We start from the raw sequence: 55,527 nt of genomic DNA on the forward strand, positions 1-55,527 counted from the left end.
TCTGATGCTGGCCTCCACTCCAGCCAGCATCTTGAATCACAAAACAGGCCTCGACGGAATCCCCTTCGATTCTGTCAAAGGCTGAACCGCTCTAGAAAAGGTTAGAGCGGGATGATGATTCAACGTAAAGTCATCACCCCGCTCTAATATCAGCTTCAACGCAAAAGGCCCGGAAACCGGGCCTTTTGTTTCACGCTGAAGGAAGAATTACTTGTAGACCGGACCGTCCACGATGGTCGAGACCTGCTGCGGCGCATAGACAGGCTCGGAACCGCCGAACATATAGCGCAGGCCGATGCGGACATCGTGCACGTTCATGCCCTTGTCGTAGCCGTCGCCGATCCACTGATCGCCCTCGAACATCTTGCCACCGTTGATGTGGCGATAGCGATAGCCCGCATCGAGCTTGAGATTGTGCGTGAGATCGACCGAGGCGCCAGCCATGAGCGCATAGGTGAAGCGCCAGTTTGCGGCGCCTTCATGCGAGCCGCCGTAACGGACGTCCTCGATATCGCTCCACTTCACCCGCGTGCCGCCGATACCCGCGCCGACATAGGGCGTGATGCCTGCGAAATTGCCGAGGTCGACATAGGCGTTCGCCAAGATGGAAAGGGCCGAGAAGTGGCTGCGCTCATCGGAAGCGCAGGTGATATCACCGCAGCCAACCCCATAAGTATTGCCGTTGAACTTGGCGCGCGTCATGTAATCGACGGTCAGATCGGTGCGGAAATAATCCGTCACCTGATAGCCGATGCCACCGCCGATCAGGAACGAACCTTTCAGGTCGCCATCGAGCGTGTTGCTGCCGAAGACCGGGCCGCAGGGATCGCAATTGTCGATCGTCGTATAATCGGCTCCCCTGAACTTCGCCTTGGAATAGCCGATGTCGCCGCGCAGATACCAGCCGCCGACGGCTGGCGGAGCGACGATGACTTCGGGAACGACCGGCGGTTCGATCATGTCGGCTGCGAAAGCGCCCGGCACTGCGGCCAGCAGGGCAAACGACGCCGCTGCGCCCGCGAGAAAAGTTTTCAGAGAACCAGTCATATGTCTGCCCCATCGAAAGATCACGACGCAGATCGCGCCGGCTACTGATAATTGATGCCTGATTCAAAAAGCGACACGCGCGTGCGAAAATGGTGATTTTCGAGCACCGGAACGCAGCAAACTGCCATTTGCAGCCACGCATGGCGACTTTCGGAACAGGTTATGGGCACAAAATAGGTAGCAAAGGTTAAGTACAACTTAACCTTGTTTTTTAACCATGATTATTAATATTTACTAATATACAAAGAAGGCGAAACGAAAAAAGCGCGGGCCGGTGCCCACGCTTTCGAGTGTCGGCCAGTGCCGCACTGTCGTGAAGGGAAACTATGCGGCAGCGCTGCTTTCCGTCGAGATCACGTCGATGATGTCGTTGACGACCTTTTCAACCAGGCCGCGATCGTCGCCTTCCGCCATGACGCGGATCAGCGGCTCGGTGCCGGACGGGCGAATGACCAGACGGCCCTGAACGCCAAGACGCTCCCTGGCCTCGTCGATGGCGCTCTTCACGCGCTTGTTCTCGAGCGGCTTGCCGCCGGCGGTGCGGACATTCTTCAAAAGCTGCGGCACCGGGTCGAACTTGCGGCAGATTTCACTGATCGGCTTGCCCACTTCCTGCGCGACGGCGAGGATTTGCAGGGCCGAGATCAGGCCGTCGCCGGTCGTTGCGAAATCCGACAGGACGATATGGCCGGACTGTTCGCCGCCGACGTTGAAGCCATGCTCGCGCATGTGCTCGACCACATAGCGGTCGCCCACCTTGGTGCGGGCCAGCGTCAGATGACGGTCGGCGAGGAACCGTTCCAGTCCAAGATTGGACATGACGGTGGCCACGATGCCGCCACCTTCGAGGCGGTCGGTGGCGGCCCAGCTTTCGGCGATCACCGCCATGAGTTGGTCACCGTCGACGACGGTGCCGTTTTCATCGACCAGCAGCACGCGGTCCGCGTCGCCGTCGAGCGCGATGCCGACATCGGCGCGCACTTCGTGCACCTTCTTCATCAGGCCGATCGGATGGGTCGAGCCGCAATCCTCATTGATGTTGATGCCGTTCGGCTCGTTGTTGATGGTGATGACCTCCGCGCCGAGTTCCCACAGCGCGGCGGGCGCAACCTTGTAGCCCGCGCCATTGGCGCAATCGACCACGATGCGCAAACCGTTGAGCGAAATATTGCGCGGCAGCGTGCGCTTGGCGAATTCGATATAGCGATAGATATCGCCGTCCACGCGCTTGGCGCGACCGACGTCGCCATGGCTGGCAAGATAGGAGGAAAGATCGCCGTCGATCATCGATTCGATCTGCAACTCGATCTCGTCGGACAGCTTGAACCCGTCGGGGCCGAAAAGCTTGATGCCATTGTCATAGAACGGATTGTGCGAGGCCGAGATCATCACACCGATATCGGCGCGCAGCGAGCGGCACAGCATGGCGACGGCGGGCGTCGGAATCGGGCCGAGCAGGAACACGTCCATGCCCGCGGCGGTGAAACCGGCCACCAGTGCGTTTTCGAGCATATAGCCGGAGCGGCGCGTATCCTTGCCGATCACCACACGCGAGGCGTGTCCCCGGCGGCGGAAGATGTAACCGACGGCCATACCGACCTTCATGGCGATTTCCGGCGTCATGGGGAAGCTGTTTGCCTGTCCGCGAATGCCGTCGGTTCCGAAATATTTTCGTGTCATCTGTTTCGCCTTGCGTTGAGCCATGTAACGCTCTCTATACCTTCTGATGTATGTCGCCGCGATCAGTGGCGGGCCATGACCGCCCGTCTCTCCGGGCGGCGGATTTTCGCTGTTCTTAACGCGAAAACCTTGCCAATTGCAATTTCGTCTTTGGCGGGAGATCGGGATGCCCCTTCCAAAGCGCAGGACCGGGGCCTGACTTTCACATCATGATGCGCCGAAATCCTTAACCGAGCCTTTGCAGCATCCGGGCAGGTTTCGACACGAAAAAGCCGGGCGCTGGCCCGGCTTTTATTTTCTTCATTGAAATGGCCTTATTGAGGCTGCGGTTCCATTCCCGGCTCGCTGCCCGGCTCGCTGCCCTTGCGCTTGCGTGGGCTTCCGGCCTTCGGCACACCCGACCCGCGCGACGGCGTATCGCTGCCCTGATCGCGCGACGGCTTGTTGCCTGCGATCAGTTCCTTGATCTCTTCGCCCGACAGCGTTTCATATTCGAGCAGACCTTCGGCAAGCGCGATCCAGTCCTTCTTCTTCTTGGTCAGGATGCGGGTCGCTTCGGCATAGGCCTCGTCGATCAGGCGGCGCACTTCGGCGTCGATGATCTGCGCGGTCTCTTCCGAAATATTCTGCGTGCGCGACACCGAATGGCCAAGGAAGACCTCTTCCTGATTGTCGCCATAGGCCACACGGCCGAGCTTGTCGGAATAGCCCCACTGGGTGACCATGGACCGGGCAAGCTTGGTGGCCTGCTGAATGTCCGAGGACGCGCCGGAGGTGATGTTTTCCTTGCCGAATTTCAGCTCTTCCGCCACACGGCCGCCCATCATGATGGCAAGACGCGACACCATCCACGTATAGGTCGCCGAATAACGGTCGCCTTCGGGAAGCTGCATCACCATGCCCAGCGCGCGACCGCGCGGAATGATGGTCGCCTTGTGAACAGGATCGGCCTTCGGCACATTGAGCGCAACGATGGCGTGACCGGCTTCGTGATAGGCCGTGTTGGCCTTTTCTTCCTGCGTCATGGCGGAGCGGCGTTCCGCGCCCATCATGATCTTGTCCTTGGCGTCCTCGAATTCCTGCATGGTCACGAGACGCTTGTTGCGGCGCGCCGCCATGAGGGCTGCTTCGTTGACGAGGTTCATCAAATCCGCGCCGGAGAAGCCCGGCGTACCGCGCGCGACGACCTTGAGATCGACATTGGGCGCCAGCGGCACATTGCGCACATGAACTTTCAAAATCTGTTCGCGGCCGACGATATCCGGGTTCGGCACCACGACCTGACGGTCGAAGCGGCCTGGACGCAGGAGCGCGGGATCGAGAACGTCGGGACGGTTGGTCGCAGCGATCAGGATGATCGATTCATTGGCCTCGAAGCCGTCCATCTCGACCAGCAACTGGTTGAGCGTCTGTTCGCGCTCGTCATTGCCGCCGCCGAGACCGGCGCCGCGATGACGTCCCACCGCATCGATTTCATCGATGAAGATGATGCAGGGCGCGTTCTTCTTGGCCTGTTCGAACATGTCGCGGACACGGCTTGCGCCGACGCCGACGAACATTTCCACGAAATCCGAACCGGAAATGGTGAAGAAGGGCACATTGGCTTCGCCCGCGACCGAGCGCGCCAGAAGCGTCTTGCCGGTGCCGGGAGGGCCGACGAGCAGAACGCCGCGCGGAATCTTGCCGCCCAGGCGCTGGAACTTCTGCGGGTCGCGCAGGAATTCGACGATTTCTTCCAGATCCTGCTTGGCTTCATCGACGCCCGCCACATCCTGGAAGGTCACGCGGCCATGCGCTTCCGTCAGAAGCTTGGCCTTCGACTTGCCGAAGCCCATCGCACCGCGCGAGCCGCCCTGCATCTGGCGCATGAAGAAAATCCACACGCCGAGGATGAGGATCATCGGCAGCCAGGACAGGAGAATGCCGATCAGCGAGCTGGAGCCGTCGCTTTCCGGTCGGGCGGTAATCGCAACGTCCTTGCTTTCAAGCCGCGAGACAAGACCCGTATCGCCGGGCGAATAGGTCTGGAACGTCGAGCCGTTGTCGGCATAGGTGCCGGTAATGCGCTCGCCGGTAATCGTAACCGATTTCACCCGACCGTTGGATACGTCGTCAATGAATTGCGAATAGGAAACTTCACGGGAATTCGTGCGCTGACCTGGGCTTTGAAACAGGTTGAACAGCGCGATCAAAAGAAGAGCAATGATCGCCCAGAGGGCGAAGTTGCGATAGTTCGGATTCATATCGGGTCCAATCGATACCACGTCCATTCCGCGAGCGCGGAACGATGTCAGTGTCTAACATAGGATCGAAGCAAGGCGTTGCCAAGGCAGGTTCGCCCCCTCGATCTCGATTCTTGTCGCTCTGGTTTACAAAAGTTAGGACATTTGCGCGCAGCCGCGCCCGATGCGCGCTACCACCGCCCGCGCCAGTTCGTAATCGTGTCCCGGCAGAACATGGTCGAAGATCGCGAAATGCCGTTCCATATGAATGCCTTGCGGCAGATCGCCGCCCGGACGGGACAGCGCGGCGAGACTGCCGCCGGCATAAAGCGCGGGCAAGACCAGAAGCCCCTCTCGCTTGCGGGCCTGAGCCTCGCCCTCCTGCCCGCTCAGGAAGTCGGAAAGCTCCTGACGGCCCGGCGCGCCCACTTCGAAAACCGTCGCGCCGTCGTTGCGCAAACGGAACCGGCCATCCCATACGATCCTGTCGCCGGGCTTCAGGACCAGCCGGGGAAGGTTGCGCCTTTCGCGGCGGAAGCGATGCGGCGCACCGCCCTCGCCACGTTCGATCAGCGCGCCGAATACGGTCAGCCGGCGATGGACATCCTCCCCGGACAAGACGCGCTCGATACGGGTGCGTTCGCTGTCGCCCGGCAGGAAACGGCGTCCGCCCGCAATCGAGGCGAAAAGGCCCGACAGAAGCCGCCGCGCATCCATTGGCAATCCCGCATAGGTCGCGGCATCGGCCAGTATCGTGCCGTCCGCGTCGAGCGTCAGGCTCGCGGGGTCGGCGAGCGCCGCGGCCAATGCCGCATTGTCGCGTTCGCGCACGGCGGCGGCCTGCGCGATCTGCTCCAGCACGGCCTGCCTGTCCGCCCCGGCTGCCGCGCCAAGGCGCACGCGCGGGCGTTCATAGGCCGTATTGGCATTGCTCGGATCGTCAACCCAGCCGATTCCCCTTCGCATCAGCTCGTCGCGTAGCGCCTGCCGCGAGACGCCGAGAAGCGGGCGAACCAGCTCGACCGAACCTTCCAGCCAGGAGCGCGACGACATGCCCGCAAGCCCCCGCGCCTCCGCGTGGCCGCTGCGCTCCTTGCGCATCAGGAAGGTTTCGATCTGGTCGTCCTCGGTGTGGCCGGTCGCGATGAAATCCGCGCCCGCCTCGCGCGCGGCCTGCACCAGAAGCCGGTAGCGCGCCGTCCGCGCGGCGGCTGCAAGCCCTGTCGAGGGCTTGGCCTCGTCCCAGGCGAGAATGCGATGCTCTATCGCGTGCTGCCTGCAAAGCGCGCCGACATTGCGCGCCTCAAGGGCCGATTCGGCGCGCAGCCGGTGATCGACCGTCACGGCGACCAGCCGGGGCGGATTTGCCAGCGTCGCCAGATAATCCTTCAGGAGAAACAGCAGGCCAAGGGAATCGCTGCCGCCCGAAACGGCGGCGACGATGGCGCTGGCGCGCTCAAACCCGAATGGCTCGAACAGTTTGGAAATATAGCTTGGGCTAAGCCCCACGAAATAACTCCGTAATCAGCACTTGGCCCGGCTGCGCTCATCGGCAACGCGCTTCAAAATGGCGGGCGCCGCCTTGGGATAGCGCTCCGGTATCTGCCCGAAGGTGGCGCAGGCGACGTCGCGATTGTCCATCTTTTCCAGCGTCATGCCGAGCTTGAACATATTTTCCGGCGCACGCTTCGAATCGGGATAGTCGCGCTGCGTGTCGATGAACACCGTCGCGGCCTCGGGATAACGGCCCTGACCGTAAAGCGATTCGCCGAGCCAAAAGCGCGCCTCGGCCGTGTCGGGATCGGCCGGATAGCGCTTCACATGCTCGCGAAATCCGGTTTCGGCGGCCTTGTAGTCGCCCGACATCAGATATTGATATGACGCCTGATAGAGTGAATTCGGATTGTCGTCGGTCGGCAGCGAAGCGATCGCATCGCCTGCCGCACTCGCCGACTGCTCCCCGCCCGAAAGGGTTATGCCCGCCTGCGGCGCGCGCGGGGCGGCCTGAAGCGTTTCGCCGATTACATTGCCATTGGCGTCGAAACGAATGGAGCCGAGCGTTTGCGGCGGTTCGCCGCGCGCCGGTCCGCCCTGTGTGGGCGCGTTCGAACCAACAGCCATGGAATCGGCGCCGGAGGCCTGACCTGCCGCCGCCTGCGAGGAAGCGGCGACGGAAACATCTCCGCCGCCCCCTTCGCTGCCCTGTTCACCGGCCGCATCCGCGCGCTTGCCGCTTTCCAGCGCCTGGAAGCGGGTTTCGTAATCTTCCTGCAATTTCTGCATCTGATCCTGCATTTCGAGGATCTGGAAATTCATCGCTTCCGCCCGCGCGCCAAGCGCGTCGGCAATTCCCGCCGCATTGCCCATGCCCTGCGCGCAGAGATCGGCGCCCGGCGAAGCCGCCGCCGGTGCCGCCGCGCCTGAGCCTGCGGAAGAAGGCGCGGTCACGCCATTCTTCTTCTCCAGTTCCTCGAAGCGGAATTCATTGTCTTCCTGCATCTTCTGCAACTGGTTGTCGGTAAAGGAAATCTGTGCATCCACATCCTCGATCTTGCCGGTGAGGGTGCGCATCAGTTCCTGCTGCATACCGGGGCTTTGATAGCCGCCATTCATGCCCGATCCGCCGCTGCCGCCGCGCATGGCATCGTCGAGGATCGCCGTCGAGCCGAGGGGAACCTGGCCGCGACCGCCGCCCCTGCCCTTTTCAAGCGCCTGAAAACGAGCTTCGTTGTCGCGCTGGATATTCAGCATCTTGTCGCGAAGCTGAAGAATGCGCGCATAGGACTGCGCGTTCTGATGGGCAAGATTGCACATCTGCTGCGTGAACTGATCCCCGCCGGGAGCGCCCGCCTGCGCGACTTGAACACCCGCCTGCGAAGAAACGGATGCCGCCAGAACCGGCGCACTCGCCAAAAGCGGCAGCATGGCGATTGCCAGCGTCACTTTCCTCATTGGTTTCCTCATTCCCTTTTGCCCCTGCTACGATATCGGCCCCGGAACCGGTGCGGTGTGCGAATGCACGATGCGTAGAACCTTTAAGTCAGAGCGACATTTGCGTCCATCGGACGGCACGGCACCCTTGCTCTGCTTTTAGAGCATCAGCAGCAAAAGTGCGAAGCGGTTTTATGTTCCTATGACAGCGGGGACTTCGGCCAAAATTTGTCGAAACCCGCTTCACATGCCCCAAAAACGAAAAAAGCGGCCCGAAAGCCGCTTTTTCCATCAAGTGTTGCGCCTGTTAGCTGCCAGCACCGTTGAGAACGGTGACGGCGCGGCGGTTCTGCGACCAGCACGAATCGGCGTCGCAGACGGCGACCGGACGTTCGTTGCCATAGGAGATGGTGCGCATACGGTTGGTCGGCACGCCGCGCGAAGCGAGGAAATCGCGGGTGGCGGCGGCGCGGCGCTGGCCGAGGGCGAGGTTGTATTCACGCGTGCCGCGTTCGTCGGCATGGCCTTCGATGGTGATCGAATACTGCGGATAGCGCTGCAGCCACTGGGCCTGCTTGGAAAGCGTCTGCTGGGCGTCGGCGCGAATCAGCGACGAATCGAGATCGAAGAAAATGCGGTCGCCGACATTGACGGTGAAGTCCTGCGCGGAGCCGGGCGTTGCCGCGCCTGCACCGAGGCCGAGATCACCGGCATTGTTCGGGAGGTTCTTCTTGGAAGCGCAACCGGCGACGGCGAGCGACATGAAAAGGGCAATAGCAATCGGGCTACGTGCAATCGACTGGATACGGCGCATGGGCCGGGGCTCCTTAAGATTTGATGTTCCTGCGTAACCATCCAATAATCATATTGAGGTTAAGACAGGCTCAAGAAGTATGGTTAACGTTTTCCTGCTGACCCAGCCCTTGAGGGCAAAATACGGCAGAAACACGGCTCTGCCCCGCCGATTGTGGCAATTTGCCATGGAAAAGGCGCGAAACCCAAGCTTCGCGCCTTCAACTTTGGTAACGCTTTCCCACAAACCCGGGCGAGTTCATGTTTCGATGAAACGCCAAAGCTGCGCGGTATATTTGTCTTACCGCATTATCCCGCGCAAAACCGCTTCGCACTTTTGCTGGAAATGCTCCGTTTGTCTTACCGCATTATCCTACGCAAAACCGCTTCGCACTTTTGCTGGAAATGCTCCGTTTGTTTTACCGCATTATCCTACGCAAAACCGCTTCACACTTTTGCTGGAAATGCTCCGTTTGTCTTACCGCATTATCCTGCGCAAAACCGCTTCGCACTTTTGCTGGAAATGCTCTATTCAAGCAGCGGCGACCAGGCCGGATCGGACGCAAAGTTCGGCGTCTGGATCTGGCGCTCGTTGCGGCCCGTCAGATCGATGGTGAAGAGCCTCGGACCGCCCGCGCCCGCCGCCTTGCGGAAGAACATCAGCACGCGGCCGTTCGGCGCCCAGGTCGGGCCTTCATTATGGAAGCCGGAGGTGAGCAGGCGTTCGCCCGAACCGTCGGTCTTCATCACGCCGATGGAAAACTGGCCCTGCGACTGCTTCGTAAAGGCGAGGAGATCGCCGCGCGGGGACCAGACCGGCGTGGAATAGCTGCCGTCGCCCATCGAGATGCGGTGCGGATTGGAGCCGTCGGCGCCCATCACATAAAGCTGCGGGCGTCCGCCGCGGTCGGACGTGAAGACGATCTGCGAACCGTCCGGCGAATAAGAAGCGCCGGTGTCGATGGCCTGGCTGTTGGTCAGGCGCGTGGTCGTGCGGTTGCGCAGGTCCATCGTATAGATATTGGCGCTGCCGTCATCCTGAAGCAGGCTCATCACGACCTTCTGGCCATCCGGCGAGAAGCGCGGCGCGATGGTCATGCCGGGGAAATTGCCGACGAGTTCGCGCTGGCCGGTTTCGAGTTGCAGCAGATAGACCCTCGGCGCGCCGCCTTCGAAAGACATATAGGTGACTTCCTGACGATTCGGCGAGAAGCGCGGCGTCAGCGACATGGCGCGGCCATCGGAAATATAACGCACATTGGCGCCGTCCTGATCCATGATGGCGAGACGCTTCACGCGCTTCTTCGCCGGACCGGATTCGTCCACGAAAACGATGCGGGTGTCGAAATAGCCCTTTTCGCCGGTCAGGCGCTCATAGATCGCATCGGCGATGATATGCGCCACGCGGCGCCAGTTGTCCGGGGTGGTGAAGAACTGCTGGCCGATCATCTGCTGGCCGCCGAACGTGTCCCACAGGCGGAATTCCGCCTTCAGGCGACCGTCCGGCTGCTTGGTGATGCGTCCGGTGACGAGCGCCTGCGCATTGATGACCTTCCAGTCCTCGAAACGCGGAGCGGCGTCCGGGTTGGAAATCTTTTCGATGAAGGCGCCCTTGTCGATGGGCGCGAACAGGCCCGACCGTTCAAGGTCGGCCGCGATGACCGACGTGATGTTCGGCCCGAGCTGGTCGGCTGAAAGAAAGTCGGTGATCGCGATCGGCAGAGGCTCGATCACGCCCTTGTTGATGTTGATTTCCACAACGGCGCGCGCCGGCATGGTGCAGACGAGGCTTGCGGCAATCATACACGCGAAAGCCGAAAAGACCGTCCGGATCTTTGTATTGATGATGCCGATTTTCATATCTTCTGGGACCTCTTTGTCCTTGGCACTATTTCAGTGGCGACTTTGATTGGTGACCGGGCAAGCCCGGTCAGAACATTTCGCTCGGGTCGAAATTGACGATCACTTCCGACCATGTCTCATATTTGTCCGCCGGCAGGTTGTAGGGTGCGCAGCGTGCGACAGCGCGCTTGGCACTTTCCGCCGCCGCGCGAGCCACTCCGTCACCGCCGCCGCCCGATGTCACCACGGGCGAAGCCTGAAGGGAACCGTCCTGGTTCAGCTTCATCTTGACGGTCACGACCAGTCCCGGCGCATCGGCCGCACCCGCAGGCACGTTCCAGCACTTCGAGATCGCGCCGCGCAGCGCGTCCATCTCGCTCTGGCTGAGCTTGGCGCCGCCGGTATTCTTCTTGCCGCCAAGCGAAGCCTGATCGGTGGAACGCTTCGCGCCGCCGCCCGATGCCTTCTGCTTGTTGAGGAGCGCCGCCACTTCATCGGCAATCGCATCGTTCTTCGACTGCGAAGTCTGCGAGGCGGTCTGGGTCTTCTTCTTTTCGTCCGGCTGCTTGCGCTCGTTGGTCTTGGCCGTCTGCGCCTGCGGCGGTTTCGGCTTTGCCTGGGGCGCTGGCACCTTGTCCGGCAGCTTCGGCGTCTGCGCATCGGGAGATTCGGCCTGCTTCTCGATGGCTTCCGCCACCGGATCGGGCTTCACTTCCTGCTTCGGTTCCGGCTTGGCCTGAACCTCGGTCGCGGGCACCGGTGTCGGTTTTTCCTCAGGCTGGGGTTCCGGCTTGGGATCGGGCTTCGGTTCCGGCTTTTTCACCGGCTCCGGCTGCGCCTTCGGCTCCTCCGCCGTCTCGACCGGCTTCGGCTTCGCGTCGGGCTTGGGCGGGGCCTTGGTGTCGATCTCCTGATCGCCGACATTCTCGGCGTCGGGAACCGTCTGCGGTTTGGCGGTGGGCACAGGCGCCGCCTTTTCCTTCATGGGCGCGGTTTTCTCGCCCTGCTGGATCTGTGTCAGCGATTCAATCGGCACGATATCGACGGGAAAGGATTCCGAATCCTGCACGTCGAAAGCCTTCGGCGAGGAAAAGGAGACCACCGCCAGTGCGACTGCAACGGCGTGCAAGGCAACAGAAGATGTCAGGCCAGCCTTCATGATGGCGTCAGCTATCCTGCTCCTGGAGGGTCACGAGGCCGATATTCTTGAAACCGGCGGCGGAAATGCGGGCCATGACTTTCATGACGGTGCCGTAATCGGCAGCCTTGTCACCGCGCACGAAGATGCGCTCCTCATAGCCCGTCTTGGCGATGGCCTGGAGTTTCGGCACCACTTCGTCGATCGGGACTTCGGTTTCCTGCAGATAGACCTTGCCTTCATTATTGACCGAAACGGTGATCGGCTGCGTGTCGGCATTCATCGCCTTGGCCTGCGTGTCGGGCAGGTCGATGGGGACGCCGACCGTCAGGAGCGGCGCGGAAACCATGAAGATGATGAGCAGCACGAGCATCACGTCTACGAAAGGCGTGACATTGATCTCGCTCATGAGTGCCTTTCTGCGCCCACGCCTGCGACGTCCGCCCTGCGTTCCCTGATTTCCGACCGACATGCCCATGGCTGAATTCCCGAAAGCTCGACTATTCGTTGTACTGGAACGCGCTCTAGTTACGCGGCGTCAGCTTCTCATCAATTTGCCGCGACAGTATGGCGGAAAATTCGTCCGCGAAGCCTTCGAGCCGCCCGCCGATCTTGCCTGCGTCGCTGGAGAGCTTGTTGTAGGCGATAACGGCGGGGATAGCCGCCAGAAGGCCGATGGCGGTCGCCAGAAGCGCTTCGGCGATACCCGGCGCCACGACCGCGAGGCTGGTATTCTTGGAGGCTGCGATGGCCTGAAACGAGGTCATGATGCCGACGACCGTTCCGAACAGGCCGATAAAGGGCGCCGCCGAACCGATGGTCGCAAGGAAACCGAGGCGCGCTTCCATCTTTTCGCCTTCACGCGCCAGCGCGACATCCATCGCCTTGTCGATGCGCATCTGCAACCCGATGGGAGAACGCGCGCCCTTTTCGAAGGATTTCTTCCATTCGCGCATGGCCGCCATGAAGATGGACGCCATGCCGGTGGTGCGCCGCTCGCCCAGATTGCGGTAAAGCTCTTCAAGAGACTGGCCGGACCAGAAGGCCTGCTCGAAGCGATCGATCGCCCGGCGCGCCCGTCCATAGGCAATCGTCTTGTCCACGATGATGGCCCATGTCCAGATCGAGGCGAACAACAGGCCCAGCATGACCAGCTTGACGACCCAGTTCGCCTGCATGAACAGGCCCCAGAGGGTAACATCGGCGGCGGGGGCCGCTAACGCAACATTTTCCATCGATCTACCGTCCTCGAATCCAAACGCCCGGCCACATGACCGGGCGGTATCGCAAATCCGTTACTCTACGTCTGAAAACAGACGTTCCAAACCTGCGCAGCTTTTCACTTGAAGCCGTACCAGCCCGACAAGCGGTCGACACTTCGCACCGCAATCGCCATTCCCGGATTTCAACTCTAAATCCATCAGGCGCTTGTCACGGTTAATTTTGGTGAAAGGAAGGCGCTGCGCGTCTGGCCTGCCCGTCAACCGATTCCGTCACGGTGATTAATGGATTATTATGGTTAAAGATGCGTTAGCGTTTGCACCCATCCTAAAAAAGTGGGAGCAACGTCAGGAGGCTGTGAAAGCCCCGCGCCATTCGTCGGGTATGCGGCGGGGATGGCCGTCCTTGGTAATCATGACGGCTTCGACCTTCGCTTCGGAAAGCAGCCTTCCCTCGCAGGTGATCTTCTGCGCCATGATGACCCGCGCGCCGCGAATTTCGCTCACCCGCGTCTCGATCAGGATCAGGTCGTCCATTCGCGCGGGCGCCTTGTAGTCGATCTCCATGCGGCGGACGACCCAGACGATCTCCTCACCGAGCGCGCCTTCGGCAAGCTCGATATGATGCACGTCCTGAAGCCGCAGAAAGTCGGTGCGGCCGCGCTCGTAGAATTCCAGATAGCGGCCATGATAGACAAAACCGGAAAAATCCGTATCGGCGTAATAGATGCGCGCATAGAGATAATGCACGCCATCCTTCAGTTCGCCCGATACGGCCTGTTGCTGCTTGTCGGTCATTCGTCTTCCATGAAAAGGCCGAACTGGCTTTGCTGGATGATTTCAGCAGGCGCAGGCAATCCCAGATGCTGCCAGGCGATTGCCGTGAGCACGCGTCCGCGCGGCGTGCGCTGCAAAAAACCCTGCTGGATCAGATAGGGCTCGATAATATCCTCGATGGCGTCACGCGGCTCGGACAGGCCCGCCGCGATGGTTTCGATCCCGACCGGACCGCCGCCGAAATTACGCGCGATGATATTGAGATAGCGCCGGTCGAGCTGATCGAGACCGCGATTGTCCACTTCGAGCCGCGACAGGGCTTCGTCGGCAATCTTCCGGTCGATGATCTCCGCGCCCGCGACCAGCGCGAAATCGCGCACGCGACGCAACAGGCGTCCGGCGATGCGCGGCGTGCCGCGCGAGCGGCGGGCGACTTCGAGCGCACCGTCGGACGAAATGCCTATCTGCATGATGCGCGCGCCGCGCCGCACGATATATTCCAGTTCCTCGACCGTATAGAAATTGAGCCGTGTCGGAATGCCGAAGCGATCCCGCAAGGGCGTGGTCAAGAGGCCCAGACGGGTCGTCGCCGCAACGAGAGTGAACTTCGCCAGATCGATCTTGACCGAACGCGCCGCAGGGCCTTCGCCGATAATAAGGTCGAGCTGGAAATCCTCCATCGCCGGATAGAGGATTTCCTCCACTGCCGGGCTGAGCCGGTGAATTTCATCGATGAACAGAACGTCGCGCTCTTCCAGATTGGTGAGCAGCGCCGCCAGATCGCCCGCCTTGGCGATGACCGGGCCGGAAGTCGAGCGGAAATTGACGCCCAGTTCCTTGGCCATGATCTGCGCCAGCGTCGTCTTGCCGAGGCCGGGAGGGCCGACGAACAGGACATGATCCAGCGCCTCGCCGCGCACCTTGGCCGCTTCGATGAACACTTTCAGATTGGCGCGCGCCGCCGCCTGCCCCACGAAATCGTCGAGCGTCTGCGGGCGCAGCGTATTGTCTTCGTCTACGCGCCTGTCGGCATCGATAAGAGGGTTGCGGTCGCTCATGCCCCCCTCCTCGCATGAACACATGGTTCAGGCAAGTTGCTCAGAGCCTGAATCAAAAAGCGGCAGGCCGAGGCGAAAATGGTGATTTTCGAGTACCGGAGCGGAGCGTACTTAAGTACGTGAGCACCGGAACGGAGACAAATTGCCATTTGCAGACCGGGCTGGCGACTTTTGGAACAGGCTCTCACCGCGACAGTTCCTTTAATCCCAGGCGAATGAGCTTGGCCGAATCGGCCCCCTCGCCCGCTTCCTTCAAGGCGGCGGCCACGGCATTGGCCGCCTGGTCGCGTGAATAGCCAAGATTGGAAAGCGCTGAAACGGCATCCGCCACCGGCGCCGGAGCCACGCCTGTGCCAAGCTCCTGCTTGAGACCGATCGTGCCGCTCGCCTCGCCCGCGAAAGCGGGGGCCTTGTTCTTCAGCTCGGTGACGATGCGTTCGGCCACCTTCTTGCCCACGCCCGGCGCGCGCGAGACCATGGCGATGTCGCGCAGCGCAATCGCATTGGCAAGCTCGGACGGCGACAGCGTGCCAAGCACGGCCAGCGCCACTTTCGCGCCGACGCCCTGCACGTTCTGCAACAGGCGGAACCATTCGCGCTCAAGCTGGGTGGCGAAGCCGTAAAGCCGGATCATGTCCTCGCGGACATAGGTTTCGATGAACAGCACCGCCGCCTCGCCCGCGCCGCCCAGGTTTCCGAGCGTGCGCGCAGAACAAAACGCAACATAGCCGACACCATGCACGTCGATGACGGCATGGTCCTCGGCGATTTCATCGATCACGCCCTTCAGCTTGCCGATCATTCCGGTCCTACCCCGCTAACAACGCCTGCATCCGGCGGGCGCTTACAATGCTCTGACGATGATGGGCATGACAAATGGCGATGGCCAGCGCGTCGGCGGCATCGCTCGTATCGAACGTCGCGCGCGGCATCAAAACCTTCACCATCATATGAATCTGCTGCTTTTCGCCATGACCGACGCCGATCACCGCCTTCTTGACGGCGTTGGGCGCATATTCGGCGACCGGCAGACCGGCCTGTGCCGGCGCCAGCAGGGCAATGCCGCGCGCCTGACCGAGCTTCAGCGTCGCGGTCGCATCCTTGTTGACGAAAGTATGTTCCACCGCCGCCTCGTGCGGCATATAATCGTGCAGGACTTTTGAAAGCCCTTCGTGGAGCTGGCAAAGTCTTGAGGCCAGATCCATCTCGGCATTCGAGGTCACGGTGCCCGAACCGATGAAATGCAGCGAATTGCCCAGCGATTCGACAATGCCCCAGCCGGTACGGCGCAGGCCCGGATCAATACCAATGATGCGAATCGTTTCCTTCATGAGCGAACCCTATCCTCAGACGGGTTCACTTGACAGCACAAAAGTGAACAAAAGAGAAACATGCCCTCGCGGGGCCACTGGAATTTCGGCCATGCCGCGCCAGTTGCAGGCCGTCACAGCCGGAATATCTCAGGCTCCGGCGCCGAAAGCGGTCTTGAGCAACACAATCTGTTCGGAAACCGGGTTGCCGCGCGGAACGCCCTGCAGCGAAACCACTTCGCCATAGACCTCACGGTCCATGCGGCGCACGCGCGCCTGCAAACGGATGGACCGCTCGACCAGTTCCACGAAGGCGGACGGCAGTTCGGACCAGCCCTGCGCCACATCGCCCGCCGACGGAGTGTCGAGGCGCACCTTGGCCTTTTCGGCGGAAACCTGCTGGCGGGACATCTCGCCATTGCGCGCGGCGCGCTGGAGCAGGAGCCACGAGGCGATCTGCATGAGACGCGTGGTCAGGCGCATCGATTCGGCGGCATAAAGCGTCGCCGCGACGCGCGAAAGGCTGCGCGCGTCCTCGCGGCCCTCGCCATCGAGATAGCTCGCCGCTTCCTCGACCATATCCATACCTTGCGTATAGACCGGCTTGAAAGAATCCGAGAAGACCATGCGCTCCGCGAGGCTGATCATATTGCTCGGCATCTGACCCTGTTCGCTAATCACTCTCTGCCACCTCGACAACCGCCTTGACCGGCGATCCACTTCGTTGCCGCATCCGAACGCGCGGACGCGAATGAAATCTTATGTCCGACGCAAAAACCGCTTCGCGCCTTTGCCGGAAATACTCCAGGCCGCTGTTCGACCATGAGGGACGCCGGGACGAAACCGTCTGGCTAAACAAGTCCACGATAAAGTGCACCTTCATGCACGGTCGCGCAAGTTTATGTTTAACGTTCGGTTAACATTTACAGGAGCTTTTGAAGAATCCATGCGCACGGAACAGGCCGACATGCCCGCGGTTCCACCGCGGAAAGAAAAAAGCACATAAAAAAAGAGCCGCAATGGCGGCTCTCAGGAGTTTAACAGGGAGGCGTCAAACAGAGTGGCTAAACCACTCGGTAAGAATCCAGCCGAACTGGATGTAAACCATTTAACATTCTTAAGATTAATAAATGGTTAATTTTCGCGCCGCACTGTGGACAATTCCGTGAAAAAGCCGCCCGAAGGCGGCCTCAAGGGAAGCCTTGTCATGACTTGGCACTACAGTTGCAAATTCGTCAGGCCGTGGCGAAAAGAGCGATTTTCGAGTACCGGAGCGGAGCGTACTTGAAGGTACGTGAGCACCGGAACGCAGACAAATTGCTCTTTGCAGCCGGCATCACGAAGAATGCAACTGTAGTGTTAGCCCTGCATGACCGGTTCCGGTTTCACCTGCACCTTGACCAGCTCCGCAGGCGGGACGGCGGGCTTGGCCTGAACCGCGCCCTTCCTGCCCCAGCCGATGCTGGGCAGCCATTCGAGATAATAGGCCAGCGCGAACTGCATGACGATGCCGGTCGCGATCAGGAGCGTGTCATAGGGCAGGCCGCCAGGGTTCACGAGCTTCATCACCTGCGCCACCATTGCAAGCAGCGTACCGGCAATGAAGATCGGCAGCGAATGCTTGCCGAGGATGGCGAGCGGATTGTCCGGCGCGGTGCGGGCAATATTGTTCAGCGTCGGCACGACGGCGATCAGATAGGCCATCGCCAGCACATGCAGCAGGCGCGGGCCGGACAGGAACGTCTTGTCGAAGCCGGTGACGACCATCGGCAGCCCCATCGAGGCGTCGATGCTCCAGAGCGGGATGCGCACCCAGGCGAGCGCCAGGACGAGATAGCCCACGGCCAGGCCGATCAAGAGCGGGTGCTTCGGCAGTTTGCCGCCACGGCGCACATGCATCACGCCCGCAATGCCGATGGCGAACAGGAACTGCCATGACAGCGGATTGAGGAACCAGACGCCCTCGGTCGGATAATTGACCGGCGCGACATGATAAAGACCGGACAGGAACCAGACCGTGCCGGACACGCCGAGCATCAGCGGCAGGCTGATGCGCGCCAGAAGAAGCAGCAGCGGCGTCAGAACCAGCATCACGGCATACATCGACAGAATGTTGTTGTAACCGAGCTGATGCCCCATCGTGACGATGCCGAACAGCGCCTCGACCGGATGCCTGACCAGCGGAGCGATATTGATCTGCGTCAAAAGTTCCGACCGCTTGAGGAAAATGGCAGCGGCGGCGAAGATGGCGATGGTCGCCATGGTCGTCATGATATGCGCCGTGTAGAGCACGCCCGCGCGGCGCCACATTTTAAGTGACAGAAGCAGCCGGTTGCCGGGGCCGAACTTCGATCCATAGGCGAGCGCGATGGCCATGCCGGAGATCAGCACGAAGGCCTCGGCCGAATCGGAAAAGCCGAGATTCTTGTGCGTGAAATGCTCGTAGATCGTACCGGGAACGTGGTTGATGAAGATCGTGAGCAGCGCAAGCGCCCGGAACACGTCGATGCGCGTATCGCGCATTTTCCCGGGCGATGCGGGCATTGCTTCTCCAGCGGTCACAATATTCATTACCAACCTGCCTGTCCTTGAAGGAAAGCGACGGCTCCTGTAATTGCCGTGCTTTCCGGATTTTTACAAAGCCCCATCTCAGTTGGGCTTATATACGGGTTAATCCCGGCAGAATCGGGTTGGTTCCGATCAACTTTCGTTCCAGTGGATAACATTATGCCAGTCCCGAATGGCAATGACCGCTTGCTTGATAACGGCGCCCTCGCATAAATGCAGCAAAACAATTAAAGCGTGTCGCCCGAGTATGATTGAATGCGACACGCTTTAGGGTCTAAATCCTGATTGAGTTTAGGGTCAGGATAGAACGCCGCTTGCGTTTCCTGTAAACAGAACGCTCTATTGCCCGAATTCCATCACCTTTTTCCCGTTAGGCTTGGTTCATGAACACGCCCGCTTCCCAGACTGAAACCGAACGCTGCCGCATCGTGCTGGTCGCACCGCCCATTGCCGACGGCGCAGCCCTTGCGCGGCTCCTGACGGCGGCGCTTTCGGGCGGCGACGTGGCGAGCGTCATCCTCGATACCGGCGATCTCGACGAGGCGACCTTCCAGGCCGCCGCCGAAAAGGCGATCCCGGTCATTCAGGAAAAGGGCGCGGCCGCGCTCATCCTGAACGATACGCGCATTGCCGGTCGCGTGGGCGCTGACGGCATCCATATCGAGGGCAAGGCCGCCGATCTGGCCGACGCCATCGAAAAGCACACGCCGAAAATGATCGTCGGCACCGGCAATCTGCGCGACCGTCACGGCGCAATGGAAATCGGCGAATTGCAGCCCGACTACGTGTTTTTCGGCAAAATCGGCGCGGACAACAAGCCGGACGCCCATCCGCGCAACCTGTCGCTGGCCGGATGGTGGGCGCAGATGGTTGAAATCCCCTGCATCGCACAGGCCGGAAACACGCTGGAAAGCATCGTCCCCGCCGCCGAAACCGGCGCGGATTTCGTCGCGCTCGGACGCGCCGTCTTCGACGCGGAAGACCCGGCGAAAGCCGTCGCGCAAGCCAACCGGCTGCTCGACGAAAAAGCGCCGCGCTTTGAAAACTGAACACGTCACCAAGGTTCCGCTGACGCTTATGAAGAACAGACTTCTTCTCGCTGCCGCTCTGGCTCTTGCGCTTCCCGTCCTGCCCGCCCTTGCAGCGGGCGAACCGGCGCACGGCCAGAAGGACAGCCATCAGGGCGCGCGCGGGAAGGCCGAAAAAGCGGCAAGGCCCGCCATGCTGCCGCAGCCGGCAACGACCGCGCCGATGCCGCATATCGATCCGAGCCGTTTCGGCGACAAGCCTGCCGACGAGGCTTTCGGAGCGTTTCAGCGCGGGCTTTACCTGACCGCCTTCAACCTCGCCAGGCCGCAGGCGGAAAAGGGCGATCCCGCCTCGCAGACCCTGATCGCGGAAATCTACGCGCGCGGCCTCGGCGTTCCCGCCGACCAGAAACTGGCGGCAAAATGGTATGAAAAGGCAGCCGAAAACGGCGTCGTGGAAGCGCAGTTCCGCTATGCGGCCCTTCTGCTTCAGGGCACCTATGTCGAGAAGGACGAGGCAAAGGCCGGCGAACTGATGAAGAAGGCCGCCGAAGGCGGCAACGCCATGGCGCAGTTCAATTACGGCCAGATGCTGATACAGAAGACCCCCGGCAGGCCCGGCCTCGATCTGGCTTTCCCGTGGTTCGAAAAAGCCGCGGAGGCGAAACTCGCCGATGCGCAATATGCCGTCAGCCAGATCTATGCCAACGGCACGGACAAGATTGCCCGCGACGACAAAAAGGCGCGCGCCTATCTGATATTTGCCGCGACGCAGGGCTACGACACGGCCCAGTTCGACCTTGGCCGCTGGCTGATCGAAGGGCGCGGCGGCGACCGCGACTACGAACAGGGCTTCGGCTGGATGCGGCTCGGCGCGCAGCGCGGCATGGTGATGGCGCAAGCCTGGCTGGCCCGGCTTTACCGCGACGGCATCGGCACGGAAGGCGATCTTGTCAAGGCGGCGGCCTGGTATATCGTGGCCCAGCGCGCCGGTTTCCGCGCCCCCGACCTCAACGACATGATGGACGGGCTGGCCGACGACCAGATCAAACAGGCCATCGAAACCGCCAACAATCTGCGGGTCCGCTGATTTTCGGGCGAATTTTCGGGCCCGGACCGCTCTCTTTTCGCGCTCAGGCTTGCGTCAGGCGCCGTTTTATGGTCTTGGAAACGCGATTATCGCGGTTCGAGTATAAGAGCCTGAATCAAAAAAGCGACGTGTGTGTGCGAAAATGGTGATTTTCGAGTACCGGAGCGCAGTGTACTTTTGGGTACATGAGCACCGGAACGCAGGCAAATTGCCATTTGCAGCCACACAGGGCGGCTTTTGGAACAGGCTCTAAGGCAGGTGCGCAATCTCCGGAAATCAACCGGACGGTTGCCTTTTCGTCGTTATGCGCCGGACCGCACATGGTTTCACATTTTCATTCCGGATCAAGCTCATGAAGATCAATGGTAACGAAATCCGTCCCGGCAACGTCATCGAACACGATGGCGGCCTGTGGGTTGCGGTCAAGACCAACGCCGTCAAGCCCGGCAAGGGCGGCGCCTATAATCAGGTCGAACTGAAGAACCTCATCAACGGCACCAAGCTCAACGAACGTTTCCGCGCCGCGGAAACCGTCGAGCGCGTTCGTCTGGAACAGAAGGATTTCTCCTTCCTCTACGAACAGGGCGAAGCGCTGATCTTTATGGATACCGAATCCTACGAACAGCTCGAACTCCAGAAGGATTTCGTCGGCGACCGTTCCGCCTTCCTTCAGGACGGCATGATGGTCACCGTCGAGCTTTACGAAGAAAAGCCGATCGGCATCCGCCTGCCGGATCAGGTCACGCTGGCAATCACCGAAGCCGATCCGGTCGTCAAGGGCCAGACCGCCGCGTCCTCCTACAAGCCGGCTGTGCTTGAAAACGGCATCCGCATCCTCGTCCCGCCCTTCATCGCGGCTGGCGAACGCGTGATCGTCGACACCAACGAACTGAGCTATATCAGCCGCGCCTGAACCGCGTGATATCTGCGGCGTCCACGGACGCCGCATGTCGCACCCCTGCGACCGTTCTTTCTCAGATCGCTCAATTCCCCGAACGCCCGCCGAACACGTTTCGGGCCGGGCGTTCGACCCTGTTTCAACTGTGTGATCCGCGTTTCAATCCACGCTGCCGGATCATGCCAAAAGGACAAGAAAATGGCCCGCTCAGCCCTTCTCAACGTTATGGTACAGGCCGCTATGAAGGCCGGCCGCAGCCTCGCCCGCGACTTTGGCGAAGTTCAGAATCTTCAGGTTTCCCTCAAGGGCCCCGGCGACTATGTCAGCCAGGCCGACCGGCGCGCCGAAAAGATCGTCTACACGGAATTGAGCCGCGCCCGCCCGGATTTCGGCTTCCTGATGGAAGAATCCGGCGAGGTCGCCTCCAAGGACGGACAGCACCGCTGGCTGGTCGATCCGCTCGACGGCACCACCAATTTCCTGCACGGCATTCCGGTCTTTGCAGTCTCCATCGCTCTGGAGCGTCAGGGACAGATCGTTGCGGGCGTCATCTACAATCCCGCCATGGACGAGCTTTACACCGCTGAACGTGGCGGCGGCGCCTTCCTCAACGACCGCCGCCTGCGCGTTGCATCGCGCAACAAGCTGGTCGATTCCGTCATCGGCACCGGCATTCCGCATCTGGGCCGCGGCCATCATGGCCATTATCTGGTCGAACTGCGCAACGTCATGGCCGAAACCGCTGGCATTCGCCGCATGGGGGCCGTCGCGCTCGACCTCGCTTATGTCGCCGCCGGCCGGCTTGACGGCTTCTGGGAAGACGGAATGCATCCATGGGATATCGGCGCGGGTCTTCTGATGGTGCGCGAGGCCGGGGGCTTCGTCTCCGACAAGCATGGCGGACAGGAAATGTTCGACAACCAGACCATCGTTGCAGGCAATGAAGCCATTCACGGCGCGCTGCTGAAGACGATCAAAAAGCCGATCTGATTCTTCGCGATCCCCTTCCGATCTCTTTCAGCGCACGGCCCCGGTCGTGCGCTGAAATATTTTTTAACGTCATTTTTCCTCTCCAGACGATTCCGCTTCTCCGATTAATGAAGTAGGCTCCGCATCAAACACCCGGCCACGGAGCGGAACGCATGAGCGATTTGAGACTTTCTCGGGAACGACTGGACGAGGGACGCGACTACGACCCCTATCGACTGTCGAGCCCGCGCATCGTCATCCTGTCCATGGTGATCTTCCTTATCATCGTGGCCTTTCTGGGCGCGATCCTGATACGGCAGATCCATACGTTCTTCGCCACCAATCCGGGCCTCAACGGGCTTATCCTCGGCGTGCTTCTGGTCGGCATCCTGCTGGCTTTCGGGCAGGTGCTGCGCCTGCTGCCGGAAATCCGCTGGGTCAATTCCTTCCGCGACGGCGACCGCGAAGGCACCACCCGCCCCCCCGTACTGCTTGCACCCATGCGCGCCCTCATCGGTCGCCGCCAGTCGATGGCGCTTTCCACCGCATCCATGCGCTCGATCCTCGATTCCATCGCGACGCGCCTCGACGAAAGCCGCGACATATCGCGCTATCTGATCGGACTTCTGGTCTTTCTGGGTCTGCTCGGCACCTTCTGGGGCCTGCTTGAAACCGTCGGCTCCATCGGCCGCACCATCCAGACGCTCGATCCCAATTCGGGCAGCACGGGCGACGTACTCGATGCCCTGAAGGCAGGATTGCAGGCTCCGCTTTCCGGCATGGGCACGGCCTTCTCCTCATCGCTGTTCGGCCTTTCCGGCTCGCTGATCCTCGGCTTCCTCGACCTGCAGGCGGGCCGTGCGCAAAACCGCTTCTATACAGAACTGGAAAACTGGCTTTCCTCCGTCACCGACCTTGGTTCGGATGTCGGCGCCGACCAGCATGGCGGCACGGAAGAAATCCGCGTTCTGGCCGACCGGTTGCAGCACATGCACGGCGGCGAAGCTTCCACGCAGCGCACCACTGCGGCGCTCGCCAATCTCGCCGAAGGCATTCAGGGCCTCGTCAAGAGTATGCGCAGCGAACAGCAGATCATGCGCGATTGGGTAGAAAAGCAGGCCGACGAACAGAAGGCTATCCGCCACACGCTCGACCGGCTGACCAAGGCGATGGGCGCCAGGGCTACAGACGAACACGCGCATGAGCGCAGGGCCGACCGCCCGGACAAGGCGGAGTAAGTCGCCATGGCGCTTGCCCGCAACCGCCGCTCGCAGCGGCATGTCGATTACTGGCCCGGCTTCGTCGATGCGCTGACGACGCTGCTTCTGGCAATCATGTTCCTGCTCACCGTCTTCGTGCTGGCGCAGTTTCTGCTGAGCCGCGAGGTCAACAACAAGGACAGCGTGCTTGCGCGCCTCAACAGCCAGATTCAGGAACTGACCCAGCTCCTGTCGCTGGAGCGCAGCAATTCGCAGGACATGCAGGACGCTATCGCCAACCTGCAGGCTTCGCTTTCCACCGCTGAAAGCGAACGGTCGCGCCTGCAAAGCCTGCTGAACGAAGGCAGCGGCGCAGGTGCCGCCGCTGAAAAGCGCGCCGGAGAACTGTCGCGGAGCCTCGATGCCGAAAAGCAGGTGAGCGCCCGCGCGCTCAGCCAGGTGGAACTGCTGAACCAGCAGATTTCGGCGCTCCGCCGCCAGATCGCGGCGCTTGAGGACGCGCTCAATGCTTCTGAAAGCCGCGACCGCGAATCGAACGCCAAGATCGCCGATCTTGGCAGACGCCTCAACGTCGCGCTTGCCCAGCGTGTGCAGGAACTGAACCGCTATCGTTCCGATTTCTTCGGCCGCCTGCGTGAGATCCTGTCGGACAAGGAGAACATCCGCATCGTCGGCGATCGCTTCGTCTTCCAGTCGGAAGTGCTGTTCCCAACCGGATCGGCCGACATAAACCCGGCCGGACAGGACGAGATGAAGAAGCTCGCCGACGCCGTGAACCAGCTCAATCAGGAAATCCCCGACGACATCAACTGGGTGCTGCGCGTCGACGGCCATACGGACGACGTGCCGCTGACAGGCGCGGGGCGTTTCCGTGACAACTGGGAGCTTTCCTCTGCCCGCGCGACCGCCGTTGTGAAGTTCCTCATCGCCAACGGCGTCCCGGCCAATCGGCTCGTCGCGGCGGGCTTCGGGGAATATCAGCCGCTCGATGCGTCGGACACTGCCGATGCCCGCGCAAGAAACCGCCGCATCGAACTCAAACTGACCGAGAGATAAAAGAAAGAACGGGAGGGCAAGGCCCTCCCGGCTTCATTTGGCGGCGAAGGCGCCCGCCCCGGCATCGAACTGCAATCTGGCGAGACGGGCATAGATGCCGCCCTTCTCGACGAGGCTTTGATGCGTGCCCTCCTCGACGATGCGGCCATGGTCGAGCACGAGGATGCGGTCGGCCTTCAGCACCGTTGCAAGACGATGCGCGACGACGAGCGTCGTGCGGTCGGCCATCAGCCCGTCGAGCGCCTTTTGCACCAGCATTTCACTTTCGGCGTCGAGCGCCGATGTCGCCTCGTCCAGAAGCAGGATCGGAGCGGCGCGCAGGATGGCGCGCGCAATGGCGATGCGCTGGCGCTGCCCGCCGGAAAGCGTGACCCCGCGCTCGCCCACTTCCGTGTCATAGCCCTTGTCGAGCGCCATGATGAAATCATGCGCAAGAGCCGCTTTTGCCGCCGCGACGATTTCCTCGTCGCTTGCGTCCGGCCTGCCGAAGCCGATGTTCTCGCGCACGCTCGTTGCGAAGATCGCCACGTCCTGCGGTACGGTGGCGATGCGCGAACGAACCGCCTGCGGGTCCGCATCGGGCAATGCCACGCCATCGAGCAGGATACGGCCCGACTGCGGATCGTAATAACGCATGACGAGCGAGAAGATCGTGCTTTTGCCTGCCCCCGAAGGGCCGACGATGGCTACCGTCTCGCCCGGCTGGACGGTGAAGCTCAATCCGTTGAGCGACGGCGCATCCGGCCGCGTCGGATAGGAGAAGTGCACGGAATCGAACACGATCTCGCCGCGCGGCGGCTCCGGCATGGCGAGCGGCCTTGCGGGCGCGGCAATGCCCGGCTGCTCGTCGAGAATCTCGACAAGCCGCTCCGTCGCGCCTGCGGCCTGCGCCAGTTCGCCGCCCACCTCCGACAAGGCGCCGAAGGAACTGCCCGCGAACACGGCATAAAGCACGAACTGGCCGAGCGTGCCCGCCGAAATGGCGCCCGAGAGCACATCGCGCGAGCCGAACCAGAGCACGGCCACGATGCTGGAAAAGATCAGGAAAATGGCGAAGGCGGTCAGGATGGCGCGCGCCTGAATGGAAGAGCGCGCGGCCTGAAAGGATTTTTCCACCGCGCTGCCGAAACGTCCCACCACCATCTTTTCGTTGGTGAAGGCCTGCAAGGTGCGCATCGCGCCGATCTGTTCGCTGGCATAGGCATTGGCGCGGGCCAGCATGTCCTGCGTCAGGCGGGAACGGCGGCGCACCGAGCGCCCGAACGCGATCAGCGGAACGACGATGACCGGAATGGCGGCGATGACCAGCGCCGAAAGCTTCGGGCTCGTCACGACCATCATGGCCAGCGCGCCGACGCCGAGAATCACATTGCGCAACGCGACCGACGCCGTCGCGCCCACGACGGACTTGATCTGCGTCGTATCGGCGGACAGGCGCGACACGATTTCGCCCGACTGCGAACGGTCGAAGAATTCCGGCGACAACGCCGTCACATGCAGGAACACCGCGTTGCGCAGATCGGCCACCACGCGCTCGCCGAGCGAGATGACGAAGAAATAGCGCAGGCCCGACGCCAGCGCCAGCATGAGCGCCAACAGCACCAGCATTCCGAAATAATTATTGACGAAGATCGCATTCGAGCTGGTGAAACCGTGATCGATCATGCGGCGCAGCGCGACAGGCACGGCAAGCGTCGTGACCGCGGCCAGCACCAGCGAGAAAAGCGCGCCCGCCACCAGCCCCTTATAGGGCGCGAGGAACGGCGCCATTCGTTTGAGTGGCTTCAGGGAACCGCGCCTGGCGCGCTCTTCTGCCTTCAATTCCCGATTCATATCGATTTCAGTATCTCTGTCGGCCATTCTTGTGATTGCGCCCTTGTTATTGCCGTGCGCCTGATGTATAGGCTCGCCAACCCTTTTGGAAGCCATTGCCTGCCGGTAATGGGTCTTCATATCTGCCATTGGGCGAAAGTGCCGCAGTTTCGATGATCAGGCTGTGCTTTTCTCCCCAGACTTTCAGGATTGAGAAGATGAAAGCCAATATCCATCCCGACTACCACACCATCAAGGTCGTGATGACCGATGGCACCGAATACATGACCCGTTCGACCTGGGGCAAGGAAGGCGATACGATGAACCTCGATATCGATCCGACCACGCATCCGGCCTGGACCGGCGGTTCGCAGACCCTGCTCGATCGCGGCGGTCGCGTGACGAAGTTCAAGAACCGTTTCGGCAATCTCGGCATCTGATCCGATATTGCAACTGGTTCAAAAGACCCCGCTTCGGTGGGGTTTTTTATTGCCGGTACTTTTCCGGGCCGCATAAAAAAACTCCCGGACAAGCCGGGAGTTTCGAAAATCCGTGAGCGACCGAAATCAGGCGCTCAGCTTTTCCATCACTTCATCGCTGACTTCGAAGTTCGTATAGACGTTCTGCACGTCGTCATCGTCTTCGAGCACATTGAGAAGCTTGAGAACCGAACGGGCTTTTTCCTCGTCCAGCTCGGTATTGGTCTGCGGCTTCCAGATCGTCTTGATCGATTCGGCTTCGCCAAGAGCGGCTTCGAGAGCTTTGGACACTTCACCGATATCTTCGAAGGCGCAGATGATGACGTGCTCTTCCTCACCGGACTGCACATCGTCGGCACCGGCTTCGATCGCCGCTTCCATCACCTTGTCGGCATCGCCGACTTCAGGCTTGTAGATGATTTCGCCAACGCGGTCGAACATGAAGGAAACCGAGCCGGTTTCGCCGAGCGAGCCGCCCGACTTCGTAAAGGCGGCGCGGACATTCGACGCCGTGCGGTTACGGTTGTCCGTCAGCGCTTCGACGATGACCGACACGCCGCCGGGACCACGGCCCTCATAGCGCACTTCATCGTAGTTCTCGCCGTCATTGCCGGCGGCCTTCTTGATGGCGCGCTCGATATTGTCCTTCGGCATGGACTGTGCCTTGGCGTTCTGGATCGCCAGACGCAGGCGCGGGTTCATCGTAGGGTCGGGAAGACCCTGCTTGGCGGCGACGGTGATTTCGCGACCGAGCTTGGAAAACATTTTCGACCGCACCGCATCCTGACGGCCCTTGCGGTGCATGATGTTCTTAAACTGTGAATGGCCAGCCATGGCACCCCTGTTCTGTTTAAAATGCTGCGCACGGAAAAGCGCCACGCAAGAAACGGAGATCAAGCAGAGAAGGGCCGCAGGTCCGGCCACAGTGCTTTCCGTGCAGAATGGCGGCGTTATAAGGAATTGAGGCCCATTCGTCCAGCAAAAGCGCCGCTTCCATCGATTCCCTGTCAATAAAAGCAATATCGCTCGACCCGTCAGGCAAAGCAGATTATCTATAAATCCATGATTCAGCCCGTCCAGAACACGCCCGGCGAAACCATCGCAACCCGCATCAGCCGCATCCTCGCAGACCGCATCATCGCGGGCGAGATCGAACCCGGCACGAAACTGCGTCAGGACCATATCGCCGCGGAGTTCGACACCAGCCATGTGCCGGTGCGCGAAGCCTTCCGGCGGCTGGAAGCGCAGGGCCTTGCCGTCTCGGAGCCGCGACGCGGTGTGCGGGTCGCCTCCTTCGACATCGGCGAGATCCGGGAAGTGGCGGAAATGCGCGCCGCCCTGGAGGTTCTGGCTTTGCGCCACGCCGCGCCGCACATCACGCAGGCAACGCTCGATGCCGCCGAACAGGCGACGCTGGAGGGGGACAAATCGCGTGACGTCAGGAGTTGGGAAGACGCCAATCGCCGCTTTCACCGGCTCATTCTCGAACCGTGCCGGATGCCGCGCCTGCTCGCGGCAATCGACGATCTTCATGCCGCAAGCGCCCGGTTCCTCTTCGCCACATGGCGTTCGGAATGGGAAACCCGCACCGACCACGATCACCGCGCGATCCTTGCCGCGCTGCGCCAGAACGATATCGAAAGCGCGGCCACCATTCTCGCGCGCCATGTGCAATGGATCGGCCATCGCCCGGTCAAAACCGCTTCCGGCAAGATGCGCGATTCCTTCGCCATCGTCGGATAAGCCCGATCGCATTCCCCGGATTTTCTCAAATCAGGCGTTATTTTCCGCTTGCCGTCATTTCGCACTTGCCAAAGCCATGCATTGTCTGGAAATTAAATAGATCGAATCTCGATTTTATCTATAATTTGAGGACACCATGGCGACCTACACTCCGTCTCGCACATCCTTCAGCCCGCTCAACCTGGAAGCCCGTTCGGGTACGACGCGCCTTGCGGCGGTAGCCTTCGGCACGCTGCTGCTTGCGGTCTCTTCGCAGATCGAAGTTCCCATGGTGCCGGTTCCGATCACGCTGCAAACCCTGATCGTGCCGCTGATCGGCGCGCTTTACGGCTGGCGCCTCGGCATGGCCACGGTTCTGGCCTGGCTCGGCGAAGCCATGCTCGGTCTTCCGGTTCTGGCTGGCGGCGCCGGTGGTCTTCCGCATTTTGCAGGCCCGACAGCAGGCTATCTCGTATCCTTCCCGATCATCGCCGCGCTGACCGGCTTTCTGGCCGAGCGCGGCTGGAACGGCAATCGCGTTGGCCTTGCCTTCGTGTCGTTCCTCGCCGCGAACCTGCTCTGCCTCGCCCTCGGCGCGCTGTGGCTCTCCAGCACGATCGGCATCGAAAAGGCCGTGGCTTTCGGCGTGACGCCCTTCCTCGTCGGCGGGCTGGTCAAGTCGGCCCTCGGCGCCGCGATCCTCAAGGCCGCGACCCGCGACAACAAGGCCTGATCGCTCCAGTAACGACCAAGCGGCGACCAAGTGACAATACGCCTGCGCGGCCATCATCTCCTCTGTATGCTGACCTATGTCGGCAGGGGCTATAGCCCGGCTTTCGTGGAAAACTACGATGCGATTGCCGGGCGGCTCAACAGGGGAGAGGATATTCTCCTCGTCGACGGCCCCGACGATATCTGCGCGCCCCTGCTCTGCGGGGGCGCCGGGGGCGCTTGCCATTGCTACGAGGCAAGTGTTCGAAAGCGCGACGCGCTGGCGCTCAGGACCGTGGGCGAGCTTCTGGGCATGGAACTTACCACACCTTCCCCGTTCGAACTCGATGCAGGACGGCTGGCGGCAATGCGGACGGCGTTTGCCGACGGCACGCTGCGCGCGGCCTGCGAACATTGCGAATGGTCAGATCTGTGCACCCGGATTGCCGGACCCGATAATTTCGAGGGCGTGAAAGTCAGCGCCAGAACGCCGGAATAGTCTCTTCCAGACGGGCGCCGATGCGCAAGGGCGCCGCTTTTTCGGCAAGGCCGGTGCGATCGGAAATCTCGATACCGACGCCGCAGACGGTCGCCGGACCGCTCGCGGCCTCGAAACGCCCTTTCGGCACTTTCGACAAAAACCGGTTGAGCGGCTCTTCCTTGTCCATGCCGAGCGAGGAATCGTAATCGCCGCACATGCCCGCATCCGACATATAGGCCGTTCCGTTGCGCAAAATCTGGCAATCGGCGGTCGGCACATGGGTATGCGTGCCGATGACGGCGCTCGCACGACCATCGACGAAATGGCCGAAACACTGCTTTTCGCTCGTGGCTTCCGCGTGGAAATCGAAGAATACGGCATCCGCCTGTTCACCGAGCGGGCAGGCTTCCAGAATCTTTTCGGCCGCGATGAACGGATCGTCCAGATCGGGATGCATGAACACGCGGCCCATCACGTTGGACACCAGGACGCGGGCGCCGTTTTTAGCGATATAAAGCCCTTCCCCCTTGCCCGACGTCCCTTTCGGGAAATTTGCCGGGCGCAGAAAGCGGTCTTCGCGCTTGGAAAAATCCAGCGCCTCGCGCTGGTCCCAGACATGATTGCCGGTCGTGACCACATCGGCCCCGGCCCGAATTGTATCGTGGAAAATCTCTTCGGTAATGCCGAAGCCGCCCGCGGCGTTCTCACCGTTGACGATCACGAAGTCCAGCTTCAGATCGGAAATCAGCCCCGGCAGCTTTTCATAAACCGCGTTCCGGCCCGACCGGCCCACCATATCACCAAGAAAAAGCAATCTCATGGGATTGCCTTATACCTCGGTGCCAAGCGAACGCAAGCCGCTCTCGGTCAGGATCTGGTTGAGCGCAATGTCATGCGGCTCATCGGGCACACGCTCGATTTCCTGGCAGTCGAAGGCCATGCCGATCAGAAGCGGCTCCAGGCCGCGCTCGGCAAAACGCGCCAGAGCGCGGTCGTAATGTCCGGCTCCATAGCCGAGCCGATGGCCCCGGCGGTCGAAGCCCGCCAGCGGCATCAGCATGATCACCGGATCGACGAGCGGCGCATCTTCGCCCGGCCCCATCGTGCCGAAGCCGGTCTGCGCCAGTTCGGCATCGGGCAGATATTCACGAAAGGCAATCGTTTCCCGGTCCAGAACGACCGGAAGACAAAGCCGTGCGCCTTTTGCGCGCAACGCGGAAAGAAGCGGTCGCGGATCGATTTCGGAGCGGATCGGCCAGTAGCCGGCAATCAGCGTTCCCTTGGGAACATCGATGGCGGCTTCACCCATTTTTGCCGCAGCCAGCGAAGCCTCGTAGTGATAACGCGGATCGAGCGCGTCGCGAGCCGCCAGAACCCTGCGTCTGAGTTCCTGCTTTTCCAGAACAGGATCGCGCTCCGCTGCCGTCATTCAAGACCACTCCCTGCTGTTACCGCTTCATCTAGTGGTCTGATTCCGACATTTGCATCCCTCTGATACAGGCGCCGAGCAAATGTCGGAATCAAAAAGACCACTAGTAAGTTTATGTATCTAGTGGATTTTTCGAATTTGACGTTTGAAACGGCATCTCATTCAGTCGGGAATCAAACGTCAAATTCAATCCACTAGTGTGGTTTACGGATTTGAAGTTCCCAAACGTAGATGCCAGGCAAATGATAGGAACTTCAAATCCACCACACTAGTGGAACCGCAATGAAACGATCCGTCAAGTGACCGCGCCGCTTGCATGTGCGATCTTCTCGGAACGGTCGCGGATAACCCTCAGAACGACGCCGTGGAAATCGTTGAGGAACAGCCTGCCCCACAGATCGCAATAGAAATCGATCGGCGTCGCGATCCGGTAACGGGTCGTCAGCGTGAGGCGTGTGTGCCCGTTGGCAAGCGGCTCCAGCCGGTAGTCGCCCTGTGCAAGCTTGAGATAGGTGCTGTCTACCTTGATATGCGCTTCCACTTCCGGCGGAATGGAACCGGGACCGAAGCGGAAATCCCATGCCAGAAGCCGGTTTTCCTCCCAGCGCGTGACGATTTCCTGAAAATTGACGCCGCGCGTCCATTGAAGCTGACGCACCGCGCCGATGCCCTCCCCCTCCATCCGCGCATCGACCGGCTGAGGAACGCCAATTATGCCGTGGCTGAATGTCCAGGACAGTTCATCGGCGCGCACATTGCGGATTTCGACCGTCTGCCGCCAGACGGTTTCCGGCGGCGCCGCGATCTCGACCACGGTCGTGACGGAGCCGTCATGCGGGGCATAGGACATCTGAAGCTCGGCAGGCAGCACGAGCAGAGGTAGGGCCACGACCAGCGTCGTCGAGCGCCGTGAGCGGAACTGCCGGATCATCCAGAGCGTGAGCGCGGAGCCGAGCGCCGAAAACACCATCAGGAACGGAGCGGCCATGGCCACGCAGATTCCCGCCTCGCGGAAAAAGATCATGCTGGTGACGACAAGTCCGCCGATAATGGCCCAGCCCATGCGCACATGCCGCCACAGCCCTCTTTGGGCGCGCGGGTCGGACAGGCAGGAGGCGAGGCTCGCCACGGCCATCGGCAGCAGCGCCAGCCCGGCGATCACCGGCATCGCATCCATGTAATGGCGCGACCAGATCGCGACATAGAGCAGAAGCCCGTAGAAAAAGGCGAGCGGTATCGCGATGATCAATCGTTCCGACGAATCGGGCGGCGGCGTTTCGGGGGAGATCATGAAAAATGTGCGCTCTTATTGAAAGTGGCGCATCTGTACGAAAAAATCGCCTGCCAGATCAAGCGCATGGCAATTTCTGCAATCGCCCGAAGATGAAAAGCGGCGGACCACGACGACCGATGGTAGCGTTTGATCCCGGGAACCTACAAAGTAGGTGGGCGCCATATGCGAAAGCCCTCGAGCCTTCACAGGGACAGCTCCCTTAGAGATCAATAAGGCCCCGGGGATGCTGTTACACCTGTCGGGAAGCGCAGTTCCGCCAGCGACCAATATAGTATCTGCCTGACGGGAACGCCAGTGGCTTGCAACGGCTCGTCACGAAAACTTTTTCAAAGGATTCGTCCTGCGGTCTCGACGACGAAATCAGCCGTTGCGCGGCGCGATCCGCGCGGCCACCTGCTCGATGCGCGCAGCCACATCCGACAACATGCCGGTCAGGGCGGCATCGTTGCTGTCGGCCCGCCCCAAAGCCTCGTCACGCGACCGGCGCAGCGTTTCCGCCTCGTTTTCCAGCCCCTTGATGCGCTTCTGCATCTCGGCCAGTTCGTCCATCACCATGATGCCCGCCATGACGGTCAGGCGCAGGTCGCCGATTTCCCCGAAAGACGATTTCAGATGGGTCACATACTGATCGAGACGGTCGGCAAGCCCGGACAGGTGCTCTTCCTGCCCTTCGTCGCAGGCCATGCGGTAAGCTTTACCATCGATGGTAACGGTAACGGTCGCTATGGTAGCCTCCTATCGGTCCAGAACGGCGCGGATTGTCTCCATGGCAGTCACAAGGCGACGCGAAACCTCGCGATTGGCGGCTTCAAGCCGCTCGGCGCGCGCTTCGGACTGGTCGAGTTCCTGGGCGAGACGGCTGCGATCGGCATTCATCCGCTGCACCTCTTCCTCGGCTTCGGCGAAATCGCCTTCCTTGTCCAGCCGCAGATCGACCGCTTGTTCAAGCGTGTTGAGTGCCTTTTCCAGCCGTTCCAGAACTTGCCTGAGGGTCGTTTCGGGTGCCATCCATGTCCTTTCCAATGCCAATCGCGGACCCGGTTCAGGGATATCGAATCGCGCCTGCGGGACGGGCATCTTTGAAAAGATTGTAATAATCGACCGCCCGATAAGCAACAAATGAGGGGCATATGCGGGCATTCATACACCGTTATCGGTGCAAAACGGCTTTTCGGTGATTCGTCTACAGCTTTCCACACAACTCAATCGATTAGTCGCGGACAGTTTATTGCCCAAAACTCATCGGTTTATTGACTCCTTATGTGCAGGTGCTATGTGTCCGATGCCTTCGGGAGCGTGATCCTAAAACGCATGAAGCCGTTATCGCTACGGATCGTGCTCGGGCAAAAGGCATCGCCGCAACCCCGTTAAACCCTGCCAAGGAAAGACGGCTGAGACCATGACCAATTCCGACAAACAGAACCAGATGGCCAACGCAATCCGCTTCCTCTCCATGGATGCGGTCGAAAAAGCCAATTCGGGCCATCCCGGCCTGCCGATGGGCGCAGCCGACATAGCGACGACGCTTTATACCCGTTTTCTCTCGCACGACCCGCAGAACCCGCACTGGCCGGATCGCGACCGCTTCGTGCTGTCTGCGGGCCACGGTTCGATGCTGCTTTATTCGCTGCTTTATCTGTCTGGCTACGAAGACATCACCATCGACGAGATCAAGAATTTCCGCCAGCTTGGTTCGCGTACCGCAGGCCACCCCGAATACGGCCACGCCGCCGGGATCGAAACCACGACCGGCCCGCTCGGCCAGGGCATCGCCAATGCCGTCGGCATGGCGCTTTCCGAGCGCATTCTCAATGCTCAGTTCGGCGACAGCCTCGTCAACCACTACACCTATGCCATCGCCGGTGACGGCTGCCTCATGGAAGGCATCAGCCAGGAGGCCATCGCGCTTGCGGGTCACCTGAAGCTGAACAAGCTGATCGTGTTCTGGGACGACAACAACATTTCCATCGACGGCCCGGTCACGCTTTCCGACAATACCGACCAGCCTGCCCGTTTCGCGGCTTCCGGCTGGAACACCATGGCTGTCGACGGTCACGATCAGGATGCCATCGCCAAGGCCATCGAACTGGCCAGGGTTTCCGACCGCCCGACTCTCATCGCCTGCAAGACGACCATCGGCTTCGGCGCGCCGAACAAGGCCGGCACCAACAAGGTGCACGGTTCGCCGCTCGGTGCAGAGGAAATCGCCGCAACCCGCAAGGCGCTTGGCTGGAGTGCCGAACCTTTCGTGGTCCCGGCCGAAGTGCTGGACGGCTGGCGCGTGGCCGGTCTCAACGCCGCCAAGAAGCGTCAGGAATGGGAAAAGCGCTTCGCCGCGGCCGATGCGGAAACCCGCGCGGAATTCGAACGCCGCATGCGTGGCGATCTGCCGTCCAACTTCGATGCGGCCATCGTCGAATACAAGAAGAAGCTTTCCGCCGACAAGCCGAAGGTCGCGACCCGCAAGTCTTCGGAAATGGCGCTGGAAGTCATCAATGGCGTTGTGCCGGAAACCATTGGCGGCTCCGCCGACCTCACCGGTTCGAACAATACCAAGACGAGCCAGACCAAGGCGGTGACGCCGGAGGATTACGGCCAGCGTTATGTCCATTACGGCATCCGCGAACACGGTATGGCCGCGGCCATGAACGGCATGACGCTGCATGGTGGCCTGATCCCTTACGGCGGCACCTTCCTGACCTTCTCGGACTATGCGCGTCCGGCAATGCGTCTCTCCTCGCTGATGGGCATCCGCACCATCTATGTCATGACGCATGATTCCATCGGTCTGGGCGAAGACGGCCCCACCCACCAGCCGGTCGAGCATCTGGCCGCGCTGCGCGCCATTCCGAACCACAACGTGTTCCGTCCGGCCGACGCCGTCGAGACCGCCGAATGCTGGCAGACCGCCCTGCAATCGAAGAAGACCCCGTCGACGCTGGCGCTCACCCGCCAGAACCTGCCGACGGTCCGCACCGAGCACCGCGACGAGAACCTGTCGGCTTTCGGCGCCTACGAACTTGCCGCTGCAAGCAAGGACGCAAAGGTGACGATCTTCGCCACCGGCTCGGAGGTGGAAATCGCGCTCAAGGCCCGCGACCTTCTCGAAGGCAAGGGCATCGCGACCCGCGTCGTATCCGTCCCCTGCTTCGAGCTTTTCGAACAGCAGAGCGATGCCTACAAGGATGCGACCATCGGCGATGCGCCGGTGAAGGTCGCCATCGAAGCGGCGATCTCGCTCGGCTGGGAACGCTTCATCGGTGAAAACGGCATATTCATCGGCATGAAGGGTTTTGGCGCTTCGGGCGAGATCAACGATCTCTACAAGCATTTCGGCATCACGGCGGAACATGCCGCCGAAGCTGCGGAGAAGAAGCTCAACGCCGCATGATTTGAAAAAGCGCCGGCGTCCCAAAACGTCGGCGTTTGAGTTTTTGGACCTACAGGTCCAATTCGGACGCATCGCAAGATGCAGAACCCCATCGGGAGATTAAGAGAAAATGGCAGTTCGCGTCGCAATCAACGGTTTTGGCCGCATCGGCCGCAACATTCTTCGCGCCATCGTCGAGTCGGGCCGCACCGATATTCAGGTCGTGGCGATCAACGACCTCGGCCCGGTCGAAACCAATGCGCATCTGCTGCGCTACGACAGCGTGCATGGCCGTTTCCCCAAGGAAGTGAAGGTCGCTGGCGACACGATCGATGTGGGCTACGGCCCGATCAAGGTTCACGCCGTCCGCAACCCGGCCGAACTGCCATGGGCTTCCGAAGGCGTCGACATCGCGCTCGAATGCACCGGCATCTTCACCGCGCGTGACAAGGCCGCCATGCATCTGGAAGCCGGCGCCAAGCGCGTCATCGTTTCGGCTCCGGCCGACGGCGCCGACCTGACCGTCGTCTATGGCGTCAACCACGACAAGCTGACCAAGGACCACCAGGTCATCTCCAACGCTTCTTGCACGACCAACTGCCTTGCACCGGTCGCCCAGGTCCTCAACGAGGCCATCGGCATCGAAAAGGGCTTCATGACGACGATCCACTCCTATACGGGCGACCAGCCGACGCTGGACACCATGCATAAGGATCTTTACCGCGCCCGCGCGGCAGCGCTTTCCATGATCCCGACCTCGACGGGTGCGGCCAAGGCTGTCGGCCTCGTCCTGCCGGAACTGAAGGGCAAGCTCGATGGCGTTGCCATCCGCGTCCCGACCCCGAATGTCTCGGTTGTCGATCTGACCTTCATCGCCAAGCGTTCGACCACCGTGCAGGAAATCAACGACGCGATCCGCGCCGCCGCCAATGGTCGCCTTAAGGGCGTTCTGGGCTATACGGACGAGCCGCTCGTCTCGCACGACTTCAACCACGACTCCCATTCCTCGATCTTCCACACGGACCAGACCAAGGTCATGGACGGCACCATGGTGCGCATCCTGTCGTGGTACGACAATGAATGGGGCTTCTCCAGCCGCATGGGCGACACCGCCGTCGCCTTCGGCAAGCTGATCTAAGCTTCCGACAATGTTTCGCGCCCTTCTCCCCACCGCTGCCCGCTGGCGTCCGCTGGAAGGAGAAGGGCTCGAACATCTCGATATCGGACCCGTCGGCCACACGATCCGCGCTGAAAGCGTCGTGATTGGCGACCGCGGCGGCAATCCTTATGGCGTGCGCTACAGCATCGACTGCAACAGCGCCTGGCATGTTCTCCATTTCCTGATCGAAACCACCTCCGGCCAGAGGCTTGAACTCGTCTCCGACGGCAACGGCCGCTGGAACACGATGGCGGGCGATCCGCTGCCGGAATTCGACGGCTGCATCGATATCGACCTGGCGGGAACGCCCTTCACCAATACGCTGCCCATCCGTCGCCTCGGCCTCACGCCCGAAAGCGGCACCGTCCAGCTCGACATGCTTTACGTGCCCTTCGACAGTTTCCGTCCGCTGCGCGACGCGCAGCGCTATACCTGCCTCGAGGAAGGCAGGCTCTATCGCTATGCGGCGGCGGATCGCAGCTTTACCGCCGAACTGCCCGTCGACGAAGACGGGCTTGTCACCGATTATCCAACCCTTTTCCGGCGCGTACCTGTCTGAGCAGCATTGCTCCGTGGTCGTCCGAAAGACAGTCCTGGGAGAAAGATCATGAGTTTCCGCACTCTCGACGATGCCGACGTCAAGTCCAGGCGCGTTCTGGTCCGCGTTGACCTCAACGTGCCGATGGCAAATGGCGAAGTCACCGACCTCACGCGCATCGAGCGCATCGTGCCGACCATTGCCGAACTGTCGAAGAAAGGCGCGAAGGTCATTCTGCTCGCCCATTTCGGTCGCCCGAAAGGCGTCGCCTCGGACGAAAATTCGCTAAAGGCTGTCGTCAGGCCGCTTTCCAGGGTTCTGGGCCATGGCGTGCATTTCGCGGAAAACTGCATTGGCGACACGGCCGCGACGGCTGTCGACGCGATGAAGGACGGCGACGTCCTGCTTCTGGAAAACACCCGTTTCCACAAGGGCGAGGAAAAGAACGATCCCGAATTCGTCGCGGCACTTGCCGCCAATGGCGATCTCTACGTCAACGACGCATTTTCCGCCGCCCACCGGGCGCACGCCTCCACCGAAGGTCTGGCGCATGTGCTGCCTGCCTTTGCCGGTCGCGCGATGCAGGCAGAGCTGGAAGCGCTGGAAAAGGGCCTCGGACAGCCAGCCCGTCCGGTTGTCGCCATCGTCGGCGGCGCGAAGGTTTCGACCAAGCTCGACCTTCTGTCCAACCTGATCGAAAAGGTCGATGCGCTCGTCATCGGCGGCGGCATGGCCAACACTTTCCTTGCCGCACAGGGCCACGATGTCGGCAAGTCGCTGTGCGAACACGATCTGGCCCAGACCGCGCGCGACATCATGGCCAAGGCCGAAACCACCAAATGCGCCATCATCCTGCCGGTCGATGCGGTTGTGGGCTGGCATTTCGCAGCCGACACGCCGAATCAGACCTATGGCGTGGACGCGGTTCCAGCCGACGGCATGATCCTCGACGCAGGCGCTCTTTCGACGGACCTGATCGCTTCGGCTATCGACGATGCCGCGACCCTCGTCTGGAATGGCCCGCTCGGCGCGTTCGAACTGCACCCCTTCGATGCAGCCACGGTCAAGACCGCCAGGCATGTCGCGGCCCGCACCAAGGCAGGCAAGCTCGTTTCGGTCGGCGGCGGCGGCGATACGGTCGCAGCGCTCAATCACGCAGGCGTTGCCGACGACTTCACCTATATTTCGACGGCTGGCGGTGCCTTCCTCGAATGGATGGAAGGCAAGCCGCTTCCCGGCGTCGATGTCCTGAAGAAGTAATGCGATAAATCATGTCCAAATAAGCCCGGTTCATACCGGGCTTATTTTTTGGGTGTAAGCTTCAAAAGTCGTCCCGGACTGTCATCCTCGATCAGCCAGACCGCACCGTCGGGACCGATGGCCACGTCGCGAATGCGGTTGTCCATATCGAAGCGCTCCACCTCGTCGGCATTGCCGTCCTTGTCGATTGCCACCCGCACCAGCGCCATGGAGGCAAGCCCTCCGATGAGCGCTGAACCGTGCCAGTCGGGAAACAAGGCCCCTTCATGGAAGGCAAGCCCCGCCGGGGCGATCACCGGCGTCCAGTAAACCAGCGGCGGCTCGAATTCGGGCCGCGTGCTGTGGCGCGGGATCGGCCTGCCGCTATAATTGTCGCCATTGGAGACGAGCGGCCAGCCGTAATTGAGACCGGGCTTGACGAGATTGAATTCGTCGCCGCCGCGCGGCCCCATCTCGTGCTCGAAGAGCTTGCCGTCCGGCCCGAAAGCAAGCCCGTACGGGTTGCGGTGGCCGGTGGTCCATGTCAGCGCCCTTATGCCGCCCTCGTCCGCATGGGGATTGTCGACAGGCACGGAACCGTCAAGGTTCATGCGCAGGATCTTGCCCTTCGGAGCCTCGTCATCCTGTGCGCTCGCCGGTTCCATCCGGTCGCCGACGGAGAAAAACAGATGCCTGCCGTCCGGCGCGAAGGCGATGATTCCGCCCGGTTGTCCGCCGCGCGCGGCCACATCCTGTTTCCAGATCGTCTTTCGCTGCTTAAGCGCAGCCTTGCCATCGCCCTCGTCCAGCACGGCCCGCGCCAGAACCACGCTGCTGCCGCGCGCCGCCGGTTCGTTATAGGAGAAATAGACCGCCCCGCTTTTTTCGAAATCGGGAGCAGGCGCGATATCGAGAAGGCCGTTCTGACCGCCGAAAGCGACCTGCGGCACACCGCCGACCCCGGTCCTGTCGCCCGACTGGGTGACGATGAAAATCCTGCCGCCCTTCTCGGTCAGAAGAAGCCTGCCATCGGGCAGAAAGGCGATTGCCCAGGGCGTGTCGAACTCGGCAATGGCCGCAACGGCAAACGGCATTTCGGCTTTGGCTTCCCGCCCGCCCGCATTGACGCTCGCCGCCCAAGCCATCTGGGAGAGCGGCGGAACCGACGCGGCGAGCATCAATGACAGGCTTAAAAGAACGCGGCGCATGTCTCCACCCTTCGCAAAACCTCGACTGCTTCTGATAGATGGGACCTGGCCCGCCAATGTCAAAGATCGACATTTCCCAGTCACTAGGGTCAGGACCTAAACCGTTTAAAAAATTTTCAATCGTTTCAATGACTTGCGCTTGCCACAGTTTTAACCAACACTCGCGAAATCTCTGACAGAAGGAACATTGCAAATGACCGAACGTCTTGAAGATATTGCGGTTTCCCTGATTGCGAAGGGCAAGGGCATTCTCGCTGCCGACGAAAGCTCTGGCACCATCAAGAAGCGCTTCGATGCCATTCATCTCGCCTCGACGGAGGACACGCGCCGCGATTATCGCGAGATGCTGTTCCGTTCCGACGAGGCGATGAGGAATCATATTTCGGGCGTCATCCTCTATGACGAAACCATCCGGCAACAGGCACGAGATGGCACGCCCCTGGTCGAGATCATCCGCGGATCTGGCGCCATTGCCGGCATCAAGGTCGATGCGGGCGCCAAGCCGCTCGCCGGTTTCGAAGGAGAAACCATCACCGAAGGGCTGGACGGCCTGCGCGAACGGCTGAACGAATATCACGGGCTGGGCGCCCGCTTCGCCAAATGGCGCGGGGTGATCTCCATTTCGCAAAGCCTGCCGACATGGGGGGCGGTCAGGCAGAACGCGCAGGCGCTCGCCCGCTATGCCGCGCTGTGTCAGGAGGCGGGCATCGTGCCGATTGTCGAGCCGGAAGTGCTGATGGACGGCCAGCCGGGCGACCATTCCATCGACCGTTGCTACGATGTGACGGAATGGGTTCTCAAGACGGTGTTTTCGGAACTTTACGATGCGCGCGTGAAGCTCGAAGGCATGATCCTCAAGCCGAACATGGTCATCGACGGCAAGAACGCCCGCAAGGCGTCCGTCGAGGAAATCGCGGAAAAGACCGTACGCTGCTTCCGCGACACGGTTCCGGCAGCAGTGCCCGGCATCGCCTTCCTTTCGGGCGGCCAGACCGGCGAGGAAGCAACCGCGCATCTGTCCGCGATGAATGCGAGCTTCGACATGCCGTGGAAGATGACCTTCTCCTATGGTCGCGCCTTGCAGGCGGCGGCGCTGGAAGCATGGGGCGGGAAGGACGAGAATGTCGCCGCCGGCCAGCGCGCCTTTGCCCACCGGGCAAAGATGAACGGCCTTGCCGCAACCGGCGGCTGGAAGAAGGAACTGGAAATGGCGGCCTAAAGCATGTCTCCCGAAAGTGGAAACCGCCTACGCGGGGAAATCAGTCCACTGGACTGATTTCCAATCCCGCTTCGACGGGATAAAGACATGCGTCAAGAAAACTTAAAATGTGCCGCCTGAATATGATTGAACGCGACACGCTTTAAGCCGCCCTTTTCATCCTTCGTGCAGGTGATAGCCGACTGCCAGCGTCATCACCAGAATGGCGATGACGGCGATTTTCCAGAAATCGCCGCGTCGCTTCAGTCCGGGCAGGCCGAGCGGTTTGACGATATGCAGGCCCATCAGAAGAACCAGCAGCATGGGCAGGATTTTGGTCACGAGGCACCTCTCTGTCCTCTTGTGACGCAGTCGCGCCGTTACTGCAAGGCGCTGAAGGCCTGTTCCAAACGGCTGCGACCCTGCCTCTCCATCTTAAGTTTCATGGACGAGCCCCGGCCCGGCGGCGTAAACTGCATTCAGGAGGAGATGGATGCGCGGGGAGGAGATGGGCCGGAGGAGGCCGATCCCGCGCTTTGTCACCGGATAATCACCACGCGACAGCACTCCGCACCGGAGTGGAGTCGACGTGCGCTTCGGGAGGAAAAGCATGACTTCGAAATATGCCGAAACCTATCAATCATGGCGGAACGATCCTGAAGGCTTCTGGGCCGGTGCGGCCGGGGCCATCGACTGGTTCAAGCCGTGGGATCGGGTTTTCGCGGGCGAGGAAGGCGTCTATGGCCGATGGTACACCGGCGCCGAATGCAATACCTGCTACAACGCGCTCGACCGCCATGTCGCCAACGGGCGCGGCGATCAGGTCGCGCTGATCTATGAAAGCCCCGTTACGGGCACAGCGCGGAAGTTCACCTATCGCGAGCTTCTGGAAGAAGTGGAGGCGCTTGCCGCCGTCATGCTGGACAATGGCGTGACGAAGGGCGACCGCGTGCTCATCTATATGCCGATGGTGCCGGAAGCCGCGATCGCGATGCTTGCTTCCGCGCGCATCGGCGCCATTCATTCCGTCGTCTTCGGCGGCTTCGCAGCACATGAACTGGCAACGCGCATCGATGACGCGCAGCCCGTCATGATCATCGCGGCCTCCTGCGGCATAGAGCCCGCGCGCGTGGTGCCCTATCAGGCCATGCTCGACAAGGCGATCGCCGAAGCCCGTCACAAGGTTCCTCATTGCATTATTCTGCAACGCCCCCAGCATGGACACGAACCTGTCGCGGGGCGCGACATCGATTATCGCGAAGCCGTGGATGCCGCCCGCGGCCGTCATGTTCCCTGCACGCCCGTCGCCGCCACAGACCCGCTCTATGTGCTCTACACCTCCGGCACCACCGGTGAGCCGAAAGGCGTCGTCCGCGACAATGGCGGGCACATGGTGGCGCTTGACTGGTCGATGAGAAATGTCTTCGGCGTCAAGCCAGGGCAGGTCTGGTGGGCGGCATCGGATGTAGGCTGGGTGGTCGGCCATTCCTATATCGTCTATGCGCCGCTGCTCATCGGCGCGACCAGCATTCTTTTCGAGGGCAAGCCCGTCGGCACGCCGGATGCGGGCGAATATTGGCGCATCATCGCAGAGCATGGCGTGGAGGTGATGTTCACCGCGCCAACCGCGCTGCGCGCCATCAAGAAGGAGGACGCCGACGGACGCTTTGTCAAAAACTACGACCTGTCCAGATTCCGCGCCCTTTACCTTGCCGGAGAGCGCGCCGACCCGGACACGATCCACTGGGCGGAAGACCTGCTCGGCTGTCCCGTGATCGACCATTGGTGGCAGACGGAAAGCGGCTGGCCCATGGTAGCCAATCCGCTCGGCCTCGGCCTTCTCGAAACCAGATATGGTTCGCCTTCCGTCTGCCTTCCCGGTTACGACATCCGCGTGCTGGACGACGGGGGCCATGAAGTCGAACGCGGAACGCTCGGCAATATCCTCATCAAGCTGCCGCTTCCGCCCGGCTGCCTGCCGACGCTGTGGAATGCCGACGAGCGTTTTCGCAAGGCCTATCTCAACGAGTTTCCGGGCTACTACAAGACCGCCGATGCGGGCTATATGGACGAGGACGGCTATCTCTACATCATGAGCCGCACCGACGACATCATCAATGTCGCGGGCCATCGCCTCTCGACCGGGGCGATGGAAGAGGTTCTCTCCAGCCATCCCGACGTGGCGGAATGCGCGGTGCTCGGCATCTCGGACGCCCTGAAGGGACAGGTGCCCTGCGGCTTTCTCGTGCTGAAATCCAATATCGACCGCGACCCGCAGGAAGTCGAGAAGGAGTGCGTCAGCATGATTCGCGACGCCATCGGTCCGGTCGCCGCCTTCCGGCTGGCGCTGACCGTCAAGCGCCTGCCCAAGACCCGCTCCGGCAAGATTTTGCGCTCGACCATCCAGAAGATTGCCGATGGCGAGGCATGGAAAATGCCCGCCACCATCGACGATCCGGCCATTCTGGATGAAATCGGCGCGGTACTGCGCGAGCGCCATATCGGTCTCGCCTTCGCCTGATCCGAAGGCGCGTTACTATTGACCGGCGGTTTCCGCCGGTCCACTCTCCATGCGAAATGGAGAACATATCATGCAATTAGAAGGCAAGGTGGCCATCGTTACCGGTGCTGCCCGCGGTATCGGTTACGCCATCGCAAAGCGTTTCCTGACGGACGGCGCAAGCGTCGTCCTTTCGGATGTAGACAATGCCGCCGCCACACGCGCCGCCAGGGACCTCGAACAGTTCGGCACCGTGCATCCCATGGCGGCGGATGTGGGTGACAAGCTCGACGTTCACAATCTCCTCACCCATACCGTCACAACGCTGGGCGAGATCGACATTCTGGTGAACAATGCCGGGATCGCCCATGAGGCGGATTTTCTCGACCTGAAGGAAGACGATTTCGACCGCGTGATGCGGGTCAATCTCAAGGGCGCCTTTCTGTGCAGTCAGGCGGTCGCCAGAGGCATGGTGGCGCGTGTCGAAGCGGGCGGCGAGGCTGGAACGATCATCAACATTTCCTCGGTCAACGGCCTGTATGGCCTGCCGGACCAACTGGCCTATTCCGTTTCCAAGGGCGGGCTGGACCAGCTGACACGCGCCATGGCGGTGGGACTGGCGAAATGGGGAATTCGCGTCAACGCAATCGGTCCCGGCTCCATCGAGACCGACATGTTTTGCGCGGTAGACCAGGATGCCGAAACGCGCAGCGAGATACTGTCCCGCACGCCGCTGGGGCGAATCGGCCAGACATCTGAAATCGCTTCGATCGCGGCCTTTCTGGCCTCGCGGGACGCAAGCTATGTAACGGGCCAGACCATCTATGCGGATGGCGGACGCCTGCCGCTTTGCTACACCGCCGCGCCGCCGTTCAAGCCCTGAACGGGCGATTGCGATCCGCCGCCAACGGGTTGATAATGAGGCCATTCGCTCCTGACAGATAGCTGTCAGGAGGAGTGTGCGATACTGCGTATCCAAGGATGAGGGAGTTATCACCATGGCACTCGCAATCGCACCGCTGCTCGCGGTTATCAGGGAATACAGGCGCAGGCAGAACGAACGCCGCTGGTTTATCCGTACCCAACGGGCAATCGACAACCTGCCGAAGGACCTGCGCAAGGATCTGGGCTGGCCGGATCGCTACCTGGAACAGCGAGCGACAAAATACTGTAACGGAGAGTGAGAACGGAATGCGCCGCGCAGACCGCCTTTTCCAGATCGTCCAGCATCTGCGCGGTGGCAGGCTTGTCACCGCGCGGCAACTGGCCGAACGGCTGGAAGTCTCCGAACGCACCATCTACCGCGACATTTCCGACCTGCAATCGACCGGCGTTCCCATCGATGGCGAAGCGGGTGTCGGCTATATTCTGCGGCAGGGCTTCGAGCTTCCGCCGCTCATGTTCACGCGTGACGAAATCGTCGCGCTTGTCGCCGGAGCACGCCTCATCCGTGCCTGGGGCGGCGTTTCCATGGCGCGCGGGGCCGAGGAAGCCCTGGTCAAGATCGAGGCCGTTCTGCCCAAGGAAGAGCGCGCCCGCATCACCGGCACGCAGATTCATGCGCCGACAGCCCGCATCAGCATGGACGAACGCCGCATCATCGACGCGGTGGAGCGCGCCGTCGATCAGGGCAATGTGCTCAACATCCGCTATCGCGATCTCGAACTGCGCGAAAGCCAGCGCGACATCCGTCCGCTCGGCCTGTGGTTCTGGGGCAAGGTGTGGACGGTTATCGGCTGGTGCGAACTGCGTAACGCCTTCCGCACCTTCCGCACCGACCGGATCGTCGAGGCAAGCAATGCAGGCCGCATCTTCCGCGCCGAGCGCGGCAAGACGCTGGCCGACTTTTATCGTCTCATGGAAATGAGCGAGTACAACGCCTTCAAGGATTAGAGCATTTCCAGCAAAAGTGCGAAGCGGTTTTGCGTGGGATAATGCGAAAAAACAAATAGTTGGAGCGGTTCCAACGATTCAGTCAAAACAGGAACCGCCCCAACCTGTAGAGGCGAATCATTTTGAAGAAACAAAAAACCCGCCGGACCGGCGGGTTTTTCGTACAATCGGGGAAAGCGCTTATTCTTCGTCTTCTTCGTCGTCTGTGCTGGGCCCCTTGAGCGACGAGAGCTTGGCAAAGACCTTGTCCGCGTCGAGCTCTTCTTCCGCAGGCTGCTCGTCGCGATAGTCGAAATTCTCGGTCGCGGAGGCCGGCAGCAGGGTGCTGTCGGATTCAGGCGTTGCCGGACGATTGCGCGAGGCGCGTTCGACTTCGATGTCGAGATCGATCTGCGAGCAAAGACCGAGCGTAACCGGGTCCATCGCGGTCAGGTTGGCCGAGTTCCAGTGCGTGCGGTTGCGAATCTGCTCGATGGTCGACTTGGTCGTGCCGATCAGGCGGGAAACCTGCGCATCCTTCAGTTCGGGATGGTTGCGCACCAGCCAGAGAATCGCGTTCGGGCGATCCTGACGCTTGGAAAGCGGCGTATAGCGCGGCCCCTTGCGCTTGGCTTCCGGCACGCGGACCTTGGGTTCGGACAGCTTGAGGCGGTAATAGGGGTCCTTTTCGCCCTTCGCGATTTCTTCGCGCGAAATCTGTCCGGTGATAACGGGGTCCAGACCCTTGATGCCCTGCGAAGCTTCACCATCGGCAATAGCCTTCACTTCCAGCGGGTGCAGCTTGCAGAAAGCGGCAATCTGGTCAAAGGACAGAGCCGTGTTATCGACAAGCCAGACGGCCGTTGCCTTCGGCATAAGAAGCTGGGTGGCCATTAGATATAATCCTTCTGTTCGTCCGCTCCGGTGGCGCGGGACGTGGGCAAAACCACAATTTCCGGGAAATCACGGCCTATATATAGGTTTTTTATCGCCAGAGCAAGAATGGCCCGTCCGATATCCGTCCGCGGTATTTCGGGCGAAATTTCAGGCGATATCGAGCACGATCTTGCCGATATGCCGCCCCTCCTCCATACGCTCATGGGCGCGCCAGGCGTCTTTCAGCGAGAAGATCATGTCCATGACCGGCGCGACGCGGCGCTGCGCCAGAAGCGGCCAGACCTTCGCCTCCAGTTCGCGGGCAATATCGGCCTTGACCTCCACCGGACGCACGCGTAGCGTCGAGCCGGTATGGACGAGGCGCTTGGTCATCAGGATCGCGAAATTGGCCGTCGCCTTGGCCCCGTTGAGAAAAGCGATCTGCACGATGCGCCCGTCTTCCGCCGCCGCCCGGTAGTTGCGATCGACATAATCGCCGCCCACCATGTCGAGAATCACATTCACCCCCTTGCCGCCGGTCATTTCCTTCACGACCTCGACAAAATCCTCCTCGCGATAATTGACGGCCCGGTCCGCGCCGAGCTTCAGGCAGGCATCGCATTTATCCTTCGACCCGGCGGTGGCGATGACCGTCGCGCCAAATGCCTTGGCAAGCTGGATCGCCGTCGTGCCGATGCCGGAAGAGCCGCCATGAACGAGAAACGTGTCGCCTTCCTTCAGCCCGCCGCGCTCGAAGACATTATGCCAGACGGTGAAGAAGGTTTCGGGGATCGCCGCAGCCTCGATATAACCGTAACCGGCGGGGAGAGGCAGCGCATTGGTTTCATGCACGACCGCATATTCGGCATAGCCGCCGCCCGCCAGAATCGCCAGAACCTGATCACCCTTCCTGTACCGCTTCACCCCGCTGCCGACGGCAACGATATCGCCCGCGATTTCCAGCCCCGGAATGTCCGATGCACCGGGCGGCGGCGCATAATGGCCCTGCCGCTGCAACACGTCGGGCCGGTTGATCCCCGCCGCTCGCACCCGCACCAGAATTTCGCCTGCCTTCGGCTCGGGGACCGATCTTTGAACGGGACGGAGCATATGTGGCCCGCCCGGCGCCGATATTTCGATGGCGGTCATCTGGGAAGGAAGATCAGCCGTCATGTTCAAAAACTCCGTTCAGGTTTCTGGCCGGCATCGGGACGTTGTCGCCGCCGACACGACCGCAGAAATGCCCCAATGTCCCAATCAAAAGGCGGTATGCCGGATGCAAGGACGCCATTAGGGAAATCGTCATCGATTTCTCCAAATATATATGCGAGGATTCAAGGTGTTAAATCTTTTCTGAGCCATCATTGACCACGGAGGACGGCTATGAGCGGTTTCGATGAGGATGTGGTGAAGCCCCGCAACGGCGTGGCGCTGAGCGAGGAGGAACTGTCGCTGCTTTCGGTGACCGAGATCGACCAGCGCATCGCCCTGCTGCAATCCGAAATAGAGCGGCTGAAAGCGGAGCGGCTCAAAAAGGGCGACAGTCGCGCCGCCGCCGAAGCTTTGTTCCGATAGGCACCGCACCCAAACGGCTTCGGATTTCGGATATTCCATTCGGGCCAGACTTTCAGACCAGACTTTCAGGCCAAACTTTCAGGCCAAACTTTCAGGCCAAATTTTCAGGAATTGAGTTTTGCGCATTTACATTCAGGTTCTAGCCCTCCTCTGCGGCACTGCCTTTCTCCTGATGGCGTCCGGTCTGCACGGGCTTCTCCTGCCGCTTCGCGGCGGCGTGGAAGGTTTTTCCGTGACCTCGCTCGGTATGCTCGGCACCACCTGGGCCGGCGGCTTCGTTGCCGGCTGTCTGTTTGCGCCGCGCCTCGTGCGGCGCGTGGGCCATGTACGCGCCTTCGGCTGCTTCGCCGCATCGGCTGCGATCATCGCGCTCCTTTCAGGCGTCTTCGTGGATGCAACGATCTGGGTGATCCTGCGCACCTTCACCGGCTTTTCCATGGCCGGAGCCTTCATGGTCATTGAAAGCTGGCTGAACGAACGCGCCACCAACGAATCCCGCGGCAAGATTTTCGGCATGTATATGATGGTCAATTACGGGGCGACCATGTCGGGCCAGATGCTGGTCGCGGCGGGCGATGTGCGCTCCGACCATCTTTTCATGATCTCCGGCATCTTTTTCTGCCTCGCGCTGATACCGACCGCCGTATCGACCGCCGTCAGCCCGCGACCGCTTACCGAAGTGCAGCTCGACCTCAAGGCGCTCTATCGCAACTCGCCCGCAGCCTTTGTGGGCTGCATCCTGATCGGCATCGCCAATGGCGCCTGGGGCACGCTCGGCGCCGTCTTCGGCGCGAAATCGGGCATATCGACCACCGAGATCGCATTGATGGTCAGCGTGACCATTGCGGCGGGCGCGCTGATGCAAATTCCGATCGGCCGCATTTCCGATCTGGTGGACCGGCGATTTGTGCTGGCAAGCGTCGCCGCGCTGGCCGCGCTCGTCGGCCTCACCGTCTTTCTGGTCGGCCCGTCGAGCGGCTCCGTCATTATCGCAATGACCGGCTGTTACGGCGCTCTGGCCTATGCGCTCTATCCCGTCGCCGTCGCCCATGCGAACGATCATGCGACGTCGGAAAATTTCGTGAAAGTTTCGAGCGGTCTTCTGCTGCTCTACGGCTTCGGCACCATGCTCGGCCCGCTTCTCGCTGCGGCGGCGATGGATATTTTCTGGCCGTCCGGCCTCTTCGCCGTCACCATGCTGGCGCATATTTCCATCACCGGCTATGCGCTCTTCCGTTCCCGCCAGCGCGCTTCCGTCCCCAAGGAGGAAAAGGAACAGTTCAAGAGCATGCCCTCGACGCGCAGCGCCACGCCTGAGGCCATGACACTCGATCCGAGAGCGGAAACAGAAGGCTGAAAAAATACACCGCCGCCGCCGGACCGATCAGAAATTCATACGTATATTATCGGGAACATGACCGGATCGGCGCCGGGCCGATGTTCGGCGGCTGTCGCACAGCCGCCAAGTGACGGTGACCGAAACCTTCCGGTCCACCGAGGTCCTTCTATGGTTCATATCGTCGGGCTGAAATGCCGCCAGAGGCAGCGCTTAGTGCCGTGTCACCTGGGATCTCAGTTTCTCAATCTGGTCCTTGAGCATGAGCTTCTTGCGTTTGAGAGATGCAACGTGCAGATCGTCCATTGCCGGTGACGCCACGGCTTCGGAAATTTCCTGCTCCAGAGCGCCGTGCTTCTTTTCGAGCGTGGCAAGATGGGACTCGATAGCCATCATCAGATCTCCTTTGGTTGATTTCCTCGGTTTGCGGGACAACATGGACCTCGTTTGCCCATTGCCCGCCTTACAACCTGCATGAACGCCCGGCACATCTCCTGATTTCCGGGCCAGACACGCAGTCCCGGCTGCCAACAAATGCGGTGTTTGGTCGCCTTCGACAGCCGCATCTGTGACAGAACCATGACAGTTTGGCATGAGTTTGATGCAAAGTCGATTTTGTCGTGGTAGCATTTTCCTGATGCGAAAAATGTGATAAGGGCTTCGCCCGAAACGGGCTGATGCCGGGCCTCTGGATGGTTCGGCGCGGCCCGTAAAACTATCAACGAAACGGGGCACGCATGTCCGATCAGGAACAGGCCGAAATCAGATTGGCCGTCGCACGTCTGAAACAGGAACACGCGGACTTCGATGCGGCCATCAACGCCATGATGGCGGTCGGCTGCGACCAGTTGCGCATCCAGCGCATGAAAAAGAAAAAACTCGCGATCAAGGACAAGCTGCAGGAGATGGAAGATCGGGTGATCCCCGACATCATCGCCTGAACACGTTGAACCATGCATGAGAGAGCCGGGGTCCGCCCGGCTTTGTCATTTCAAAACCACACAAACGCATATGAAAAGCGGAGCAGAAAGATCAATGAGCGTTACCGCCGACGTCGCCATCATCATGGGTAGCCAGTCCGACTGGGAGACCATGCGCCATGCAGCAGACACACTGGAGGCGCTCGGCATTTCCTTCGACGCCCGGATCGTTTCCGCGCATCGCACCCCTGACCGGCTCGTCGCCTTTGCCAAGGGCGCCAAGGCGGAAGGCTTCAAGGTCGTGATCGCCGGTGCGGGCGGCGCGGCGCACCTGCCCGGCATGGCCGCGGCCATGACGCCGCTTCCCGTCTTCGGCGTTCCCGTCCAGTCCAAAGCACTGTCGGGCCAGGACTCGCTCCTTTCCATCGTGCAGATGCCGGCAGGCATTCCCGTCGGCACGCTCGCCATCGGGCGCGCGGGCGCGGTCAACGCAGCGCTTCTCGCCGCCGCCGTGCTGGCGCTCCACGACGACGCCCTTGCCGCCCGCCTCGATGAATGGCGCATGGCACAGACGGAAAGCGTCGCCGAACGCCCTTCGAACGAAGCCTGAGCGACGAGACGGAAAATGGACATGACAGCTCTCAAGCCCGGTTCCACCATCGGCATCATCGGCGGAGGCCAGCTCGGGCGAATGCTCGCCATGGCGGCGGCGCGCCTCGGTTATGAAACGGTCATTCTGGAACCCCAGGCAGACTGCCCGGCGGCGCAGGCCGCCAATCGCCAGATCGTCGCCGCCTACGACGATGCGGAAGCTCTGGCCCAGCTCGCCGCCGCTTCCGACGTCGTGACCTATGAATTCGAGAACGTGCCGGTCAGCGCCGCAGACATGCTTGCCGAAAAGGCGCTCGTTTTCCCCCCGCCCGCAGCGCTTGAAATTTCGCAGGACCGCTTCACCGAAAAACAGTTCCTCAACGAAAGCGGTATCGAGACGGCGCCATGGCGTCTGGTGGACGACGAGGAAACGCTGATCGCCGCGCTCGGCGCGCTTGGGCAGCGCGGCATTCTCAAGACGCGGCGGCTCGGCTATGACGGCAAGGGGCAGGTGCGCCTGACCTCGCTCGATGAGACAGAAGCGCGCAATGCCATCGCGGCGATCAAGGAGGCTCCGGCAATTCTGGAAGGCCTTGTCGCATTCGAACGCGAAGTGTCTGTCATCGCCGCCCGCGACCGCGGTGGCAATGTCGCCATATTCGATATCGCTGAAAACGTGCACGGGAACGGCATCCTCGCCACGTCCACCGTGCCCGCCGCGATCACGCCGCAGACGGCAGGGGCCGCCCGCAGCGCCGCCGAAAAACTGTTGCACGCGCTCGATTATGTCGGCGTGCTGGGGCTCGAATTCTTCGTGTTGAAGGACGGCACGCTTCTGGCCAACGAATTTGCGCCGCGCGTGCACAATTCCGGCCACTGGACGGAAGCGGCCTGCGCCATTTCGCAGTTCGAACAGCATATTCGCGCCGTGGCGGGACTCCCGCTCGGCGAGACGGTCCGTCATTCCGACTGCGTGATGGAAAACCTGATCGGAGACGATATCGAAAAGGTACCGGCGATTCTCATGGAGAAGAACGCCGTGCTGCACCTTTACGGTAAAAAGGAAGCGCGTCCGGGCCGCAAGATGGGCCATGTGACCCGCATCACGCCGCGCGTCGCATAAGCCGTGCCGGGAATCGCGCCGATTCCCGGCCATTCAGGCCCACGCCCCGATAATTTCGGGGCTTCGGCCCCTGAATCTGCGGCGCGGGAGTTGACATTTGCCTGAAATATTGTGTATTTCGGCCAACCCTTCGGGCACCTGACCGTGCCTGTGATCAAATGGCGCCTTGGGCGCCTGTTTTTATGAAGCCCCGCGGCATCTGCACGTCAACGGGCCAACAAGACCGGTGATTGACATGAAGATCAAGAATTCGCTTAAAGCGCTCAAGGCCCGTCATCGCGACTGCCAGCTCGTCCGCCGCAAGGGCCGCGTTTACATCATCAATAAGACCGCCCCGCGCTTCAAGGCTCGTCAGGGCTGATCTTATTCCAGTTTTGCATTGACGTTTCGCTGCGCATGATAAAACTTATGCGTATGCGGAACGTTTTTGCATGTCTGGCCTTTATTTTTGCTGTCGCGGCGCCCGGCTTCGCGATTTCTCTCGCCCGCGCTGAGATATCGCCGGGAAAACTGCCCCTGACGGCGCCGCTGGAACCGGTCCAGATCGGACCGGACAGTGCGCAGAAGGCAAAGCCGGAAAAGCCTGCCCCCATGGCGGAGCAGACGCCTGAAGAGCGTCTGGACAAGCTCTTTACCGAACTGCGCCGGACAACGGATGAAGCCAGGGCACGCCGCATCGCGTCACAGATCAACACCTTGTGGTCCCAGTCGGGCAGCGCCACGGTCGATCTTCTGATGCAATGGGCGAACAAGGCGATGCTGGAGCATCGCTATCCCTCGGCCATCGATTTCCTGAATGAAGCGATAGCGCTCAATCCCGACTATGCGGAAGCGTGGAATCGCCGCGCGACGGTTTATTTCCTGAAAAAAGACTACGCCCACTCCATGTATGACATCAGTCGCACGCTGGAGCTTGAACCGCGTCACTACGGGGCGCTGACCGGCATGGCCGCGATCCTGCGCCTGCGCGGTCTGAAGGAACAGGCCATGAAGGCCTACGAGCAGGCCCTCATCATCTATCCGATGATGCGCGACGCCCAGAAGAGCTTCAACGATCTCGCCGACGAACTGACCGACACGCGGACCTGATTCCTTTTTCCCCCTACCAGCCCCCGCCTATAAAACAAAACGCGCCCCGAAGGAGCGCGTTTTCTGGATGCCGTCCGCCAAGACTGGATGAGATTCCGGTTGTGGCGAGCCGAAAATGGTGGAGTTTGAGACCCGGCGCGCAGCGTACCTGAAGGTACGTGAGCACCGGAAGCGAAAACCACGCCATTTGCAGGCCGTCACGGACGGAATATCGTCAGTCTAGTGTGGCGAATCCGAAATTCGTATCACTTTGGAGCAGTGTTGCGAACGAATTTCGGATTCAAAGCCACACTAGCAAGATATTGAATCTAGTGTGGTTTACGGATTTGAAGTTCCTAAACGTAGATGCCAGGCAAATGATAGGAACTTCAAATCGACCACACTAGATGCCGGTGTGACCGTCGGCGCCTATATAGGCGATGCGGAGCATGTTGGTGGAACCGGGGGTGCCGAAAGGGACACCGGCGGTGATGATGATGCGGTCGCCAGCCTTGCCGAATTCCTCGTCGCAGACGATTTCGCAGGCATGGTTCACCATGTCTTCGAGATCGTGCGCATCGTCGGTGACGACACAGTGCAGGCCCCAGACGAGCGAAAGGCGGCGCGCGGTGTCCACGATGGGCGACAGCGCGATGATCGGCGTGCGCGGGCGCTCGCGGGCGGCGCGCAGGCCGGTCGTGCCGGAAGCCGTATAGGTGACGATGGCCGACAGTTTCAGCGTTTCGGCGATCTGGCGAGCGGCAAGCGAGATGGCGTCGGCGCCGGTCGGTTCCGGCATGGCGCGCTGTGCATCGATAATGGTCGAATAGGTCGGCTCGCGCTCCACCTGCTCCGCAATGCGGTTCATGGTGGAGACAGCTTCGACCGGATACTGGCCGGAAGCGGATTCCGCCGACAGCATGATCGCGTCGGCGCCTTCGAACACGGCCGTCGCAACGTCCGACACTTCGGCGCGGGTCGGAACCGGAGCAGTAATCATCGATTCCAGCATCTGCGTGGCGACGACGACCGGCTTGCCCGCGCGGCGCGCCTTGCGGGTGATCTGCTTCTGGATGCCGGGAACGCTTTCGAGCGGCACTTCCACGCCGAGATCGCCACGGGCGACCATCAGCGCATCGGACAGTTCGATGATCTCGTCGAGGCGCGTGACGGCCTGCGGCTTCTCGATCTTCGACATCAGCCCGACCTTGCCGCGCGACACCTTGCGCACTTCGGCCAGATCTTCCGGGCGCTGGATGAAGGAAAGCGCAACCCAGTCGATTTCTTCTTTCAGGACGGCGTCGAGATCCTTGCGGTCCTTGTCGGTCAGCGCACCGACGCCGAGCGTCGTATCCGGCAGACTGACGCCCTTGCGGTCGGAAATGCGCGTGCCCGAGACCACCGTGCAGCGGATGGACTTGCCGTCGCTGGCTTCGGCAACCAGATGCAGCTTGCCGTCATCGATCAGCAGCCGATGGCCCGGCTCGACGGCTTCCAGAATTTCGGGATGCGGAAGATAGACACGGGTGTCGTCGCCGGGCGCTTCATTATTGTCGAGTGTGAAGGTCTGGCCGGGAACGAGATCGACCTTACCGTCCTTGAACTTTCCCACGCGCAGTTTCGGGCCCTGAAGATCGGCCAGAATGCCGATCGGGCGCCCCAGTTCCTTTTCCACATTGCGGATGCGCTTGACGAGAGTACGCATCAGGTCATGATCGGCATGGCTCATATTGATGCGGAAGACATCCGCGCCTGCCTCAAACAGCTTGCGGATGATGGCTTCCTCGCCTGACGCCGGCCCCAGCGTGGCGAGAATCTTGACCTTGCGGTTGCGCTTCATTGACTATTCGTTCCTGTAACGGTGGGATTTTCGGTCGGCGTTTCATCGGTGAGCTGAACCATCCAGCTCGATTGCTCTCCGGTGTCGTATTCCTGGAAGCCATTGCGCTGGAAACCGCGGGCAAAGCAATCCTGGACGCCCGTAATGCGGAATTCCTTTTCGGCCACGCACATATTGACCTTGCCCTCCCAGCGCCCGCCTCCCTGGGCATCTTCTGCATAAAGGTAATAATAGCGTGAAGAGAGCGGACCTTCGAGCAATGTTTTGCAGGCAGCGCCTTCGATATGCCACCAGCCTTCGGTCACCCAGCCGGTCTTGGCCCTGTAGCCGATGGCCACGC

57 protein-coding genes and 1 other RNA gene (1 of these 58 only partly in view) are annotated in these 55,527 nt (G+C 61.0%); 26 read left to right on the forward strand and 32 right to left on the reverse strand.

Translation table 11 applies throughout. From position 1 onward, the window contains the following. Window positions 1-207: 207 nt before the first annotated feature. From FHS76_RS13545 to FHS76_RS13620, 16 genes are all read right to left on the reverse strand, one after another. Complete coding sequence (locus FHS76_RS13545; RefSeq protein ID WP_183653488.1) at window positions 208-1,047, reverse strand: outer membrane protein; 840 nt, start codon at window positions 1,045-1,047, stop codon at window positions 208-210. Between the two features lie 324 nt (window positions 1,048-1,371). After that, window positions 1,372-2,727 carry a phosphoglucosamine mutase gene (gene glmM, locus FHS76_RS13550; protein ID WP_183653491.1) on the reverse strand — a complete coding sequence of 452 codons (1,356 nt, stop codon included), beginning with the start codon at window positions 2,725-2,727 and terminating at the stop codon, window positions 1,372-1,374. 314 nt (window positions 2,728-3,041) lie between these two features. Next, window positions 3,042-4,970 carry an ATP-dependent zinc metalloprotease FtsH gene (gene ftsH / locus FHS76_RS13555; protein ID WP_183653944.1) on the reverse strand — a complete coding sequence of 643 codons (1,929 nt, stop codon included), beginning with the start codon at window positions 4,968-4,970 and terminating at the stop codon, window positions 3,042-3,044. A 135-nt stretch (window positions 4,971-5,105) separates the two neighbouring features. Further along, window positions 5,106-6,458 carry a tRNA lysidine(34) synthetase TilS gene (gene tilS, locus FHS76_RS13560; protein WP_183653494.1) on the reverse strand — a complete coding sequence of 451 codons (1,353 nt, stop codon included), beginning with the start codon at window positions 6,456-6,458 and terminating at the stop codon, window positions 5,106-5,108. Window positions 6,459-6,473: 15 nt separating this feature from the next. Then, on the reverse strand, window positions 6,474-7,913 hold the full coding sequence (gene ybgF, locus FHS76_RS13565) for a tol-pal system protein YbgF (RefSeq protein WP_183653497.1): 1,440 nt from the start codon (window positions 7,911-7,913) through the stop codon (window positions 6,474-6,476). A 274-nt stretch (window positions 7,914-8,187) separates the two neighbouring features. After that, window positions 8,188-8,694, reverse strand: a complete 507-nt coding sequence (gene pal / locus FHS76_RS13570; RefSeq protein WP_006473326.1) for a peptidoglycan-associated lipoprotein Pal — start codon at window positions 8,692-8,694, stop codon at window positions 8,188-8,190. A gap of 506 nt (window positions 8,695-9,200) precedes the next feature. Continuing rightward, a complete protein-coding gene (gene tolB / locus FHS76_RS13575; protein ID WP_183653500.1) occupies window positions 9,201-10,532 on the reverse strand; it encodes a Tol-Pal system beta propeller repeat protein TolB in 1,332 nt (443 codons plus the stop codon). 70 nt (window positions 10,533-10,602) lie between these two features. Beyond that, window positions 10,603-11,673, reverse strand: coding sequence for a cell envelope integrity protein TolA (locus tag FHS76_RS13580; protein WP_183653504.1), 1,071 nt, complete (start codon window positions 11,671-11,673; stop codon window positions 10,603-10,605). Window positions 11,674-11,680: 7 nt separating this feature from the next. Next, window positions 11,681-12,130 carry a protein TolR gene (gene tolR, locus FHS76_RS13585; RefSeq protein WP_183653507.1) on the reverse strand — a complete coding sequence of 150 codons (450 nt, stop codon included), beginning with the start codon at window positions 12,128-12,130 and terminating at the stop codon, window positions 11,681-11,683. A 46-nt stretch (window positions 12,131-12,176) separates the two neighbouring features. Continuing rightward, on the reverse strand, window positions 12,177-12,887 hold the full coding sequence (tolQ, locus tag FHS76_RS13590; RefSeq protein ID WP_183653510.1) for a protein TolQ: 711 nt from the start codon (window positions 12,885-12,887) through the stop codon (window positions 12,177-12,179). Between the two features lie 333 nt (window positions 12,888-13,220). Further along, window positions 13,221-13,670, reverse strand: coding sequence for a YbgC/FadM family acyl-CoA thioesterase (locus tag FHS76_RS13595; RefSeq protein ID WP_183653513.1), 450 nt, complete (start codon window positions 13,668-13,670; stop codon window positions 13,221-13,223). Beyond that, the gene (gene ruvB / locus FHS76_RS13600) at window positions 13,667-14,707 is read right to left on the reverse strand and encodes a Holliday junction branch migration DNA helicase RuvB (RefSeq protein WP_183653516.1); all 1,041 of its coding nucleotides are present in this window, start codon (window positions 14,705-14,707) and stop codon (window positions 13,667-13,669) included. The genes FHS76_RS13595 and ruvB overlap by 4 nt, the downstream gene beginning before the upstream one ends. A 184-nt stretch (window positions 14,708-14,891) precedes the next feature. Continuing rightward, window positions 14,892-15,509 (reverse strand): Holliday junction branch migration protein RuvA, encoded by a 618-nt coding sequence (gene ruvA, locus FHS76_RS13605; protein WP_183653519.1) that lies wholly within the window; start codon window positions 15,507-15,509, stop codon window positions 14,892-14,894. 7 nt (window positions 15,510-15,516) lie between these two features. Then, a complete protein-coding gene (gene ruvC / locus FHS76_RS13610; RefSeq protein ID WP_183653522.1) occupies window positions 15,517-16,038 on the reverse strand; it encodes a crossover junction endodeoxyribonuclease RuvC in 522 nt (173 codons plus the stop codon). A gap of 129 nt (window positions 16,039-16,167) precedes the next feature. Then, a complete protein-coding gene (gene rcdA, locus FHS76_RS13615) occupies window positions 16,168-16,677 on the reverse strand; it encodes a protease adaptor protein RcdA (protein ID WP_183653947.1) in 510 nt (169 codons plus the stop codon). A gap of 699 nt (window positions 16,678-17,376) precedes the next feature. After that, window positions 17,377-18,561 (reverse strand): OpgC family protein, encoded by a 1,185-nt coding sequence (locus FHS76_RS13620; RefSeq protein WP_183653525.1) that lies wholly within the window; start codon window positions 18,559-18,561, stop codon window positions 17,377-17,379. 407 nt (window positions 18,562-18,968) lie between these two features. On the opposite strand from FHS76_RS13620, the gene FHS76_RS13625 reads away from it, so the two are divergent. The 6 genes from FHS76_RS13625 to FHS76_RS13650 all read left to right on the forward strand — a co-directional run bounded on the left by FHS76_RS13625 (window position 18,969) and on the right by FHS76_RS13650 (window position 24,846). Beyond that, window positions 18,969-19,634 (forward strand): thiamine phosphate synthase, encoded by a 666-nt coding sequence (locus FHS76_RS13625; RefSeq protein ID WP_183653528.1) that lies wholly within the window; start codon window positions 18,969-18,971, stop codon window positions 19,632-19,634. A 28-nt stretch (window positions 19,635-19,662) separates the two neighbouring features. After that, window positions 19,663-20,703 (forward strand): tetratricopeptide repeat protein, encoded by a 1,041-nt coding sequence (locus tag FHS76_RS13630; RefSeq protein WP_183653950.1) that lies wholly within the window; start codon window positions 19,663-19,665, stop codon window positions 20,701-20,703. Window positions 20,704-21,055: 352 nt separating this feature from the next. Continuing rightward, window positions 21,056-21,616, forward strand: coding sequence for an elongation factor P (gene efp / locus FHS76_RS13635; RefSeq protein ID WP_183653531.1), 561 nt, complete (start codon window positions 21,056-21,058; stop codon window positions 21,614-21,616). Between the two features lie 183 nt (window positions 21,617-21,799). Continuing rightward, window positions 21,800-22,591 carry an inositol monophosphatase family protein gene (locus FHS76_RS13640; protein ID WP_183653534.1) on the forward strand — a complete coding sequence of 264 codons (792 nt, stop codon included), beginning with the start codon at window positions 21,800-21,802 and terminating at the stop codon, window positions 22,589-22,591. Window positions 22,592-22,743: 152 nt separating this feature from the next. Further along, window positions 22,744-23,808 (forward strand): MotA/TolQ/ExbB proton channel family protein, encoded by a 1,065-nt coding sequence (locus FHS76_RS13645; protein ID WP_183653537.1) that lies wholly within the window; start codon window positions 22,744-22,746, stop codon window positions 23,806-23,808. Between the two features lie 6 nt (window positions 23,809-23,814). Beyond that, window positions 23,815-24,846, forward strand: coding sequence for a peptidoglycan -binding protein (locus tag FHS76_RS13650; RefSeq protein ID WP_183653540.1), 1,032 nt, complete (start codon window positions 23,815-23,817; stop codon window positions 24,844-24,846). Window positions 24,847-24,879: 33 nt separating this feature from the next. On the opposite strand, the gene FHS76_RS13655 is transcribed toward FHS76_RS13650, so the two are convergent. Continuing rightward, the gene (locus tag FHS76_RS13655) at window positions 24,880-26,808 is read right to left on the reverse strand and encodes an ABC transporter transmembrane domain-containing protein (RefSeq protein ID WP_183653542.1); all 1,929 of its coding nucleotides are present in this window, start codon (window positions 26,806-26,808) and stop codon (window positions 24,880-24,882) included. Between the two features lie 68 nt (window positions 26,809-26,876). Between FHS76_RS13655 and rpmE the strand changes: the two genes are divergently transcribed. Then, a complete protein-coding gene (gene rpmE, locus FHS76_RS13660) occupies window positions 26,877-27,098 on the forward strand; it encodes a 50S ribosomal protein L31 (RefSeq protein WP_002964804.1) in 222 nt (73 codons plus the stop codon). 126 nt (window positions 27,099-27,224) lie between these two features. Here the strand turns inward: rpmE and FHS76_RS13665 are convergent, their stop codons facing one another. After that, window positions 27,225-27,971, reverse strand: a complete 747-nt coding sequence (locus tag FHS76_RS13665) for a YebC/PmpR family DNA-binding transcriptional regulator (protein WP_183653544.1) — start codon at window positions 27,969-27,971, stop codon at window positions 27,225-27,227. Between the two features lie 228 nt (window positions 27,972-28,199). Between FHS76_RS13665 and FHS76_RS13670 the strand changes: the two genes are divergently transcribed. From FHS76_RS13670 to FHS76_RS13680, 3 genes are all read left to right on the forward strand, one after another. Beyond that, entirely contained in the window at window positions 28,200-28,880 is a 681-nt protein-coding gene (locus tag FHS76_RS13670) for a GntR family transcriptional regulator (RefSeq protein WP_183653546.1), read from the forward strand. A 136-nt stretch (window positions 28,881-29,016) separates the two neighbouring features. Continuing rightward, the gene (locus FHS76_RS13675) at window positions 29,017-29,592 is read left to right on the forward strand and encodes a biotin transporter BioY (protein ID WP_183653548.1); all 576 of its coding nucleotides are present in this window, start codon (window positions 29,017-29,019) and stop codon (window positions 29,590-29,592) included. Between the two features lie 30 nt (window positions 29,593-29,622). Then, window positions 29,623-30,069, forward strand: coding sequence for a DUF1284 domain-containing protein (locus FHS76_RS13680; protein WP_183653550.1), 447 nt, complete (start codon window positions 29,623-29,625; stop codon window positions 30,067-30,069). Here FHS76_RS13680 and FHS76_RS13685 read toward each other — a convergent pair. The 6 genes from FHS76_RS13685 to FHS76_RS13710 all read right to left on the reverse strand — a co-directional run bounded on the left by FHS76_RS13685 (window position 30,047) and on the right by FHS76_RS13710 (window position 33,782). Then, window positions 30,047-30,871 (reverse strand): TIGR00282 family metallophosphoesterase, encoded by an 825-nt coding sequence (locus tag FHS76_RS13685; RefSeq protein ID WP_183653552.1) that lies wholly within the window; start codon window positions 30,869-30,871, stop codon window positions 30,047-30,049. The two genes, FHS76_RS13680 and FHS76_RS13685, sit on opposite strands and share 23 nt — an antisense overlap. Window positions 30,872-30,880: 9 nt before the next feature. Then, window positions 30,881-31,480, reverse strand: a complete 600-nt coding sequence (locus FHS76_RS13690; protein WP_183653554.1) for a 5-formyltetrahydrofolate cyclo-ligase — start codon at window positions 31,478-31,480, stop codon at window positions 30,881-30,883. A gap of 295 nt (window positions 31,481-31,775) precedes the next feature. Then, the gene (locus FHS76_RS13695) at window positions 31,776-32,771 is read right to left on the reverse strand and encodes an SRPBCC family protein (RefSeq protein WP_183653556.1); all 996 of its coding nucleotides are present in this window, start codon (window positions 32,769-32,771) and stop codon (window positions 31,776-31,778) included. A 101-nt stretch (window positions 32,772-32,872) separates the two neighbouring features. Beyond that, window positions 32,873-33,031, reverse strand: a non-coding RNA gene (gene ssrS, locus FHS76_RS13700) — 6S RNA. Between the two features lie 103 nt (window positions 33,032-33,134). Next, complete coding sequence (locus FHS76_RS13705) at window positions 33,135-33,500, reverse strand: cell division protein ZapA (RefSeq protein ID WP_183653953.1); 366 nt, start codon at window positions 33,498-33,500, stop codon at window positions 33,135-33,137. A gap of 9 nt (window positions 33,501-33,509) precedes the next feature. Continuing rightward, on the reverse strand, window positions 33,510-33,782 hold the full coding sequence (locus tag FHS76_RS13710; protein WP_010661399.1) for a DUF4164 domain-containing protein: 273 nt from the start codon (window positions 33,780-33,782) through the stop codon (window positions 33,510-33,512). 391 nt (window positions 33,783-34,173) lie between these two features. On the opposite strand from FHS76_RS13710, the gene tkt reads away from it, so the two are divergent. The 4 genes from tkt to FHS76_RS13730 all read left to right on the forward strand — a co-directional run bounded on the left by tkt (window position 34,174) and on the right by FHS76_RS13730 (window position 39,101). Then, window positions 34,174-36,165 carry a transketolase gene (gene tkt, locus FHS76_RS13715; protein WP_183653559.1) on the forward strand — a complete coding sequence of 664 codons (1,992 nt, stop codon included), beginning with the start codon at window positions 34,174-34,176 and terminating at the stop codon, window positions 36,163-36,165. A gap of 109 nt (window positions 36,166-36,274) precedes the next feature. Beyond that, window positions 36,275-37,282, forward strand: a complete 1,008-nt coding sequence (gap, locus tag FHS76_RS13720; RefSeq protein WP_183653562.1) for a type I glyceraldehyde-3-phosphate dehydrogenase — start codon at window positions 36,275-36,277, stop codon at window positions 37,280-37,282. A gap of 10 nt (window positions 37,283-37,292) precedes the next feature. After that, the gene (locus FHS76_RS13725) at window positions 37,293-37,862 is read left to right on the forward strand and encodes a putative glycolipid-binding domain-containing protein (RefSeq protein WP_183653565.1); all 570 of its coding nucleotides are present in this window, start codon (window positions 37,293-37,295) and stop codon (window positions 37,860-37,862) included. Between the two features lie 48 nt (window positions 37,863-37,910). After that, window positions 37,911-39,101 carry a phosphoglycerate kinase gene (locus FHS76_RS13730; protein ID WP_183653568.1) on the forward strand — a complete coding sequence of 397 codons (1,191 nt, stop codon included), beginning with the start codon at window positions 37,911-37,913 and terminating at the stop codon, window positions 39,099-39,101. A 41-nt stretch (window positions 39,102-39,142) separates the two neighbouring features. Here the strand turns inward: FHS76_RS13730 and FHS76_RS13735 are convergent, their stop codons facing one another. Next, entirely contained in the window at window positions 39,143-40,288 is a 1,146-nt protein-coding gene (locus FHS76_RS13735) for a PQQ-dependent sugar dehydrogenase (RefSeq protein ID WP_183653573.1), read from the reverse strand. A gap of 193 nt (window positions 40,289-40,481) precedes the next feature. Here FHS76_RS13735 and FHS76_RS13740 point away from each other — a divergent pair, with 193 nt between their 5' ends. Further along, window positions 40,482-41,507 (forward strand): class I fructose-bisphosphate aldolase, encoded by a 1,026-nt coding sequence (locus FHS76_RS13740; protein WP_183653576.1) that lies wholly within the window; start codon window positions 40,482-40,484, stop codon window positions 41,505-41,507. 156 nt (window positions 41,508-41,663) lie between these two features. Here FHS76_RS13740 and FHS76_RS13745 read toward each other — a convergent pair whose 3' ends face one another. Then, complete coding sequence (locus FHS76_RS13745; RefSeq protein ID WP_183653579.1) at window positions 41,664-41,828, reverse strand: hypothetical protein; 165 nt, start codon at window positions 41,826-41,828, stop codon at window positions 41,664-41,666. 268 nt (window positions 41,829-42,096) lie between these two features. On the opposite strand from FHS76_RS13745, the gene FHS76_RS13750 reads away from it, so the two are divergent. The 4 genes from FHS76_RS13750 (at window position 42,097) to FHS76_RS13765 (ending at window position 45,879) form a co-directional block, all read left to right on the forward strand. Continuing rightward, window positions 42,097-44,007, forward strand: coding sequence for a propionyl-CoA synthetase (locus tag FHS76_RS13750; RefSeq protein ID WP_183653582.1), 1,911 nt, complete (start codon window positions 42,097-42,099; stop codon window positions 44,005-44,007). 70 nt (window positions 44,008-44,077) lie between these two features. After that, a complete protein-coding gene (locus FHS76_RS13755) occupies window positions 44,078-44,869 on the forward strand; it encodes an SDR family NAD(P)-dependent oxidoreductase (protein WP_183653584.1) in 792 nt (263 codons plus the stop codon). Window positions 44,870-44,984: 115 nt separating this feature from the next. Further along, window positions 44,985-45,170, forward strand: a complete 186-nt coding sequence (locus tag FHS76_RS13760) for a hypothetical protein (protein WP_183653587.1) — start codon at window positions 44,985-44,987, stop codon at window positions 45,168-45,170. Window positions 45,171-45,177: 7 nt separating this feature from the next. After that, window positions 45,178-45,879 (forward strand): helix-turn-helix transcriptional regulator, encoded by a 702-nt coding sequence (locus FHS76_RS13765; protein ID WP_183653590.1) that lies wholly within the window; start codon window positions 45,178-45,180, stop codon window positions 45,877-45,879. Between the two features lie 180 nt (window positions 45,880-46,059). On the opposite strand, the gene FHS76_RS13770 is transcribed toward FHS76_RS13765, so the two are convergent. The 3 genes from FHS76_RS13770 to FHS76_RS13780 all read right to left on the reverse strand — a co-directional run bounded on the left by FHS76_RS13770 (window position 46,060) and on the right by FHS76_RS13780 (window position 48,040). Then, entirely contained in the window at window positions 46,060-46,752 is a 693-nt protein-coding gene (locus FHS76_RS13770; RefSeq protein WP_183653593.1) for a DUF1013 domain-containing protein, read from the reverse strand. 150 nt (window positions 46,753-46,902) lie between these two features. After that, window positions 46,903-47,907 (reverse strand): NAD(P)H-quinone oxidoreductase, encoded by a 1,005-nt coding sequence (locus FHS76_RS13775; protein ID WP_183653596.1) that lies wholly within the window; start codon window positions 47,905-47,907, stop codon window positions 46,903-46,905. Continuing rightward, a complete protein-coding gene (locus tag FHS76_RS13780; RefSeq protein WP_183653599.1) occupies window positions 47,897-48,040 on the reverse strand; it encodes a hypothetical protein in 144 nt (47 codons plus the stop codon). The genes FHS76_RS13775 and FHS76_RS13780 overlap by 11 nt, the downstream gene beginning before the upstream one ends. Before the next feature lie 77 nt (window positions 48,041-48,117). On the opposite strand from FHS76_RS13780, the gene FHS76_RS13785 reads away from it, so the two are divergent. Both FHS76_RS13785 and FHS76_RS13790 read left to right on the forward strand, forming a co-directional pair. Then, window positions 48,118-48,309: a DUF1192 family protein gene (locus FHS76_RS13785; RefSeq protein WP_183653602.1), complete on the forward strand. Its 192-nt coding sequence runs from the start codon at window positions 48,118-48,120 to the stop codon at window positions 48,307-48,309. A gap of 118 nt (window positions 48,310-48,427) precedes the next feature. Further along, window positions 48,428-49,666 (forward strand): MFS transporter, encoded by a 1,239-nt coding sequence (locus tag FHS76_RS13790; protein WP_183653605.1) that lies wholly within the window; start codon window positions 48,428-48,430, stop codon window positions 49,664-49,666. 192 nt (window positions 49,667-49,858) lie between these two features. Here FHS76_RS13790 and FHS76_RS13795 read toward each other — a convergent pair whose 3' ends face one another. Continuing rightward, complete coding sequence (locus FHS76_RS13795) at window positions 49,859-50,041, reverse strand: YdcH family protein (protein ID WP_181153345.1); 183 nt, start codon at window positions 50,039-50,041, stop codon at window positions 49,859-49,861. A 341-nt stretch (window positions 50,042-50,382) separates the two neighbouring features. Here FHS76_RS13795 and FHS76_RS13800 point away from each other — a divergent pair, with 341 nt between their 5' ends. The 5 genes from FHS76_RS13800 to FHS76_RS13820 all read left to right on the forward strand — a co-directional run bounded on the left by FHS76_RS13800 (window position 50,383) and on the right by FHS76_RS13820 (window position 53,368). Next, entirely contained in the window at window positions 50,383-50,586 is a 204-nt protein-coding gene (locus FHS76_RS13800; protein ID WP_183653608.1) for a YdcH family protein, read from the forward strand. Window positions 50,587-50,680: 94 nt separating this feature from the next. After that, complete coding sequence (gene purE / locus FHS76_RS13805) at window positions 50,681-51,175, forward strand: 5-(carboxyamino)imidazole ribonucleotide mutase (protein ID WP_183653611.1); 495 nt, start codon at window positions 50,681-50,683, stop codon at window positions 51,173-51,175. Window positions 51,176-51,190: 15 nt separating this feature from the next. After that, the gene (locus FHS76_RS13810) at window positions 51,191-52,279 is read left to right on the forward strand and encodes a 5-(carboxyamino)imidazole ribonucleotide synthase (protein WP_183653614.1); all 1,089 of its coding nucleotides are present in this window, start codon (window positions 51,191-51,193) and stop codon (window positions 52,277-52,279) included. 235 nt (window positions 52,280-52,514) lie between these two features. Continuing rightward, complete coding sequence (gene ykgO / locus FHS76_RS13815; protein ID WP_002967908.1) at window positions 52,515-52,640, forward strand: type B 50S ribosomal protein L36; 126 nt, start codon at window positions 52,515-52,517, stop codon at window positions 52,638-52,640. A gap of 35 nt (window positions 52,641-52,675) precedes the next feature. After that, the gene (locus FHS76_RS13820) at window positions 52,676-53,368 is read left to right on the forward strand and encodes a tetratricopeptide repeat protein (protein WP_183653617.1); all 693 of its coding nucleotides are present in this window, start codon (window positions 52,676-52,678) and stop codon (window positions 53,366-53,368) included. Window positions 53,369-53,750: 382 nt separating this feature from the next. On the opposite strand, the gene pyk is transcribed toward FHS76_RS13820, so the two are convergent. Both pyk and FHS76_RS13830 read right to left on the reverse strand, forming a co-directional pair. Beyond that, on the reverse strand, window positions 53,751-55,187 hold the full coding sequence (gene pyk / locus FHS76_RS13825; RefSeq protein ID WP_183653619.1) for a pyruvate kinase: 1,437 nt from the start codon (window positions 55,185-55,187) through the stop codon (window positions 53,751-53,753). Beyond that, on the reverse strand, window positions 55,184-55,527 hold the 3' portion of the coding sequence (locus FHS76_RS13830; protein WP_183653622.1) for a DUF1036 domain-containing protein. It continues 118 nt past the right edge of the window; the window shows 344 of its 462 coding nt (coding positions 119-462); its start codon lies off the right edge, out of view; it ends in the stop codon at window positions 55,184-55,186. Before FHS76_RS13830 ends, pyk begins: the two co-directional genes overlap by 4 nt.

This window comes from Brucella daejeonensis (assembly GCF_014199265.1).
GTDB classification, from domain to species: Bacteria; Pseudomonadota; Alphaproteobacteria; order Rhizobiales; family Rhizobiaceae; genus Brucella; species Brucella daejeonensis.

What these genes read in the sequence shown, in the direction of transcription:
- pyk (WP_183653619.1), bottom strand. Translation starts at nt 55,187, where the DNA reads ATGAAGCGCAACCGCAAGGTCAAGATTCTCGCCACGCTGGGGCCGGCG.
- FHS76_RS13780 (WP_183653599.1), bottom strand. Translation starts at nt 48,040, where the DNA reads ATGACGATTTCCCTAATGGCGTCCTTGCATCCGGCATACCGCCTTTTG.
- ruvC (WP_183653522.1), bottom strand. Translation starts at nt 16,038, where the DNA reads ATGAAGGAAACGATTCGCATCATTGGTATTGATCCGGGCCTGCGCCGT.
- FHS76_RS13695 (WP_183653556.1), bottom strand. Translation starts at nt 32,771, where the DNA reads ATGATCTCCCCCGAAACGCCGCCGCCCGATTCGTCGGAACGATTGATC.
- FHS76_RS13765 (WP_183653590.1), top strand. Translation starts at nt 45,178, where the DNA reads ATGCGCCGCGCAGACCGCCTTTTCCAGATCGTCCAGCATCTGCGCGGT.
- FHS76_RS13655 (WP_183653542.1), bottom strand. Translation starts at nt 26,808, where the DNA reads ATGGCAGATATGAAGACCCATTACCGGCAGGCAATGGCTTCCAAAAGG.
- FHS76_RS13755 (WP_183653584.1), top strand. Translation starts at nt 44,078, where the DNA reads ATGCAATTAGAAGGCAAGGTGGCCATCGTTACCGGTGCTGCCCGCGGT.
- FHS76_RS13685 (WP_183653552.1), bottom strand. Translation starts at nt 30,871, where the DNA reads ATGAGATTGCTTTTTCTTGGTGATATGGTGGGCCGGTCGGGCCGGAAC.
- FHS76_RS13580 (WP_183653504.1), bottom strand. Translation starts at nt 11,673, where the DNA reads ATGAAGGCTGGCCTGACATCTTCTGTTGCCTTGCACGCCGTTGCAGTC.
- gap (WP_183653562.1), top strand. Translation starts at nt 36,275, where the DNA reads ATGGCAGTTCGCGTCGCAATCAACGGTTTTGGCCGCATCGGCCGCAAC.
- FHS76_RS13620 (WP_183653525.1), bottom strand. Translation starts at nt 18,561, where the DNA reads ATGCCCGCATCGCCCGGGAAAATGCGCGATACGCGCATCGACGTGTTC.
- FHS76_RS13820 (WP_183653617.1), top strand. Translation starts at nt 52,676, where the DNA reads ATGATAAAACTTATGCGTATGCGGAACGTTTTTGCATGTCTGGCCTTT.
- pal (WP_006473326.1), bottom strand. Translation starts at nt 8,694, where the DNA reads ATGCGCCGTATCCAGTCGATTGCACGTAGCCCGATTGCTATTGCCCTT.
- FHS76_RS13750 (WP_183653582.1), top strand. Translation starts at nt 42,097, where the DNA reads ATGACTTCGAAATATGCCGAAACCTATCAATCATGGCGGAACGATCCT.
- FHS76_RS13775 (WP_183653596.1), bottom strand. Translation starts at nt 47,907, where the DNA reads ATGACGGCTGATCTTCCTTCCCAGATGACCGCCATCGAAATATCGGCG.
- FHS76_RS13630 (WP_183653950.1), top strand. Translation starts at nt 19,663, where the DNA reads ATGAAGAACAGACTTCTTCTCGCTGCCGCTCTGGCTCTTGCGCTTCCC.
- purE (WP_183653611.1), top strand. Translation starts at nt 50,681, where the DNA reads ATGAGCGTTACCGCCGACGTCGCCATCATCATGGGTAGCCAGTCCGAC.
- efp (WP_183653531.1), top strand. Translation starts at nt 21,056, where the DNA reads ATGAAGATCAATGGTAACGAAATCCGTCCCGGCAACGTCATCGAACAC.
- rcdA (WP_183653947.1), bottom strand. Translation starts at nt 16,677, where the DNA reads ATGCCGAGCAATATGATCAGCCTCGCGGAGCGCATGGTCTTCTCGGAT.
- ykgO (WP_002967908.1), top strand. Translation starts at nt 52,515, where the DNA reads ATGAAGATCAAGAATTCGCTTAAAGCGCTCAAGGCCCGTCATCGCGAC.
- tolB (WP_183653500.1), bottom strand. Translation starts at nt 10,532, where the DNA reads ATGAAAATCGGCATCATCAATACAAAGATCCGGACGGTCTTTTCGGCT.
- FHS76_RS13675 (WP_183653548.1), top strand. Translation starts at nt 29,017, where the DNA reads ATGGCGACCTACACTCCGTCTCGCACATCCTTCAGCCCGCTCAACCTG.
- rpmE (WP_002964804.1), top strand. Translation starts at nt 26,877, where the DNA reads ATGAAAGCCAATATCCATCCCGACTACCACACCATCAAGGTCGTGATG.
- ftsH (WP_183653944.1), bottom strand. Translation starts at nt 4,970, where the DNA reads ATGAATCCGAACTATCGCAACTTCGCCCTCTGGGCGATCATTGCTCTT.
- FHS76_RS13795 (WP_181153345.1), bottom strand. Translation starts at nt 50,041, where the DNA reads ATGATGGCTATCGAGTCCCATCTTGCCACGCTCGAAAAGAAGCACGGC.
- FHS76_RS13670 (WP_183653546.1), top strand. Translation starts at nt 28,200, where the DNA reads ATGATTCAGCCCGTCCAGAACACGCCCGGCGAAACCATCGCAACCCGC.
- FHS76_RS13725 (WP_183653565.1), top strand. Translation starts at nt 37,293, where the DNA reads ATGTTTCGCGCCCTTCTCCCCACCGCTGCCCGCTGGCGTCCGCTGGAA.
- FHS76_RS13770 (WP_183653593.1), bottom strand. Translation starts at nt 46,752, where the DNA reads ATGGCCACCCAGCTTCTTATGCCGAAGGCAACGGCCGTCTGGCTTGTC.
- FHS76_RS13760 (WP_183653587.1), top strand. Translation starts at nt 44,985, where the DNA reads ATGGCACTCGCAATCGCACCGCTGCTCGCGGTTATCAGGGAATACAGG.
- FHS76_RS13710 (WP_010661399.1), bottom strand. Translation starts at nt 33,782, where the DNA reads ATGGCACCCGAAACGACCCTCAGGCAAGTTCTGGAACGGCTGGAAAAG.
- FHS76_RS13735 (WP_183653573.1), bottom strand. Translation starts at nt 40,288, where the DNA reads ATGCGCCGCGTTCTTTTAAGCCTGTCATTGATGCTCGCCGCGTCGGTT.
- FHS76_RS13740 (WP_183653576.1), top strand. Translation starts at nt 40,482, where the DNA reads ATGACCGAACGTCTTGAAGATATTGCGGTTTCCCTGATTGCGAAGGGC.
- FHS76_RS13650 (WP_183653540.1), top strand. Translation starts at nt 23,815, where the DNA reads ATGGCGCTTGCCCGCAACCGCCGCTCGCAGCGGCATGTCGATTACTGG.
- tolR (WP_183653507.1), bottom strand. Translation starts at nt 12,130, where the DNA reads ATGGGCATGTCGGTCGGAAATCAGGGAACGCAGGGCGGACGTCGCAGG.
- FHS76_RS13645 (WP_183653537.1), top strand. Translation starts at nt 22,744, where the DNA reads ATGAGCGATTTGAGACTTTCTCGGGAACGACTGGACGAGGGACGCGAC.
- FHS76_RS13545 (WP_183653488.1), bottom strand. Translation starts at nt 1,047, where the DNA reads ATGACTGGTTCTCTGAAAACTTTTCTCGCGGGCGCAGCGGCGTCGTTT.
- tkt (WP_183653559.1), top strand. Translation starts at nt 34,174, where the DNA reads ATGACCAATTCCGACAAACAGAACCAGATGGCCAACGCAATCCGCTTC.
- ruvB (WP_183653516.1), bottom strand. Translation starts at nt 14,707, where the DNA reads ATGAGCGACCGCAACCCTCTTATCGATGCCGACAGGCGCGTAGACGAA.
- FHS76_RS13665 (WP_183653544.1), bottom strand. Translation starts at nt 27,971, where the DNA reads ATGGCTGGCCATTCACAGTTTAAGAACATCATGCACCGCAAGGGCCGT.
- tolQ (WP_183653510.1), bottom strand. Translation starts at nt 12,887, where the DNA reads ATGGAAAATGTTGCGTTAGCGGCCCCCGCCGCCGATGTTACCCTCTGG.
- ybgF (WP_183653497.1), bottom strand. Translation starts at nt 7,913, where the DNA reads ATGAGGAAACCAATGAGGAAAGTGACGCTGGCAATCGCCATGCTGCCG.
- FHS76_RS13730 (WP_183653568.1), top strand. Translation starts at nt 37,911, where the DNA reads ATGAGTTTCCGCACTCTCGACGATGCCGACGTCAAGTCCAGGCGCGTT.
- FHS76_RS13625 (WP_183653528.1), top strand. Translation starts at nt 18,969, where the DNA reads ATGAACACGCCCGCTTCCCAGACTGAAACCGAACGCTGCCGCATCGTG.
- FHS76_RS13640 (WP_183653534.1), top strand. Translation starts at nt 21,800, where the DNA reads ATGGCCCGCTCAGCCCTTCTCAACGTTATGGTACAGGCCGCTATGAAG.
- FHS76_RS13785 (WP_183653602.1), top strand. Translation starts at nt 48,118, where the DNA reads ATGAGCGGTTTCGATGAGGATGTGGTGAAGCCCCGCAACGGCGTGGCG.
- FHS76_RS13810 (WP_183653614.1), top strand. Translation starts at nt 51,191, where the DNA reads ATGGACATGACAGCTCTCAAGCCCGGTTCCACCATCGGCATCATCGGC.
- FHS76_RS13595 (WP_183653513.1), bottom strand. Translation starts at nt 13,670, where the DNA reads ATGACCGACAAGCAGCAACAGGCCGTATCGGGCGAACTGAAGGATGGC.
- glmM (WP_183653491.1), bottom strand. Translation starts at nt 2,727, where the DNA reads ATGACACGAAAATATTTCGGAACCGACGGCATTCGCGGACAGGCAAAC.
- ruvA (WP_183653519.1), bottom strand. Translation starts at nt 15,509, where the DNA reads ATGATCGGCAAGCTGAAGGGCGTGATCGATGAAATCGCCGAGGACCAT.
- FHS76_RS13690 (WP_183653554.1), bottom strand. Translation starts at nt 31,480, where the DNA reads ATGACGGCAGCGGAGCGCGATCCTGTTCTGGAAAAGCAGGAACTCAGA.
- FHS76_RS13800 (WP_183653608.1), top strand. Translation starts at nt 50,383, where the DNA reads ATGTCCGATCAGGAACAGGCCGAAATCAGATTGGCCGTCGCACGTCTG.